This is a genomic window from Thermopolyspora flexuosa, from assembly GCF_006716785.1.
Taxonomy (GTDB): Bacteria; Actinomycetota; Actinomycetes; order Streptosporangiales; family Streptosporangiaceae; genus Thermopolyspora; species Thermopolyspora flexuosa.
Genome location: NZ_VFPQ01000001.1, coordinates 1375327 through 1432997 on the forward strand (window position 1 = coordinate 1375327; position 57671 = coordinate 1432997).

Here is a 57671-nt window from a genome sequence, read left to right on the forward strand (position 1 = left end):
GGGGGAGTGTCATGACCGAGACCGCAGAGGCCACCGGCGGCGCGGCGCCGCGCGGAGGCAAGCGGGGGCGCAAGGGCGGTCTGAAGATGACGCGTATTTTCACCACCCCGGGTGTCCACCCCTACGACGAGGTGGAGTGGGAGCGCCGGGACGTCGTCATGACCAATTGGCGCGACGGATCGGTCAGCTTCGAGCAGCGGGGTGTGGAGTTCCCCTCCTTCTGGTCGGTCAACGCCACCAACATCGTGACGTCGAAGTACTTCCGCGGCGCGGTCGGCACCCCGCAGCGGGAGTGGAGCCTCAAGCAGCTCGTCGACCGCGTGGTCGGCGTGTACGTGAAGACCGGGCGGGAGCACGGCTACTTCGCCACGGACGAGGACGCCGAGATCTTCGAGCACGAGCTGAAGTACGCCCTGATCCACCAGATCTTCTCGTTCAACTCGCCGGTCTGGTTCAACGTCGGCACCAAGTCCCCGCAGCAGGTGTCCGCCTGCTTCATCCTCTCGGTGGACGACACCATGGAGTCGATCCTCGAGTGGTACAAGGAGGAGGGGATCATCTTCAAGGGCGGCTCCGGCGCCGGCGTGAACCTCTCCCGCATCCGGTCCAGCAAGGAGCTGCTGTCGAGCGGCGGTACGGCGAGCGGCCCGGTGTCGTTCATGCGCGGCGCGGACGCCTCGGCCGGCACGATCAAGTCGGGCGGCGCCACCCGGCGCGCGGCGAAGATGGTCGTGCTCGACGTCGACCACCCGGACATCGAGGAGTTCATCGAGTGCAAGGCGCGCGAGGAGCGTAAGATCCGCGTGCTGCGCGACGCCGGGTTCGACATGGACCTCGGCGGCAAGGACATCGTGTCCGTCCAGTACCAGAACGCGAACAACTCGGTGCGGGTCTCCGACGAGTTCATGCGCGCGGTGGAGAGCGGCGGCAAGTTCGGCCTGCGCGCCCGGCTCACCGGCGAGGTGATCGAGGAGGTCGACGCCCGGGAGCTGTTCCGCAAGATGGCCCAGGCCGCCTGGGAGTGCGCCGACCCGGGCATCCAGTACGACGACACGATCAACGACTGGCACACCGCGCCGGAGACCGGCCGGATCACCGCGAGCAACCCGTGCAGCGAGTACCTGCACCTGGACAACTCGTCCTGCAACCTCGCGTCGATCAACCTGCTCAAGTTCCTGCGCGACGACGACACGTTCGACGTCGAGCGGTTCGTGAAGCTCGTCGAGCTGGTCATCACCGCGATGGACATCTCCATCACGTTCGCGGACTTCCCGACCGAGAAGATCCGCGACGTGACCCGCGCCTACCGCCAGCTCGGCATCGGGTACGCCAACCTCGGCGCCCTGCTCATGGCGACCGGCCACGCCTACGACTCCGAGGGCGGCCGCGCGCTCGCCGGCGCGATCACCTCGCTCATGACCGCCACCGCGTACCGGCGCAGCGCCGAGCTCGCCGGCATCGTCGGGCCGTACGACGGCTACGCGCGCAACGCCGACGCGCACAAGCGGGTGATGCGCAAGCACGCGGACGCGAACGCCAAGCTGCACACCTTCGAGCCGATGGCGCAGGCGATCCACGCCGAGGCGACCCGCCAGTGGGAGGAGTGCCTGGGCCTGGGCGAGAGGAACGGCTACCGCAACGCGCAGGCGAGCCTGCTCGCGCCCACCGGCACGATCGGCCTGATGATGGACTGCGACACCACGGGCATCGAGCCGGACCTCGCCCTGGTGAAGTTCAAGAAGCTCGTCGGCGGCGGGTCGATGCAGATCGTCAACCAGACGGTCCCGCGCGCCCTGAAGAAGCTCGGCTACCAGCCGGAGCAGATCGAGGCGATCGTCGAGTACATCGCCGAGCACGGCCACGTGGTCGGCGCGCCCGGCCTGAAGACCGAGCACTACGAGGTGTTCGACTGCGCCATGGGCGAGCGGGCCATCTCGCCGATGGGCCACGTGCGCATGATGGCCGCGGTCCAGCCGTTCCTGTCCGGCGGCATCAGCAAGACGGTGAACCTGCCCGAGTCGGCCACGGTGGAGGACATCGAGCAGGTCTACCTGCAGGGCTGGAAGCTCGGCCTCAAGGCGCTCGCCGTCTACCGCGACAACTGCAAGGTCGGCCAGCCGCTCTCCGCCGCGAAGGGCTCCGACAAGGACAAGGAGAGCAAGGCCGAGGAACAGGCCGTCAAGGTGATCGAGAAGGTGGTCGAGGTGGAGCGGCCGCGGCGCCGCCGCCTGCCGCACAAGCGGCCGAGCACCACCACCCGGTTCACCGTGGGCGGGGCCAAGGGCTACATGACCGCCTCGTGCTACCCGGGCGACGGGGTCGGCGAGGTCTTCCTCAAGATGTCCAAGCAGGGCTCCACGCTCGCGGGCGTGATGGACGCGTTCTCCATCGCGATCTCGATCGGCCTGCAGTACGGCGTGCCGCTCGAGGTGTTCGTGAGCAAGTTCGTGAACATGCGGTTCGAGCCGGCCGGCATGACCGACGACCCGGACATCCGCATGGCCGCCTCGGTGATGGACTACATCTTCCGCCGCCTCGCCCTCGACTACCTGCCGTACGAGGAGCGGGCCGCGCTCGGCATCTTCAGCGCCGCGGAGCGCGCCGCCCAGGCTCGCGGCGAGGACCCGGCGGCGCTGCACGAGGTCGACCCCGAGGTGCTCGCCCAGTCGGCGCCGATCGAGGAGGTGCCCAAGCCGGCCGCGCCGAAGCCCGCCGCGAAGCCGGAGCCGCACAGCACGATCGAGGCCCTGGAGAGCCACATGGGCCGCACCGCCGACGCTCCGCTCTGCATGACCTGCGGGACCAAGATGCGCCCGGCCGGTAGCTGCTACGTCTGCGAGGGCTGCGGCAGCACGAGCGGCTGCAGCTGATCGAGGCGCTGGCCGAGGCGGTCTCGTCGCGATCGCCTCGGCCACCGCTCCGCGTGGCCTGCGATACGGCAAGAGCCGTCGTCGCCCAGAGGCGACATACGTTGCCACCGGCGGTAGCGTGACGGTATGGCGGCGCTCCCATCCGAACCGGTCGGCGATAGAGAAGACGAGACGTCGGGCCTGCTCGCCGAGCTCGCCGAACTGCTCGAGGCCGAGCACGGCCCGGTCCCGGAGGACCTGCTGGCGGAGGCCGAGGCCGCATGGCCCGATCACGGTTAGCCGTCGGCGGGACGCTCGTCCTCGACAGCGAAGGGACTGGCGAAGCACCAGCGATCCCGATGACCGGGCCACAGGTCGATGAACCGGATCGACCCAAGGACCAGCGGGTCGTCGTGGTCCACGTGTGAGCACGGGCACCTGGACACGTCCCGACGCGACAGGCGCGGCCGGGCAGGTCACCGAGGTCGGCGGCCGCGTGATCCCGACACCTCGGGAGCGCCCGCCGTGGTCGGCTCGATGCCGCGGCCGGCCGTACCCGTTCCATAAAGAAGAGAGGTGCGGACGGCCACGGCGGACAGGCACGGAGGTCGCATGGCGGTACGGCTGCGGGTGACCGAACTGACGATCACGGCTCCGGACCCGCGGGCGCTGGCGCGGTTCTACGCGCGGCTGCTCGGCCGTCCGGTGACCACCGAGGAGGGTCCGGCGCCCGGCGAGCCGCCGGAGGCCGGGTGGGCGCAGATCAAGGCGCCCGAGGGCAGCGGTGAGATCACGCTCAACTTCGAGTGGGAGCGGCGCTGGCGGCGGCCGCGGTGGCCGGCCGAGCCCGGCGCCCCGTTCGCCACCCAGCACCTCGACTTCCAGGTCACCGACCTTGACGCGGCGGTCGCGCACGCGCTCGAGGCGGGGGCGACGCTCGCCCCGGTGCAGCCGCAGGAGAACGTGCGGGTGCTCTTCGACCCGGCGGGCCACCCGTTCTGCCTCTTCCTGTGACCGCGGCCGCTACCTGGGCTCCGCGGCCTCCGGCAGCGGGGCCGGGAGCGGGGGATGGGGCACCGCAGGGCCGATGTGCTCCTTGGCGATCTCGGCCAGGCTCTCGCCCGCGAGCTGCCGGTCGAGCACCTCGGTGAGCGTCGGGCAGTCCTGCACCGGATCCTCGGCCCGGCACTCCAGCGCGTGGGCGAGGAACATCTGGGTACGGCGGGCCCGCGCGATCAGCTCGTCGAGGTCGGCGATGCGCCGCCGGATCGCCTCCCGCCACCGCTCGCCCGGCTCGTCGAGCGCCTCACGGATGGCGTCGAGGTGGAACCCCATCGCCCGGGCCATGTGCACGAAGGCGAGGCGGCGCAGCTCGGCCCTGCCGTACATGCGCCTGCCGTTCACCCGGCAGGCAGGTTTCACCAGGCCGCGCTCCTCGTAGTAGCGCAGCGCCGAGGCGTTGACGCCGAGCATGCGGGCGGCCTCGCCGATCGGAACGAGCTCCATGCCTCCAGCTTGACTTCAAGTCGGCTTGAAGCGGCACCGTTGGTGGCATGGAGACGAAAGAACTGCCACGTTCCTGGGTGTTCGACAAGCCGGCGAACTCGCCGTTCGCCCACCCGCGCGGACTGCTGGGCACGCTGGCGGGACGCATCATGCGGCGGACGAACCGGCAGCAGGAGGTCGCCGAGCTGCTCGACGTCCGCCCCGGCCACCACGTCCTCGAGGTGGGGTACGGCCCCGGCGTGCTGCTCGGCCTGCTCGCCGAGCGGGTCGGCGACGGCCGGGTGTGCGGGGTGGACCCGTCGCCCGAGATGCGGGACCTCGCCATCCGCGGCAACCGCGCGGCGGTCGAGGCGGGCAGGGTGGAGGTGCGCATCGGCTCGGCCGACGCGACCGGCCTCCCCGACGCCGCGTTCGACCGGGTCGTGACGGTCAACACGGTCGTGTTCTGGCCGGACCTCGAGGCCGGGCTGCGCGAGCTGCACCGGGTGACCAAGCCGGGCGGGCGGGTGCTGATCGCCTGGCACGGCGGCTCGAACCCCTCCCGGATGACCCGCATGCACGCCCTGCCCGGCCACGTCCTCGCCCGCATCGAGGGGGCGATGGCCGGCGTGTTCACCGACGTCGCCCGGCACGAGCTGAGCACGCTCACCGCGTTCACCGCCACCCGCCCGTGAGCGGCGGGCGGCACGACCGAGCCCGCCGCCTCACTGCCAGGTGATCGACGGGCTCTGCGTACCGCTGAAGGTGTGGTGGTTCCACGCCGGCGGCAGGACGTCCTTCTCCCGCCGGGTGTCCACCGCGGTCGCGTACTCACCGGGCTTGCGCGGCGTCACCCGGAACGGCCCGCACCGCACGATCGCGTCGTCCTCGACGGTGAGCGTGCAGCTGTTGAGCGTCGACTGGTCCCGGGTCAGATGGAATCGCCGGGACTCGATCAGCTCCCGGTCCAGGTTCATCAGCCACACCCAGACCGTGACCTCGCCGGGCGCGTCGGCCGGGTCGACCGCCCTCAGCTCGGCCCACAGCTCGACCTGGCCGTCGGCCGCGGCGATGCACGGCCGGATCTCCACCGGCACCGGCTGCGGGGCCCACTCGCGGCACAGCCGCCCGACCGACACCGTGTCCGCGCCCGTCTCGCCGGCCTCCCGGGCCGCCGTCGATCTCGCGATCTGCAGCGCGGCCACGAGCACCGCCGCCACGAGGAGGGTCGCGACGAGGAACCGCCGGCGGTGGCCGCGCGCCGGGCGGGCGTCGGCGGCCCCGGTCGCCGCGGTGGGGGAGAGCACGTGGATCTGCGGCGTGTCCGGCACCGCCCGGTCCGGCTCACCGACTCCCGGAGCCCGGTCCCCGAGGGCGGCGGTGTCCTGCGGGCCGGGCTCGCCCACACCGGGCGACGTTCGCGGCTCGCCGGGGTGCGCGGGGGCCTGCCCGGCGGGCGCCGGTACGGGCCGGGTCACGGCGTGCGACCCGGCGTCCGCCTGAGCGGGTGGCCGTGCCGGGTGTTCCGGAGCCGAGGGCACCGTGGCCTGCCCGGCATGTCCGGGCATGGGCTTCGTCGGGATCCGATCACCGGGCACGGGCTGCGATGTGGCGCGCCGTTCGGCGTCGGCCGGGTGCTCCGAAGCCTGCGAGGGAGCTTCCGGTACGGCCGGCGCCGAGGCCTCCCGGGTAGGAGCCTTGACATCTGAAGCATCCGAAGCCGTCGCCCGCGGTCCGGCGTCGGCCCGGATGGGCGACGTCGACGTCTGCCCGGCGGGTTTCGGAACGGCCGGCGCGGGATCCTGTCCTGCGTCCGCCGGTGCGGGCTGCGCCGAGATCCGCCCGGTCTGCGACTGGCCGGGCGGTGTGTCCGGAGCCTGTGGGCTGGCATCCGCCTGACCGGAAGCCGCCGGCGCACCTCTCAGATCTTCCTGAACGACCGGCGTCCGGTCGCGTTCGGCGCGCTCCTGGTCGGCGCGCAGGACGCGGCCCGCCTCCGAACGCCAGCGGGCGGGCCGCGCCGCCATCAGGTCCGCCACCAGCGTGTCGATCCGCGTCCCGCAGGTGCGCAGCCGTCGTGCGAGCGGCGCGTCCTGCTCCGCGAGCCGCGTGGCCTCGAGGATCCTCTCCACGTCCTCGGACGTCACCAGGCGACGGCCCTTGGGATCGAGAAGCTGGCGATGCCCGCGTAACCAGCTCGAGACGTAGGACTTGTCCACCTTGATGCGGCGGGAGAGCGCGTCCTTGCCCGGCCGGTAGCGCGCCAGCGCCTGTTCGAACAGCCCGGAGAACTCGTCGAGAACCTCGGCGAGCTGCCGGGCCGTCCGCGCGAAGTCCGGCTCGCCAAGGCCGGAACCACTCGTCATGCACACGCCTCCTTTGTTGCGCCGCAACCGGCGTTCGCCCTGGTCTCGGCGATGCGGCTTGCGGCGCGAGCGTTCACCGGGTTGCGGCTCTGGCGGGGCGGCGGTGGCGTCGGTGAGCCTCGAGATCGCCGGGTCGGCGAGATCCTCCCCAGGCCGCCCGGCGCCGAGGTTCCGCATCCCCACCCCTCACACAGGCGACATCGTCCGGAACATCCAAGGAGCATCATGAGGCGTTACACGATCACGCGGAAGATCATGGCCGCGTCGCTGCTGTGCATCCTCGCCGCGGGCACCTCCGCCACCGTGACGGCCCCGGCCCACGCCGCCGCCGGTGCGTCCGCGCCGAGCCAGGTCGCCGCCTCCCCGCGTCCGGCAAGCCCGGCCGGCGACGGTGCCCGGTCGGCGAGCCCGGCCGGCGGTGGCGGCCGGAGCGCGAGCCCGGGGAGCGCCACCCGCGCCCTCGGCCCCACCTGCATCGGCTCCCCCTGCACCGGCAGGGACCCGGTCGCCACCAGGTGCGTGCGGGACGCCCGCACCCACAGCACCTACTACCGCCCCGGCGGCGGCCCGCGGATCCGGATCCGCTACTCGTCGCGCTGCCACACCGCCTGGGTGCTGCAGGGCGCGGGCACCCCGGGCCTGCGCGCGGCGATCCAGATCAGGAACGGGGCGACGTACGTGGTGCGGTCGAGCGGCCACCGCACGACCCACACCCGCATGGTGTACTCGAGCCTCCCGTACCGCGCCTGCGCCGAGCTGCGCAGCGGCCGCTGGCTCTGCACCGACTGGATGTAACGGGATCCGCGAGCCGGGCGTGCGCGACCGCACCCGCCTCGCCCGGCACGAACCGGCCCGTACGGCGCTCCCCGCCGTACGGGCCGGTGCCGTCGTCACACGACCTCAGGATCAGATCCGTTCCGGCGCACAACGTCACGCCGATGAGGGCGCAGAGAAAGAAGGGATGTCGCTGTGGAAGACACCGTCGCGCACGTACTGCCGGCGGCCATAGGCACCGCGCTCGTGGACGCCGTGACCGGAGACGCCTGGCGGACGGTCAAGGCCAGGATGGTGGCCCTCTGGCGGCGGTACCGGGAGACCGACCGTACGGCCGGCCGGCCGCGGAAGGACCGGGGCGCGCCGCTCACCGCACGGCCGCAGTGCGGCCGGCGTCCGTCCCGGCGACCCGGAACGCACACATGCGCGATCCCGCGGCCGACACCGCGGTCCCGCGGGAGCCGCCGGCGCTGCCCGCTGGGAGCGCGCTTACGGTGACCGCGCCGCGACGAGGGGCGGGCGGCCCGGTCGCCCCCGCCGGGCCGTACCGCCCCCACTGCGGACGAATGTCACGCTGCCGGGGTGGGACCGCCGGGGCGCGGGAAGCGGATGACGTTGCGGCCCGTGTAGGCGCGCAGATCGATGACCTTGTCGCGCGCGGCGGACTCGCGGCGGCGCCGGCCGCGTGCGGCGGAGCGGATGTCCCGGATCTTGTGCCGTGCGGCACCGGGCGGGACCACCCTCAGTCTGGTCATGTCATGCCCCCGTCCGTGACGAACCCGTTACCCCTTATGTAACGCGCCTTGGGTAAGGCCGGGATAAAGCCTAGTAGGGCAGTACTCGGCGGCCGGAGGGGGTACGCAGGTCCAGGGCCAGACGGTCGAGGCGGGTGCGCCGCCTGCGTCGGACCACCCGGATTCGCCTCATCGTCATCCTCCTTTCGGCCCGTCACCCAGCCACCTTAGGGCCCCGCCCGCTCCGCGTCCGCTGATTTTCCGCGCGTCGAGGCCGGGTCGCGGGCCGTTCGCCCTGGTCACGGCCTGGTGCCCGGTTTCCCGCCCCCGCCGCAGGGAACGAACGGTGCGCTCGTGACCCCGCCGCAGGGGAACACGGTGGGCGTCGCTACCGTTGACGATCTCATCGAAGATCTTGACCGGAGGTACCGGACGATGACGAGGCCGAATGTCGGCGAAATCGGGGTTTGGCTGCGCTACCAGGACTTCACGCCGGAGTTCGCGTCGGCGCTGGAGGAGCTGGGGTACGGCACGCTGTGGCTCGGCGGCTCACCGGACGGTCACCTGCAGGACGTCGAGCGGGTGCTGAACGCCACCTCGAAGGTGACGGTGGCCACGGGCATCGTGAACATCTGGAAGGACGACGCGGCGACCGTGGCCGCGTCGTTCCGGCGCATCGAGGCGGCCCACCCGGGCCGGTTCCTCCTCGGCATCGGTGCCGGGCACCGCGAGCAGATCGGCGACCGGTACGTCCGGCCGTACCAGAAGCTCGTGGAGTACCTCGACGTGCTCGACGCCGAGGGGGTGCCGCAGGACCAGCGGGTGCTCGCCGCGCTCGGACCGCGGGTGCTGCGCCTCGCCGCCGAGCGGGCGGCCGGGGCGCACCCGTACTTCACCGACCCCGGGCACACCCGCGAGGCCCGCAAGATCCTCGGCGACGGCCCGCTGCTCGCCCCCGAGCAGAAGGTGATCCTCGTTGAGGAGCCGGCCGAGGCCCGCGCGATCGCCCGCCCCACGCTCGGCTTCTACAAGAGCGCGGTGAACTACGCGAACAACTTCCGGCGCATGGGCTACAGCGACGAGGACCTCGCCGGTGAGGGCAGCGACCGCCTGGTCGACGGCCTGTTCGCGTACGGCACGCCGACGGCGGTCGCCGCCCGGGTGCGCGAGCACCTGTCGGCGGGCGCCGACCACGTGTGCGTGCAGCTGCTCCCCGCGGCCGGGCAGGACCTGCTGTCCGGTTACCGCACCCTCGCCGCCGAGTTCTTCGGCTGACGCGGGGCGCCCGAGCGCGGCGGCGCCCGCCGCGGCCCAGGGCGGGCCGGTCAGCCGGACTCGCGGACGACCGGTGGGGAGGATGGCCGGGGCGGGCGCCGTGCCGCGGTCACCGCGCCCGGGGGTGGACCTGCTCACCGGTACGGCCTGCCGGGGCGAGGCCGCGGTGCCGCCTGGCGGAGTGGCGTCGTGCGCCTCGCCGGGCCGGGCGGCCTGACGTTCCTCGCGGCGTGCGGCGGCCCGGCCGGCGGGAGGCCGGGCCACGCCCGGATCGCAGGGCCACGCGGTCGCCTGTGGCCACATTTCCGACTTATCGGTGAATCTTCCCGGTGGTGCGCATGGCCGTGTTTTGGGTAGCTGCCGCACGGGGGCGCCGCCGGGCGTCCCCGGAACCGATTCCGGACGAACCGGGGGAGCCGATGGCACGCTGCGAGGTTTGCGGCAACGACTACGACATGGCCTTCGAGGTGCACGCCCAGGGCCAGGTACACGTCTTCGACAGCTTCGAGTGCGCGATCACCAAGATGGCCCCGAACTGCGAGCACTGCGGCTGCCGCATCGTCGGTCACGGCGTGGAGGCCGACGGGCACTGGTACTGCTGCGCCCACTGCGCGCGGGAGGAGGGCGCCACCGGGATCGTCGACCGGGTGGAGACCCGGGTCTAGCCCGCCAGGGAAGGCGCTGACGGCGGGGCCGTCGCCTGCCGCCCGGCTCCGCCGTGCCCACCCCGCTCATCCCTCGCCCCTCCGCCGCGCCACGCCGTGCCGTACCCCCAGCCGGAGTGTCGCGAACCCGGGCACGTGACCCCCTTGCTCATGCGCTCCGGCGATCACGTGCGGTCCCGCCGGGTGGTACGTCGCCGTGTGAAACTTTCATCCCCGTTTATCCGGCTCGTTTGGCCGAATGCCTTGGGTTTCGCACAATCCGCCGTCCGGCCGAGTGCGGTGATCGTTGCCTGTGTGTTTCGTTTTTGCGTTTACCCGGGCATTACCCCCATCGTGGGTGGGCCGGTGCGGCGAGCGCCCGGGATGCCCGCCGTACCGGTCGAGTGATCGCGAACCCGCCCTGCACGGCCCCGTCCGCACACAGCACACAGAAGAAACGCGCTCCGTGGAAGAAGCTCCGGCGCCGGTGGTGTGTACCGGTCCCCGCCGCACGGGCGGCCGTGCGATCCCCACCTCACCGATCACCCTGGGTACCGTCGTGAGGAGCGTCGAGTGATCATCTTCCCCGAAGGCTTCCTGTGGGGCGCCGCGACCGCCGCGTACCAGATCGAGGGCGCCGCCCGCGAGGACGGCCGGGTGCCGTCCATCTGGGACACCTTCTCGCACACCCCCGGCAAGGTGCGGGACGGGCACACCGGCGACGTCGCCTGCGACCACTACCACCGGTACGCCGAGGACGTGGCGCTCATGCGCGAGCTGGGCCTGCGGGCGTACCGGTTCTCGATCGCCTGGCCGCGGTTCGGCACCCCCGGGTTCGGCTTCTACGACCGGCTGCTCGACGAGCTGCTCGAGGCCGGGATCACCCCGGTGGCCACGCTGTACCACTGGGACCTGCCGCAGTCACTGCAGGACGGGGGCGGCTGGCTCGACCGCGACACCGCGTACCGCTTCGCCGAGTACGCCGCCGGGGCGTACGAGCGGCTCGGCGACCGGGTCGCCACCTGGACCACGCTCAACGAGCCGTGGGTGTCGGCGTTCGTCGGGCACGGGTCGGGGCGGCACGCGCCCGGCGTCGGCGACCCCGCCGCCGCGTTCACCGCCGCGCACCACCTCATGCTCGCCCACGGGCTCGCCGTACAGGCGCTGCGCGCCGCCGGGGCCGGGTCGGTGTCGATCACGCTCAACCTCGCGCCGATCCTCGGCGACGAGGAGCCCGCGCGGCTGGTGGACGGGCTGTGCAACCGGATCTTCCTCGACCCGCTGCTGCGCGGCGTCTACCCCGAGGACGTGCTCGCCCACCTGCGCCGGTTCACCGACGTCAAGCTCGACGACCTGGAGACGATCCACCAGCCGATCGACGTGCTCGGGGTGAACTACTACTCGCCCAAGCACGTGCGCACCGACCCCGAGGCCCCCGGCCACCCCGAGCACCCCGGCACCGAGGGCATCGCGTTCGTCGACCCGGACGGCCCGGTGACCGCGATGGGCTGGGGGATCAACCCCGAGTGCCTGGAGTCCCTGCTGGTACGGCTGTCGCGCGAGTACCCCGGCACCCCGCTGCTGATCACCGAGAACGGCGCGGCCTTCGAGGACACGGTGACCGGCGACGACCGGGTCCACGACACCGACCGGGTGGCGTTCCTCGACGCCCACGTGCGGGCCGCGCACGCGGCGATCGCCCAGGGCGCCGACCTGCGCGGCTACTTCGTCTGGTCGCTGCTCGACAACTTCGAGTGGGCGCACGGGTACCACAAGCGGTTCGGCCTCGTCTACGTCGACTACGAGACCCAGCGCCGCATCCGCAAGGACAGCTTCCACTGGTACCGGGACGTCATCGCCGCCAACGGGCTGCGCTGACCGTCCGGGCATCCCGTCGTGCCCCGCGGGCGCGCGCTCGCGGGGCGGCGGCGCGGCGCGGCCGGGCGTGCCCTGCCGTACCGTCAGCCGGAGGGGTTCTCCTTGCGGCCCGCGACGAGGGTGTCGCCCTTGGCGGTCGTGCCCTTGCCCGCGGTGGTCTTCCCGGTGGTCTCCGTGCCGCCGTCCTCCTTCTCCGCGCCCTCCGCGGTCCCGGCGTCGGCGCGGCGCTGCCGTCCCTTGCGGGCCCGGATCGGCTGGGTGGCGCCCTCGGAGGCGCCCTTGTCCTGCGGATCGGCGTCGCCGTCCGCCTTCCGGGTCGCGGACGGGCCGGATTCGGCGGATCCGGTACCGGCCTGCTCCGGACCGGCGGGGATCTCGCCGGAGGCCTGCCGCGGCCCGCGGAGCGCGGCGAGCACCTCGTCGGCCTCGGCCTCGGGGTCGAGGGCGGGCTCCTCCTCGCGGCCGGTGTCGCGCCGTTTGATCACCACCATGTGGTCGACCGAGATGCGGCCCGCGCCGACCACGGCGAGCAGGAGCGACCCCGCGCACAGCGCCACCACGAGGTTCGCGCTCGCGCCGGTGAGCGGCCGGGCCGGATCCCCGGCCGCCAGGGCGAAGACCGCGAGCGCCTCGACGAACAGCAGGATGCCGCAGACCGGTACGGCGAAACCGGCGACGACCATCGCCCCGCCGAGCAGCTCGACCAGCATCGTCACCGCCGCCCACGCGTACGGCAGCGGCGCGTCGATCCGGGCGAACTCCTCGGTGGTCGCGTTGAGCCCCGCCTCCAGCTTCTGCCAGCCGTTGGCGAAGAAGATGCCGCCGATCCCGGCGCGCGCCACCAGGACCGCGGCGTCGTGGAACATCTGTCGCACGGTCTCCCCAAACGTCGAGTCCGCCGGCCGGGACCGCCGGACGCCCGCCCGGACACCGGCCGCGCCCACCCTGGCGGGCGCACCCTGCCGCCCGGCGCGGCCGTCGCCCCGCCGTGCCGCGTCCGGGCACGGAGGCCGCCGGGCGCACCCGCGGCCGGTGACCTTGACAGGGCCATTGTGCTCGTTTGCCGGGTGTCCCGGTTGGGTGTTTGATGTTCTCCCTGGACATTCGTCCCTGTCGGCGCCGCCCGCCCGGTACGGCACGGCGCGGGCTCGCCCAGGGGTCAGAGGTGTGTTCCCCGCTCTGGCCAAGGCGGGGTCCCTGCCCGACCATTGCGCTCGTGGGAAGCGCAGGCGAGGGGCCCGAACCGTGCACCGGGGAGCCCTTCGTCCCACCCCCGAGCGACCGTGACGACCCCCGGGCCTGGTGCATGGTCGCCGCCGCCCGGCTCGCCCACGACCAGCCCGATCCCGCGCTCGACGCGGCCCGCCGGGCGATGAGCATCACCCCCGAGGCCGACTGGAGCCACCGGCTCGCCAGCCTCGCCCTGGAACGCCTCGGCCGCCACGACGAGGCGGTCGCCGCGGCCGAGGACGCCGTCCAGCTCGCCCCCGGCTCCTGGGCCGCGCGGCTGCGGCTCGCCGCCGCGCTCCGCCGTACCCCGGGCGGGTGGCGGGAGGCCTGGGCCGAGGCCGGGCTCGCCTCCCGGTTCGCGCCCGACCGGCCCGGCCCGCACCTGCTGCTGGGCGACCTGTGCCTGCTGCGCGGCGACCACGAGCAGGCGATCCGGTCCTACCGCAGGGCGCTGCGCCGCGACGGCGGCCACGCCGAGACCACGGCCGCGCGGGTCAACCTCGGCCTCGCCCGGCTGCGCTGGGAGCCGCCCGCCGCCTACCACGACCCCGCCTGGCCGGTCGACCCCTGCGACACGGCCCGCTCCCGCGACGCGCTGGTCGCCTGGTCGCGGCAGGTGCGGCTGCTGCTCGCGCTCGCGGTCGCCGCCCTCACCGCGCTCACCGTGGCCATCGGCGCGCACGAGTGGGCCCGGCCGCTCGGCGTGCTGCCGCTGATCCCGGTGGCGCTGCTCACCCTGCGCCACGCCCGCCGGGTGCGCACCTGGGCGTACCTGCCCGCGATGTTCGACCGGGACCCGTGGCTCGGCATGTCGGTCTGGGTCACCGTGGCGGTGGCGCTCGCCTACGCGGTGGCGGTCGCGGCCGGTGGGCCCGCCGACGGCATCGACGGGGCGCTCTGGGCGGCCGTGGTCGGCCTCGCGCTGTTCAGCGGCGTCGCCATGGCCGTGCTGCGGGCGCTCGTGCAGATCTGGCGCGGCCGCCCGCTCGCCGCGCTCGCCGAGTTCGCCGCCGCCGACGCCCATCCGACCGCGCGCCGCGCCGCCGAGGTGAGCCTGTGGCTCGTCGCCGGACGGCTGTGGTGCCTCGCCGCCGCGCCGCTGCTCGCGGTGCACGTCACCGGCGACCCGCGGGCGGGACTCGCGGCGCTGCTCGTGCCGATCGCGTTCGGGTACGCGCGGCTGTGCGCCGGCGGGTACGGCCGGGCCGTGGCGGCCCGGGACCGCGGCCTGCTCCTGGCCTTCGGCGCGGTGCTGTTCGCCGCCGCCGCGCTCGTCGGGGCCTCCCTGTTCACCACAGGCGGCGCCGCCCCGGCCGCGGGCGTCGTCGAGGCGCGGCTCGCCGCCGGAAGCGATGGCGCGGCGACGGTGGCCGCGCCCGAGGAGACGGCCCTGTCCGGCCCGGTCACCGCGGCGCTCTGGTCGGCCGCCGCCGCGCTCGCGGCCGTCCCGCTCGCGTACGCGGTTCGCGTCGCCACCGCCCGGTGGCACGGCGACCCGGGCGCGACCCGCGCCACGCTCACCCTCGTCGAGCCGCGCGGCCGTCCGCTCCCCGAGGACGTGATGCCCTCGCCGGACCTCGACGAGCAGGTGCGCCACGCCTTCACGCTGTCCCGCGGGGTGGTGCTCGTGTACGTCGACGAGAGCGGCCCGCGCGCGCTCCCGGTCGACGCGGTCGCCGGGGTGACCGACACCGGGGAGATCCGCCTCACCGTCGCCGACGAGGCCCGCCAAGCGGCCGAACGGGACCCGCGGGTCACCGTCCACGTCACCGACCCGGCGGGCGGCCGCCTGTGGGCCGAGGTGCGCGGGGTGGCCTTCGCGGACGGGGAGGAGGCGGTCCTCCGCGTCACCCCGACGCAGGTGACCGTGGGCGAGTATCCCGGCCGTCACCAGGAGCGGGCGGCGATCCGGGGCTGACCTCGCGTCCGCCGCTGTGCGGAGCGGCCGTGCGGCGCTCACGCTCGCCATGCCGGTCACCGGCCACATCGGCATGGTCGCGAGGCGGGGTCGGACTTGCCGGTTGTGTCCGCATCGTCGGCCGGACGATGGCCGCGTCCGGCCGAAGTGCCCGGGGTCGTCCCCGGCGACAGGACCTCCGGCGATCGCCGGGAGCGGGTGGTTGTCAGGGATGACCTCGTCTACGGCCGCGTCTTCCGGCCAGGCTGACGGCCTCGGTCACGCCCGCCCTGCCGTACCGGGGAGGCCGGGATCGTCTGACCACGATCAGGCGCCCGCACGAGCCGATGGCGTCCGGGCGAGGGTGGGGCGGGACGCGGGGAGCCGGCCGTGCTCCCGCGGCATGCTGTGGCCTGCCACCGGTCGTCGGCCGTCCCGAAAGTTTCGGCCGATGCGCCGCCCCGGGCGAGGCACGTGCGGCTTCGCCGTGCCCGTTACCGCGTGGCCTCGGCGGTGCCGCGGACGGCGCGTCTTCGTTGCGTTCCGGCGACTTACCCGACACGTTTGCCGCAAAGGCCTAGGAGTTGTTTGGTTGCGGTATAACCGGGGGACGACCGGGGAGGCGTGATGCGGGACTCCGACAGGACCCGGCCGGCGGGACGAGCCATGGCACGGCGGCTCTTCGAGCAGGTCCGCTCCCACTATTTCGGGCTGCCGTCGGCCGCCCGGCGGGCGATCGGCGTGGGCGTGCTGCTCGGGGCGCTCGCCCTGGCCCTCGCGTTCGGCTGGTCGCCGTTCACCACCCTCATCGTCACCGTGCTGCTGCTCGGCTACGGCGCGCTGGCGATGCGGTTCCCCCGCGGTGCCGCGACCGTGCTCGTGGTGGCCGCCTGGACGTGGCTCGTGCTCGCCATGGTGTGGACGACCGCCGAGCCGCCCGCGCTCGCCGGGCTGCTGCTGCTCGGCCCGCTCGCCGGGTGCGTCGCCCACCTGATCCGCTGGGTGCCGCCGTGGGCGACCACGCTCGTCGCCCTGCTGCCCGGCGCCCTGCTCACCGTGGCCGCCGGGGTCGGGCTGCTCGCCGCCACCGTGGCCCTGTGGGGCGCCTGCGGCTCGGCCGCCGTGGCCCTGGCGTACCGGTTCATGAAGGCCCGCGACGTGCGCGCGGTGCTCGCGGCCCGGGAGCGGCCCGAGCCGGTCCGGGTGCGCGCCCGTGAGGCGGTGCCGCAGCGCCCCGGGCAGGCCGACGGCGGCGCCCCGCCGAAGATCACGGTGGAGGAGGCGCTCGCCGAGCTCGAGGGCATGATCGGCCTGGAGCCGGTGAAGGAGCAGGTGCGGTCGATCGCCGCCTCGATCGAGGCGTCCCGGCTGCGCGCCGAGGCCGGGTACGCCACCGAGCCGCCGATGCGGCACTTCGTGTTCGTCGGCCCGCCGGGCACCGGAAAGACGACCGTGGCCCGCACCCTGGCCAAGATATTCTACGCGTTCGGCCTGCTGCGCACCCCGCAGGTGGTGGAGGCGCAGCGCGCCGACCTGGTCGGCGAGTTCCTCGGCGCCACCGCGATCAAGACGAACGAGCTGATCGACCGGGCGCTCGGCGGCGTGCTGTTCATCGACGAGGCGTACTCCCTGATCAACTCCGGGGACGGCCAGCCCGACCGGTTCGGCGCCGAGGCGGTGCAGACCCTGCTCAAGCGCGCCGAGGACGACCGCGACCGGCTCATCATCATCCTCGCCGGCTACGAGAAGGAGATGTCGGCGTTCCTCGCCTCCAACCCCGGCCTGTCCTCCCGGTTCGCCACCCGGGTGCGGTTCCCCACGTACACGCCCGAGGAGCTGCTGGCGATCACCGAGGTGCTGCAGGCGCGGCGCGGCGACGTGCTCGCCCCGGACGCCCGGCCCGCGCTGCTCGCCCGGTACGAGGACGTGCACCGCCGCGGCCTCGTCGACGAGCTGGGCAACGCCCGGTTCGTGCGCACCCTGGTCGAGGCCGCGGCGCAGGCCCGGGACGTGCGCGTGGTGAGCGCGGGCGGCACCCCGACCCGCGAGGAGCTGGTCACCACCACGGTCGAGGACGTCGCCAAGGCGTTCGACGAGATCACCGCCCGGTTCCGCGGCTACCGGCGCATCCCCTCGCTGGAGGAGGCGCTCGCCGACCTCGACCGCATGGCCGGGCTGGAGCCGGTGAAGCGGCAGGTGCACGCGATCACCGCCCAGCTCCGGGTGGCCCGGATGCGCGAGGAGCAGGGCCTGCCGGTGCAGACCCAGATGCGGCACTTCGTGTTCACCGGCCCGCCGGGCACCGGCAAGACCACGGTGGCCCGCATCCTCGGCCGCATCTTCGCCGCGCTCGGCCTGCTCGCCCGCCCCGACGTGGTCGAGGCGCAGCGCGCCGACCTCGTCGGCCAGCACCTCGGCGCCACCGCGATCAAGACGAACGAGCTGATCGACCGCGCGCTCGGCGGGGTGCTGTTCATCGACGAGGCCTACAGCCTGGTCAACACCGGGTACACCGGCGGCGACGCGTTCGGCACCGAGGCGGTGCAGACCCTGCTCAAGCGGGCCGAGGACGACCGCGACCGGCTCGTCATCATCCTCGCCGGGTACGAGCGCGAGATGGACCGGTTCCTCGCCACCAACCCCGGCCTCGCCTCCCGGTTCAACCAGCGCATCGCGTTCCCCTCGTACACGCCCGAGGAGCTCACCGCCATCGCCGAGCTGCTCGCCGAGCAGGCCGGGGACCGGTTCGACGAGCAGGCCCGCCGCGACCTCGCCGAGGTGTTCACCTGGGTGTGCGCCGAGGGCCTGATCGACGGGCTCGGCAACGGCCGGTTCGCCCGCTCGCTGTTCGAGCGCGCCGCGATGCGCCGCGACGTACGGCTCGCCGCGCAGGACACCCCGGCCACCCCGGCCGAGCTCACCACGATCACCAGCGCGGACGTGCGCGGCGCGGTGGAGGAGCTCGCCGGCCGCTGACCGTCAGCGCGGGGCGGCGCGGAGGAACGGCGGCGGCGGGGTCGCCTGGTGCGCCACCGGCGGCGGCCGGTGGTGCGGGTCGCGGTCCGGCATCTCGGTGGCGAGCGTGTGGATGAGCGCGGCGGCGAGCGCCGTGCGCTCCACCATGCCCTCGATGCTGATGTGCTCGCGCCGGGAGTGCGCGCCGTCGCCCACCGCGCCGAACCCGTCGAGCACCGGGATGCCCGCGGCGGCCGCGAAGTTGCCGTCGCTCGCCCCGCCCACCGAGCACTCCCGCAGCTCCACGCCCATCTGCGCGGCGAGGTCCCGGGCCATGGCGAACAGCCGCGCGGTGGCCGGGCTGCGCTCCATCACCGGCCGGTTCCACCCGCCGGTGACCCGCAGCGTGGCCCGGGAGTTCCGCGGCCGCAGCCCGGCGAGCGCGGCGTCGATCCGGGCCGCCTCCTGCCAGGTGCGCACTCGCACGTCGACCACGGCCCGCGCGGATCCGGCGATCACGTTCGCCCGGGTGCCGCCGGTCACCGTGCCGACGTTCACGCTCGTCCCGGCGGCGAGGTCGGTGAGCCGGTGCAGCGCGAGCACCGCGTGCGCGAGCTCCTCCACCGCGCTCACCCCCTTCTCCGGGTCGAGCCCGGCGTGCGCCTCCACCCCGGTGATCTCCACGCTGAACACGCCGACGCCCTTGCGCTCGGTCTTCAGCGCGCCGCCCGCGCTCGCCTCGAACACCAGCGCCACCGACGCCCGCCGCGCCTCGGCCTCGATCACCGGGCGGGAGAACGGGCTGCCCAGCTCCTCGTCCCCGTTGAGCAGCAGCCGCACCGGCGGCCGGGCGAGCCCCGCCGCGTCCAGCGCGCGCAGCGCCCAGATCGCCTGCACCAGCCCGGCCTTCATGTCGAACACGCCCGGGCCGGTGGCGCGGTCCCCGTCCACCCGGAACGGCCAGGTGGCCAGCGTCCCGGCGGGCCAGACCGTGTCGTAGTGGCACAGCAGCAGCACCGGCGCCGTCTCCGGCACGCCGCCGCCGGCGTTCGGCCGGCCCGGATAGTCGTGCAGCCGCACGTCCCCGTGCTCCCCGCCCGGCACGGTACGGCTCGCCGCGGGGGCGCCGAGGCGCGCGTGGAGGAGCTCGTCCAGCCACGCCAGCCCGGCCTCGAGCAGGGCCCGGTCGGTGGAGGGCGTCTCGATGCCGACGAACGCGGCGAGATCGTCGAGCATCTCGGCGCGATGGGCGCTCACCCAGGAGCGCAGCTCCGGCACGTTCACCGGGGGCGTCCTCCGTTCCTGCGTGGGGGTGGCGCTGGACGGCGGCGACGAAGCGCCGCCGCAAGGCCGCCGGGCCGGGCGAGGCGGCGGCACACCTGAATGATCCCCCATCTGGGCATACGGCGCACCAGGTGTGGTCAGGGTAGGGCAGACCGGACTCGGCCTCCTCGGCCGCCCCGGCCGTCCGTCCCGCGCCGCCGCCCACCCGCCGTCAGGCACGCCACGGCACGCCGTACGGGAGCGAAGCCGTACATCGCCCGGTTTCGGACGCTCGGTGGTCGGGTGATAACGCTCTGTAGCAGGATTGGAGCGCCTGTCCGCTCGAGAAAGGCTGACCATCACATGCACGCGCAGATATTCGCCCGGCCGGGCCGGGCCGTCCGGCGCTCCGGCGCCCCGGCGGCGCGCCCCGCCTCCCGGGCGCTCCTGATCGTCCTCGCCGCGGTGCTCGCCGCGTCGGGCTGCGGGAGCGGCGGCGGGGGAGAGGAGGCGGGCGACTCCGCCTCGGTGAACGGCCTGGTGGCCTACGACATCAACCCGATGCCGCGGGAGAAGGTCAAGGAGGGCGGCACCCTGCGGTGGGGGCTCACCGAGCTGCCCAGCCAGTGGAACCAGAACCACGTCGACGGCAACCTCGCCGTGGTGGAGAAGGTGATCAGCGCGGTCATGCCACGGCCGTTCCTCTCCGACCACCGCGGTGAGATCACCAACAACCCCGACTACGTCACCGCGGCCGAGGTCACCGAGACCGAGCCGCGCCAGGTGGTCACGCTCACCCTCAACCCCAAGGCGAAGTGGTCCGACGGCACGCCCATCACCTGGCGCGACTACCAGGCCCAGTGGCAGGCGATGAACGGCCGCAACACCGCCTACCGCGCCGCCTCCACCGTCGGGTACGCCGACATCGAGAAGGTGGCGCGCGGCGAGAACGACCACCAGGTGGTGATCACCTTCGCCACGCCGTTCACCGACTGGCGCTCGCTGTTCACCCCGCTCTACCCGAGCTCGACCAACAGCAGCCCGGACGCGTTCAACAACGCCTGGCTGAACGCGATCCCGGTCACCGCGGGCCCGTTCAAGCTCGGCGGGTTCGACCGCGCGGCCCGGTCGGTCACGCTGGTCCGCGACACCAACTGGTGGGGCGCCGAGGCCCGGCTCGACCGGATCGTGTTCCGCGGGCTCGACGGCGGCCGCCTGGTGAGCGCGGCCACCGCGGGCGAGCTCGACGTCGCCGAGCTCGGCCCGGCCGTCGCCGACCACCAGCGGGTCAAGAGCGCGCCGAACATGGTGGTCCGCCAGGCCGCGGGCACCGACTACCGCCAGCTCACCCTCAACGGCGAGAGCCCCGCACTCGCCGACGTGAAGGTGCGCCAGGCGATCGCGCTGGGCGTGAACCGGGAGGCGCTCGCCCAGTCCGGCCTGCAGGGCCTCGACTGGCCGGCCGTGCTGCTCAACAACCACTTCTTCCTCGCCACCCAGGCCGGCTACCGCGACGGCGCGGGCGAGCTGGGCACCTACGACCCGGCGAAGGCCGAGAAGCTGCTCGACGAGGCGGGCTGGGCGAAGAAGGGCGACGTGCGCGTCAAGGACGGCAGGCAGCTGCGGCTGCGCTACGTGGTGCCGTCCGGGCTGCAGCTCGCCCGGTCCGAGGCCGAGCTGGTCAGGCGCGCGCTCCAGCAGATCGGCATCCAGGTCGACGTGAAGACCGTGCCGAGCGACGAGTTCTTCACCGGCTACGTCATCCCCGGCAAATTCGACCTCGCGTCGTTCTCGTACGTCGGCACGCCGTTCCCGATCAGCCGGGTGCACGGCCAGTACGCCAACGCGGCCGAGGGCGACCGGCAGTGGAACGCCAACCTCGGCCGCATCGGCAGCGCGGAGATCGACGCGGAGATGCGCAAGGCGCTCACCGCGCTCGACCCGGTCGACGCGCGCGCCCACGCCAACGCCGCCGACCGGCTCATCTGGCAGGCGGTGAACGTGCTCCCGCTCTACCAGCGCCCGCAGAGCGTGGCGGTGCGCACCACCGTCGCCAACGTCGGCGCCCGCGGCCTGTACGACCTGCGCTACCAGGACATCGGGTTCACCGAGTGATCCTTCCGGGCGGCCGGGGCCGCGGGCCTCACCGCACCAGGGTGAACCGCACCCGGTCGCCGGGGCGCAGCTGGGCCACGGCCGGCAGGTCCGCGGACGCGACCACGCCGATCACCGGGTAGCCGCCGGTCGGGGGATGGTCGGCGAGGAACACGATCGGGAGGCCGTCCGGCGGCACCTGGATCGCCCCGCCGACCATGCCCTCGCTCGGCAGCTCGCCGTCCCGCGCCCGGCGCAGCGCCGCGCCGCGCAGCCGTACCCCGACCCGGTTGCTGTCCGGGCTCACCGTGTACGGCCCGGCGCACAGCGCGGCGAGCGCGTCGGGCGCGAACCAGTCGTCCCGCGGCCCGGGCAGCACCCGCAGCACCGGCTCGGCCGGCACCGGCCGCGGCGGCACCTGGTCGACCGCGATCGGGCCCAGCGGCCCGTCCCGCCCGATCGGCAGCACCGAGCCCGCGGCGAGCGGCGCCGGGCCGAGCCCGGAGAGCGAGTCGCTCGCCCGGCTGCCGAGCACCGGCTCGACCGCGATGCCGCCCCGCACCGCGAGATAGGTGCGCAGCCCGCGCCACGGCATGCCGATCCGCACGTGGTGCCCGGCGGGCACCCACAACGGCGCGTACATGCCCGCGGGCCGCCACCGGCCGCCGTCCCCCACCTCGACCGGGCACGGCGCCCCGGTCACCGCGATCCACGCCCCGCAGGAGAACCGCAGCACCGCGCCGCCGAAGGTGAACTCGATGCCCGCGTGCCCCTCCGGGTTGCCGACGAGCCGGTTGGCGAGCCGCAGCGCGGGCCCGTCGGCCGCCCCGGACCGCGGCACCCCCAGGTGCGCGTACCCCGGCCGCCCCAGGTCCTGCACGGTCGCGTACGGGCCGGGGACCACCACCTCGAGCACGCCCCTGATCTCGTCCATGGAGGTGTCCACTCACGCCGCCTCGAACCGCACCCGGGTGCCCGGCCGCAGCACCGACGGCGGGTCGGCGGCGGGGTCCCACACGCGCATCTCGGTACGGCCGAGCAGCCGCCAGCCGCCCGGCGAGGCCGACGGGTAGACCGCGGTGTACGGCCCGGCGACCGCCACCGACCCGGCGGGCACGCAGGTGCGCGGCGTCGGCAGCCGCGGCACCCGCAGCGCCGGGTCGAGCCCGGTGAGGTAGGCGAACCCGGGCGCGAAGCCCAGCCAGCCCACCACCAGCTCGCTCGCGGTGTGCCGGGCGATCACCTCGTCCACGGTGAGCCCGGCGAGCTCGGCCACCTCGGCGAGGTCCGCGCCGTCGTACACCACCGGGATCACGACCACCTCGCCGTCGCCGCCCGCGTCGTCGTCCGGCCGCTCCCGCGCCTCGGCGACCAGGTCCGCCAGCAGCGCGGCGAGCCGGCCCAGGTCGCCGCCCGGCGCGACGACGAGCAGCGTCTCCGGGCCGGGCACGATCTCGGTCACCTCGGGCGGCCGCCGGGAGCGCAGCAGCCCGTCGAGCCGGTGCGACAGCCGCAGCGAGCCGGTCTCCACGAGCAGCGCGTGCTCGCCGGTCCTGCGGATGCCCGCGCCCTCGCGCATCTTCGCCCTCACACGTTCGTCCTCACACGAACGCCCGCAACGTGACCCCGGCCGCGAGCAGCGACTCGCGCACCGCCCGCGCGAGCCGTACCGCGCCGGGGGTGTCGCCGTGCACGCAGATCGACCGCGCGTCCACCCGGACCCGGCTGCCGTCCACCGCGACCACCTCGCCGGTGGTGGCCATGCGCACCGCCCGCTCGGCCACCTCGTCCGGGTCGTGCAGCACCGCGCCCGGCTCGCGGCGGGAGACGAGCGTGCCCTCGGGGGTGTAGGCGCGGTCGGCGAAGCACTCGGCGACCGTGGTCACGCCGTGCCGCTCGCCCACCTTGTGCACCACCGACCCGGGCAGGGTGAGCACCGGCAGGCTGGAGCGGTACTCGGCCACCGCGGTGACCAGCGCCTCGGCCTGCTCGGCGTCCCGGCACACCCGGTTGTACAGCGCGCCGTGCGGCTTGACGTAGGCGACCTCGCCGCCCATCGCCCGCGCGATGCCGTCCACCGCCGCGAGCTGGTAGAGGATCTCCGCGCGCAGCTCCTCGGGGTCGACGTCCATCTCCCGCCGCCCGAACCCGGCCAGGTCGCGGTAGGACACCTGGGCCCCGATCGCCACCCCCCGCTCCAGGGCGGCGGCGCAGGTGCGCCGGATGGTGAGCGGGTCGCCCGCGTGGAACCCGCAGGCGATGTTCGCGCTCGTCACCACGTCGAGCAGGGCCTCGTCGTCGCCGAGACGCCAGATCCCGTACCCCTCGCCGAGATCGGCGTTCAGATCAATGATCATTGGGCTTCACTCCGGATCGGTTCGCCTCGGCCGCTGCGGGCGCGCGCGGCACCCTCAATCCTAGGAAGCCCTCCGGGGGCGCGTCCCCTTGCCGGGAGCGTTCCAATGCGCGAACCCCAGGGCCTCGCGTGCCGCAGGCGGTGCCGTACCGCGATCTAGAGGGGCGGGTCGGGCAGGTCGGCGATCTCGTCGAGCGCGGCGATCAGCTCGTCCGGGTGGTCGCCGATCCGCTCGGCGATCTCGATGAGCACGTGCAGCACGTCGTGCCGGTCGTGGCCGAGGTCGAGCAGCCGCTGCGCGGCGTCCCACAGCTGCGGCGGCTCGCCGTCCCACAGCCGCTTGGCGATCTCCTCGTGCCAGGCGAGGTGCTCGTGCAGGTCGGGGCGGTGCCGCTCCTCGAGGTGGTCGAGCTCGATGAGGATGCGCCGGTCGGCCTCGTCCGCCGGGTTGAGCCGGTCGAGGATCACCGTGCCGCGCACGCCCTCCAGGTACGGGAACGCGAAGGCGCGGCGGGCGAGCGCGGACAGGTCCTTGTCCGGCAGCAGGCGCTGCACCAGGGAACGGTCGAGGCCGAACGTGGTCGGGTCCCGGTACGCCTCGGTGAACTTCGCCGTCGCCTCCCACACCGCGTCCAGGGTGGCCCGGACCGCGTGCTCGGGCAGGCCCATGCGGGGCGCGGCGAACCGCACCCACGCGGCGAGCACGTGCGGCATCGCCTCCTGCTCGGCCGGGCTGAGCAGCACCTTGCGCGGCAGCCAGTCGAGCAGGAACGTCTCGCACTTGGTCGGGCTCACCCGCAGCGGCCGCCCGAAGTCCTGGTCGCAGCCGTAGTCGATGATGTGGTCGGCGCACCGGGAGGCCGCCGACGGGTCGGACAGCTGCTCGGCCGCGTCCGAGGCGAGGAACTCGGCGGCGAGCATCGCCCGCCGCTCCCGGTTGTACGGGGCCTCGCTGTACAGCGGCGCGGGCCGCTTGCGCCCCGGCGGCAGCGCCTTGACCCGGGCCCGGGCGAACGCGTGGTAGGTGCGGTAGCTGTCGCTCACCGGGTACGGCCGGCCCCGGCCGCCCGACTCCCGGGTGGCCTTCATCGCGACCTCGAGCAGCGCCCGCGCCTGCTGCGGCTCGAGCGGCTCGAACCGCAGCATCGGGTTCGCCTCGGCCTCCGCGCGGGCCTGCTCCAGCAGCTTGTCCACCTGCGAGGAGACCCAGGCGTCGCGGGCCATGCCGCGCAGGTTGTAGTCGACCACCACCACGAGGGCGTGCGGGTCCTCGGTCGGCGGGGTGTTCGGGTCGCTCAGCGCGTCCTCGCCCCGGTAGGCGAAGGTGCACACCACCGTGTCCTGGTCGCCGTAGGCGTCCCGGGAGACGAAGCACTCCACGGGCTTGACCGCGCCCACCCGCTCGACCCAGCGCGGCCGGGCGACCTTGGACTCCATGAGCGCCAGCGCCGCGCCCTCCGCCTTCGCCGCCTGCCGGGAGGTGCCGAGGTAGGCGATCGTGATCAACAGGGTGAGCGCCGCCGGGGTGCCCGCCTTGGCCGCGTAGTCCACCAGCCCCTCGCCGAGCACCTGCTCCACGTCGCCGCCGCGCACCCGCTGCCCCCACCACGCGCCGAGCATGTCGGAGACCATCAGCTCGGCGTCGAGCGGACTGCGTACGGCGAGCAGCTCGCGGGCCGCGACCAGCATCTCGGCGAACACCGCTTCGGGCGACTCGGGCCCCGGTGCCCGGTACCGATGCCGATGCGGGTCGCTCACGAGACCTCCCGCTCCGTCGACCGCTGTGCGTTGGCTCGCTCGCTCACCCGTCCACCTTCTCGCATTCCGGCCGCGAGTGCCGCGCGGAACGCGGGACGGTAACCGTTACGAAATGAGATCGGATAGCGGAACATGTCTGACGGCCGGGTCCGGCCGCCTCGCCGCGCCCCGCGCCGGGGCGCCCGGCCCGCCGTCCGGTCCGTGCGACGCCGAGAGGGCAGGCCGCCCCATTCAAACACGCGCCCGGGCGGCGCCGGAGGCGATCGCGCCGGCGGGGCCGCCCGGCCGCCGGGCGCGTGCCGCGGCTCCGCGAGGTATTCGTTCCATGACTTTCCGCGCGGCTGGCGACCCTCGCCGCCCGGACGTGCGAAGCTGGTCCCATGCGCATCCAGGTCGCCCAGCAGCCCGAGGCCGACGACCTGCTCGGCCGCGATCCGTTGGCGCTGCTCATCGGCATGCTCCTCGACCAGCAGGTTCCCATGGAGAGGGCGTTCTCCGGACCGTACACGATCGCCGTACGCCTAGGTCGCGATCATATCTCTGGGCTGGACTCGCACGAGATCGCCGCATACGATCCGGAGGCATTCGCCGAGCTGCTCGCGCGCAAGCCCGCGGTGCACCGGTACCCCAAGGCGATGGCGCAGCGGATCCAGCGGCTGGCCGCGTACATCGTCGACCACTACGGCGGCAAGGCGGAGGCGATCTGGGCGGACGCGGCCGACGGCGGCGAGCTGCTGCGCCGCCTGGAGGCGCTGCCGGGCTTCGGCAGGCAGAAGGCCCAGATCTTCGTGGCGCTGCTGGGCAAGCGGCTGGGCGTCGGCCCGCCCGGCTGGCGTGAGGCGGCCGGGCCGTACGGGGAGGAGGGTGTGTATCGGTCGGTGGCCGACGTGGTCGACGCCGAGAGCCTGGCGAAGGTTCGTCAGGCCAAGCGGGAGGCCAAGCAGGCCATCAGGAAGTAGGCTGATCTTGCGGCGTACGGCGGGCGTGATTCTGACGCGACCTGACAGGATGCGTTGACCGCATGGCGGCCGGGACTTCCGTCCGCGTATGCCCATCGCCGATGATGTAGGGCAGGTCCAACCCTGCCAAGAACCACAGTTATGGAGATGTGCCTCGTGGGAGACCCTGGCACGCGACGGAGGTGCCGACCATGAGTGCGGAGACCTCCGTTCCCCCTCCCGAGTCGGGTGTGGACATCTCGGATTCCGCTCTGCTGAGGGGCATCACGGCGGAGGCCCCCTTCGCCTTCGCCGTCTTCGACGTCGAGGGCCGTTTCCAGCGTGTGAACGAGGCCTTCACCGACCTCACCGGACTGCCCGTGGACCGGCACATCGGGCGGCTGCCCGAGGAGTTCCTGCCGGCGGACCTCGCGGCGGTGATGTCCGGTGCGGTGCGCAGGGTGGTCGAGGAGGACCGCCCGGTGACCGACGGTGACGTCCGCACGCGCCTGAGCGGCGGGGAGACCCGGCACTGGTCGCTGGTTTTCTTCCCGGCCCGGGACGAGGGCCGGCTGATCGGCGTGGGCATGTTCGGCTCGGACGTCACCGAGCGGCAGCGGCAGGAGGACGAGCTGCGCCGCAACGAGGAGCGCTACCGCTCCCTGGTGGAGTCCCAGCAGCAGCTCGTGTGGATCACCAAGCCCAGCGGCGCGGTGGAGGAGGACGCCCCGCAGTGGCGGGCGGTCACCGGGCAGGGTCTGGAGGAGTACTTCGCCCACGGCTGGCTCGGCGCGGTGCATCCGGAGGACCGGCCGGGCACCGAGGAGGCGTGGCGCGAGGCGCTGCGCGGCCGCACGATGTTCGAGTGGAGCTACCGGGTGCGCACCCGGGCGAGCGGCTACCGCTACTTCGAGGTGCGCGCGGTGCCGATCGTGCGGCACGGCAGGGTCGTCGAGTGGGTGGGCGCCAACACCGACGTGACCGCGCAGCGCGAGGCCGAGGAGATGCGCGGCAGGCTCACCGACCAGCTCGGCGCGGCGGCGCTGCGCACCGCCCGGCTGCAGGGCGCGACCGCGATGCTCGCCGAGGCGCTCACCGTCGAGCAGGTCGTCCAGGTGATCATCGACGTGGGCCGTACCGCGCTCGCCGCCGACCGGTCGGCGGTCGCGCTGCTCGACCCCGACCGCACCACGCTGCGGCTGATCAGCGGCGGCGGCATCCCCGACCTGCAGGGCATCTCCGGTGACGAGATCCCGCTCGACCACACGAACGTGCTGACCATGGCGGTGAACAGCCGCCGCCCGGTGTTCGCCGAGTCGCCGGAGCACCTGCGCCAGCAGCTCGCCGACGCCGGCGCCGACGAGAGCGTGATCAAGGCGGTGCTCTCCAGCGACGAGCGCGCCTGGGTGGGCCTGCCGCTGCTCGCCGCGGGACGGGCGCTGGGCGCGCTGCGGTTCTCGTTCACCCGGACCCAGAAGATCTCCCCGGAGGACGGGGTCTTCCTCGAGGCGCTCGCCGGTCAGTGCGCCCTCGCGGTGGAGCGGGCGACGCTGTTCGAGCGCGAGCACTCCACCGCCGAGACGCTGCAGCGCAGCCTGCTGCCCGACCGCCTGCCGGTGGTCAACGGCCTGGTGCTCGCGCAGCGGTTCCGCTCCGGCAGCCGCCACGTGCAGGTCGGCGGCGACTGGTACGACGCGTTCGTGCTGCAGGACGGCCGGGTGGCGGCCGTCGTCGGCGACGTGATGGGCAAGGGCGTGAAGGCCGCCGCGGGCATGGGCCGGATCCGCAACGCGGTGTGCGCCCTCGCGCTGACCAACCCGCCGCCCGCCGCGGTGCTCACCGGCCTGGACCGGGTGTTCGAGGCGACCGAGGAGGAAGAGCAGGTCACCACCCTCGCCTACATGATCGTCGAGCCGGGCACCGGGGAGGGCACGCTCGCCCTCGCCGGGCACCCGCCGCCGCTGCTCGTGTCCCCGCAGGGCACGCCGATGCTGTGCGACGCGGAGGCGGGCACCCCGCTGGGGTTCCCGACGAGCCGTCGCCAGTTCCGGTTCTCGGTGCCGCCGGGGCACACCGCGGTGCTCTACTCGGACGGGCTCGTGGAGAACCGCAAGCGCGGCTTGGACGCGGGTCTGGCGGAACTTTGCTCAGTTGTGACCGAGGCGCCACCCGAGGTTGTCACCAGCCCGCACATGCTGCTCGACTTCCTGGTGGATCGCATGCTGGCGGGGTATGAACAGGACGATGATGTAACTGTGTTGGCCGTCCATGTCCCTCCGACCACGAAGAGTGACTGAATGAAACAGTCATAACGGTTGCTTTCGGGTATCGGTGACCCGGTTGCGTACGCACTACTGCCTCCGTCGGCCTAGGGTGGATGACAACCGACGGGAGGCGGCCGTGCCACGCGGGGTGTCGTGCCAGAATGCTGAGCAGGTGCGTCGCGGTTCGAGCGGCCTCACCACCTGGGTCCATCTTCGCCATGCGTTGTTCGAGAGGTGTTCGTGTCGCCTGCAAGTTCGACTCGCTCGAAGCCAACAGAGCTGAACGAGCCCGTCATTCAGCGACTGATCGAGCGTGGGCGCTCGCAGGGTTTCCTCGAGTCTGAGGATGTTCGTAAGGCCTTCGAGGAGGCGGACATCCCGCTGTCGCACGCCGCTCAGTTCCTCCGCAACCTCAGCAAGGAGGGTGTGACCGTCGTGGTGACCGCCGCCGACGCCGCCGCGCCCAAGCGGTCGCGGAGCTCGAGCAAGCGTCGGTCCACCACGTCCACGCGGTCCACCACGACCACGAGGCGGTCGAAGACCGCCGCGGCGGCCGCCAAGGAGCAGCCCGACACGGTCACCGCGGTGGTGAGCGACGCGGATTCCGCCTCCGGCACCAAGTCGGCGGCGAAGTCCACCGCCAAGTCGACGAGGTCCACGGCGAAGTCGACCACGAAGTCGAGCGCGAAATCGACCACCAAGTCGGCGGCGAAGTCCACCGCGAAGAAGGAGACCGCGAAGAAGACGGCCGAGAAGCCGGCGACCAAGTCGACCCGGAAGAAGGCCGAGACCACGCCGGCGGCCGCGAAGATCGACGCCAAGACCTCGCTCGACCTGCCCGAGGACGAGGTCGATCTCGACCTCGACGCCGACCTCGAGGCGGACCTCGACCTCGACCTGGACGACGTGGTCGAGGACGTCGACGTCGACCTCGACCTGGAGGACGAGGACGAGGACGACGAGCCGAAGTCGTCGAAGCCGGACGAGGACGTCGACGAGGAGGTCCTCATCCTGTCCGACGACGATGACGACGCGCCCTCCGCCCAGGTCGCCGCGGCCGGCGCCACCGCCGACCCGGTGAAGGACTACCTCAAGCAGATCGGCAAGGTCCCGCTGCTCAACGCCGAGCAGGAGGTCGAGCTCGCCAAGCGGATCGAGGCCGGCCTGTTCGCCGAGGAGCAGCTCAACAAGGAGGGCGACAAGCTCCCGCCCGACGTACGCGCCGAGCTGGAGTGGATCGCCGAGGACGGCCGGCGGGCCAAGAACCACCTGCTGGAGGCGAACCTCCGCCTCGTGGTGTCGCTCGCCAAGCGGTACACGGGCCGCGGCATGCTCTTCCTCGACCTGATCCAGGAGGGCAACCTCGGCCTCATCCGCGCGGTGGAGAAGTTCGACTACACCAAGGGCTACAAGTTCTCCACGTACGCCACCTGGTGGATCCGGCAGGCGATCACCCGGGCCATGGCCGACCAGGCGCGCACCATCCGCATCCCGGTGCACATGGTCGAGGTGATCAACAAGCTCGCCCGGGTGCAGCGGCAGATGCTGCAGGACCTCGGCCGCGAGCCGACCCCGGAGGAGCTGGCCAAGGAGCTCGACATGACCCCCGAGAAGGTCGTCGAGGTCCAGAAGTACGGCCGCGAGCCGATCTCGCTGCACACCCCGCTCGGCGAGGAGGGCGACAGCGAGTTCGGCGACCTCATCGAGGACTCCGAGGCGATCGTCCCGGCGGACGCGGTCAGCTTCACGCTGCTGCAGGAGCAGCTCCACTCGGTGCTCGACACGCTGTCGGAGCGCGAGGCGGGCGTGGTCTCGATGCGGTTCGGCCTCACCGACGGCCAGCCCAAGACGCTGGACGAGATCGGCAAGGTCTACGGCGTGACCCGCGAGCGCATCCGGCAGATCGAGTCGAAGACCATGTCGAAGCTGCGCCACCCGTCGCGGTCGCAGGTGCTGCGCGACTACCTCGACTGATCTTGCGACGTCCCGGCTCGGCACCCGCCACGGCGCGGTGCCGGGCCGGCCGTGCTCGCTCGCCTTCCCGCGCCGTCCGGCGCGGTGCCCGTCGCGTGCCGCTCACGCGGCCGTGCCCGCCGGTGCCGCGCTTGCGGTATGAGGTCACGCTGCGCACCCGATCGGTAACCGTGTCGCCTCGGCGCCCAGGCGTGCCCACGCGAAAGCCTCGCCGGGCAGGCGAGTCACCGTGGTCGCGCCGGGCGGCCCCGGGCTCGTCCTTCGCCGGTGGCCTCCAGGCCTGTGCGGCGGCGATGGAACGGTCGAATACGGGACGCCGTGCCGTACCGGGTGCCTCCGGCCGGTTGCGGGCATCGTGCCCGCTTCCGGGAGGTCCTGCGGGGGCCGCAGGGGATGGGCGTGCTGGGCCGCGAAGGGCCTCGGGGCGGGCCCGCTCGGCCGGCGCGGAAGGACGACATGTCCGCCTCGCCGAGGAGCCACCTCGGCATGCCTTCGGACGGTCGCAGAGGCCGGGTACGGGCGTGCGACCGGAAAAGGGGATACCCGGGGGAGAGCCCGGGCGGCCCGCCGCGCCTACGGGCCCGCTGAACGGCCCTCAGCGTGCGTGACCCGGCCGGGGGACGGGGAAGGCGTCCCCGCCCTCGCGTACGCGCACCGCAGGCGGCTCTGGGCCGCGTACGGACGCGTGCGCCGCGGAGCGGGGGACCGGCCGGGGTGGTTCCGGTGTCCGGGAACGCCCGCGAGAGCCGCCGGGCAACGCCCATCGGCCCTCGTCGGGAAACACGCTCCGCGCCCCGCTCACGTCGGAGTGCACCGGACGCGAAGCGTCATGTTCAGGACGGGCGGCCGGGCGCCGGCCCGACCGCGCCGTCGGGTTCGCTCAGCGCTTGCCGCTTGCGGACGGCGACGTCTCGTGAAGCCGGGCCGACTCGTCCTGGATCTCGGCGCCCTTGGCGCGGAGCGCCGCAACGTGCTGACGTCCGTGGTGAGCGCAGAACAGCAGCTCCCCGCCGACCGGCAGGATCGCGCGAATGTAGGCCTGGGCGCCGCAACGGTCGCACCGGTCAAGCGCCGTCAGCGGCTTGGTGGGGGCAAGAGCTCCAGTCACGTATCGCCTTTCGGGTCATTCCCCACTGCCGTGGGGGACTCGGCGTCAGTCACTTGCAACAACATCTAACCGCGCCGGGACGTTCCCAATCACGCCCGCGCTACGCCCAGAGCGGAATGCGGTGAAAAGTGACGAGGAACGCTCCCCGGATCACGCGTTTCCGTGGTCTGCTGGCAAGCTTGTACGCGGCGAGACGACAACAACGCTAAGCTACGCACAAATGTTCGATGCCGGGTACGGCGGTGAACGCGGCCCTCGGAGGCGGCCGCGAGGGCGGCGTCCCGGCCACGGAGTGGGAGTGGGTGTGACCGCAGTCAGCACGGCCCCGGCGCGGGCCACCGATGCGGCGGGCTACACGGCCCGCCACCTATCGGTGCTGGAGGGCCTCGAGGCCGTCCGCAAGCGCCCGGGAATGTACATCGGCTCCACCGACAGCCGTGGTCTCATGCACTGCCTCTGGGAGATCGTGGACAACGCGGTCGACGAGGCGCTCGCGGGCTTCTGCCGGCGCATCGAGGTGGAGCTGTACGCCGACGGCTCCATCGAGGTCCGCGACGACGGCCGCGGCATCCCCGTCGACATCGAGCCCCGAAGCGGCCTGCCGGGCGTCGAGCTCGTCTACACCAAGCTCCACGCCGGCGGCAAGTTCGGCGGCGGCTCCTACACCGCCTCCGGCGGCCTGCACGGCGTCGGCGCCTCGGTCGTCAACGCCCTCTCCTCCCGGCTCGACGTCGAGGTCGACCGGGACGGTCGCACCCACCTGATCAGCTTCCGCCGCGGCGTCCCCGGCGTGTTCGACGGGGACGGCCCCACCGCCAGGTTCAAGAAGAAGTCCGGCCTGCGCGACGGCGGGCCGCTGCCCGACGACCGCACCGGTACCCGGGTGCGGTGGTGGGCCGACAAGCAGATCTTTCTCCCCGACGCCGAGATCTCGCTGGAGGAGATCCACGCCCGGGCCCGGCAGACCGCGTTCCTCGTGCCGGGCCTCACCATCGTGGTGCGCGACTCGCGCGGTGAGGAGCCGGTCGAGGAGGAGTTCCGGTTCGACGGCGGGATCGCCGAGTTCTGCGAGTTCCTCGCCCGCGACGAGGCGATCTGCGACGTGCTGCGGCTGCAGGGCGTGGGGCACTTCCACGAGACCGTGCCCGTGCTCGACGAGCAGGGCCACATGACCACCACCGAGGTGGAGCGCGAGCTCACCGTCGACGTGGCGCTGCGCTGGGGCAAGGGCTACGACACCACGGTGCGCTCGTTCGTCAACGTGATCGCCACCCACAAGGGCGGCACCCACGTGACCGGGTTCGAGCGCGCCCTGGTGCGCACGATCAACGAGCAGCTCCGCGAGTCCCGGCTGCTGCGCAACGGCGACGATCCGGTGCTGAAGGAGGACATCCTCGAGGGCCTCACCGCCGTGGTGACCGTCCGGGTGCCCGAGCCGCAGTTCGAGGGCCAGACCAAGGAGGTGCTCGGCACCTCCGCCGCCACCCGGATCGTCTCGCACGTGGTGAGCCGGGAGCTGAAGGCCGCGTTCGCCACCACCAAGCGGGCCCGCCGGCAGCAGCTGCGCGCCGTGCTGGAGAAGATCGTGGCCGCGGCGAAGGCCCGCATCGCGGCCCGTGAGCAGCGGGACAACCTGCGCCGCAAGAACGCCCTGGAGAGCTCGGCGCTGCCCGCCAAGCTGCTCGACTGCCGCAGCGACGACGTGGACCGCAGCGAGCTGTTCATCGTCGAGGGCGACTCGGCGCTCGGCACCGCGAAGTTCGCGCGCAACAGCGAGTTCCAGGCCCTGCTGCCGATCCGCGGCAAGATCCTCAACGTGCAGAAGGCCTCCATGGCCGACATGCTGAAGAACGCCGAGTGTGCCGCGATCATCCAGGTGGTCGGCGCGGGCTCGGGCCGTACCTTCGACATCTCCCAGGCCCGGTACGGCAAGATCATCCTGATGGCGGACGCCGACGTGGACGGCGCGCACATCCGCTGCCTGCTGCTGACGCTGTTCCACCGGTACATGCGGCCGATGATCGAGGCCGGCCGGGTGTTCGCCGCCGTGCCGCCGCTGCACCGCATCGAGATCCTCAACCCGCCCCGCGGCGGCCAGCGCTACATCTACACCTACTCGGACGCCGAGCTGCACCGCGTGCTCGCCGACCTGGAGCGGCGCGGCAGGCGGTGGAAGGAGCCGGTCCAGCGCTACAAGGGCCTTGGTGAGATGGACGCCGACCAGCTCGCCGAGACCACGATGGACCCCCGGCACCGGGTGCTGCGCCGCGTCAAGATCGAGGACGCGGAGGAGGCGGAGCGCATCTTCGACCTGCTCATGGGCAGCGACGTCGCGCCCCGCCGCGAGTTCATCGTGAAGAACGCCGCCGAGGTCGACCGGGACAACATCGACGCCTGACCCACCCTTGCCCGAGATCGGGCGAACAGTGGTCATCTGGGCGATTGGTCCAATCCTGTCGGGGTAGCTCACTCACCGTGAGACAACCGTGACAGGGGGGAACGATGTCTCAACATCGGGGGCGGAAGCTGTTCGCCGCACTCGCGCTCGCCGCGCTGGCGACCGGGTGCGGGGGCGGCTCCCAGCAGCTGGAGAACGTCGCGGCGACCGAGACGCCCGGCATGGACACCGCGTCCCCGGGGATGACGCCCGGGGCGACGCCACCGGGCACGGAGTCCCCGGGCACGGCGACCCCTGAGGGGCTGGCGGACATCGAGCGGGTGGGCCAGGCCGCGACGGAGGCCGTGCCGGGAGGCACCATCATCGAGATGGACGCCGAAGAGGACGGCAAGGTCTGGGACGTGACCGCCGTCGGCGAGGACGGCACGGCGCAGGCCATGAAGATCGACGCCGAGACCGCGAAGGTGACGGCATCGCCCTCCCCGAAGCCGGACGTCGACAAGGCCAAGGCCCAGGAGCTCGTCGAGGCCGCCAAGATCGACTACAAGCAGGCGGCCGAGAAGATCCTTGGTGAGGTGCCCGGCGGCCGGCTCACCAAGCTCGCGCTCGAGACCGAGGAGGAGAGCGGGAAGGCCGTCTGGACGGGCGAGGTGACCGACGAGCAGGGCGAGACCCGGGAGGTCACGGTCGACGCCGAGACCGGCGACGTGATGCCCGCGCCCGACCAGACCCCGGGCGGCGAGGAGAGCCCGACGAGCCCGGAGGCCACGCCCGAGGAGACCATGGAGCCGGGTCCGGAGGGTCCCGAGGCGAGCCCGTCGTGACGCACGTCGCGCATCGACGGCGGGTGGGCCTCCACCACCGGAGGCCCACCCCCACCCGGCCGCCCCGTCCGCGCGTACGCCGCGGCGGGCGGCCGCATCATGTACGGCCCGGGCCGCCGGTCACTCCGGCTCGTTGCCCGGCCGCCACTTGATGCTGCAGCCCACGCTCGGGTACTGCGGGTCGATCGGCGGCCGTCCCGCGAGCACGGCGTCGGCCGCGGCCCGCAGCGAGGCGCCGGTGACCGGCAGGTCGTTGCCGGGCCGCGCGTCGTCGAGCTGCCCCCGGTACACCAGGCGCAGATCCCGGTCGTAGAGGAAGAAGTCCGGCGTGCACGCCGCCCGGTAGGCCTTGGCGACCTCCTGGGTCTCGTCCACCAGGTAGGGGAAGGTGAACCCGGCCCGCTTGGCCTGCTCGGCGAGGTGGGACGCGTCGTCGTCGGGATAGTTGGTCACGTCGTTGCTGCAGATGGCCACCGTCGCCACCCGCCCCTGGTAGTCCCGGGCGAACGCGGCGATGCCCTGCTCCACGCGGCGCACGTAGGGGCAGTGGTTCGACAGGAACATCACCAGGACGGCGGACGCGCCCTTGAGGTCGGAGAGCGCGACCCGGCCACCGTCGATCGAGGGCAGGTCGAAGTCCGGCGCGGGGGTACCCAGCGGCACCATGAACGAGTTGACGGCCATGCCGCCCATTCTTCCAACCGAAGGCGCCGGGGACGCGGATTTCCACGCAGGCTCCGGTCCGGCACGGGCGACGCCCCGGCCGGTCTCCCGCCCGTACGCCACCGCGGCGCCGTACGGCCGGCGGCACCGGCCTGGCGGTCGCGGCCGTGGCCGCCGCCGGCGGCGCCGTCAGGCGGACGCGCCGTCCCCCTCGCCTCCGGCGGCCCCGCCCGCGGAGGACCCGCCCTCGGGCGGCGTGAACGGTGTCGTGCCGATGGCGCCGCCGATCGCCGCGATCGGCCGCGACACGGCCGTACCGGAGCCGTCGCGGCGGCCGAGCTCGGCCGGGAGCTCGACGGGATCGCCGTCCGCGGTGACCGCCTTCACCGGGGCGGGCCCGGCCCAGGCGAGCACCAGCACGTCCTCGCCCTTGAGGAAGCGCTGGGCGCGCACCCCGCCGGTGGCGCGGCCCTTCGGCGGGAAGTCGGCGTAGTCGGACACCTTCACCCCGCCGTGCGGGGTCCCGGGCAGGGCGTCGGCGGACCCGGCGACGGTGACGACCCGCGCCTCCTGGGACGGGTCCACGGCGCCGAACCAGATCACCTTCGCCCCGGGGTCGAGGCGGATGCCCGCCACACCGCCGGCCGGGCGGCCCTGCGGGCGGACCAGGGACGCGGGGAAGCGCAGCAGCTGGGCGTTGGAGGTGATGAAGACGAGGTCGTGGTCCTCGGAGGGGAGCGCCACGGCGCCCACCACCGAGTCGCCCTCCTTCAGGCCGATCACCTCGAACTCGTCCCGGTTCGCCGGGTAGTCGGGCACCACCCGTTTCACCACGCCCTGCGCGGTGGCGAGCGCGAGCCCCGGGCCGTCCGGGCTCAGCGAGCCCAGGCCCACCACCCTCTCGCCGGGCTCCAGCGAGACGTACTCGGCGATCGGGTGGCCGCCCGCGAGCGACGGCGGGCCGTCGGTCTGCGGCAGCTCGGCCAGGTCGAGCACGGGCACCCGCAGCGCCCGTCCCGCCGAGGTGATCAGCGCCACCTCGCCGCGCGCCGTCGCCGGGACCACCGCGGCGAGCACGTCGTGTGGGACCCGCTCCGCGGAGTGGACGAGCGGCGTGGCGTCCTTGGTCCGGGCGAGCAGGCCGTCGGAGGACAGCAGCACCAGGCACGGGTCGTCGGCGACCTCGAGCGGGATCGCGCCCGCCGCGGTCACCCCGGACGACTCCAGCAGCACGGTACGGCGCGGCGTGCCGTACTTCTTCGCGACCTCGCCGAGCTCCTTCGACACCACCTGGCGCAGCTTCCGCTCCGAGGAGAGGATCTCGGTGAGCTCGGCGATCTCCCGGGTGAGCCGCTCCTTCTCCTGCTCGAGCTCGAGCCGGTCGTACCGGGTGAGCCGGCGCAGCGGCGTGTCGAGGATGTAGACCGCCTGGGCCTCGCTCAGGCCGAAGGTCTCCATGAGGCGGGTGCGCGCCTGCGCCGAGTCGTCCGACCCGCGGATCACCCGGATCACGTCGTCGATGTTGAGCAGCGCGATGATGAGGCCGTCGACGAGGTGCAGCCGCTCCTCGCGCCGCCTGCGGCGGTACTCCGAGCGGCGCCGTACCACGTCGATGCGGTGGTCGATGTAGACCTGGAGCAGCTCGCGCAGCCCGAGCGTGCGGGGCTCGCCGTCGACGAGGGCGACGTTGTTGATACCGAACGTCTCCTCCATCGGCGTGAGCCGGTAGAGCTCCTCCAGCACCGCCTCGGGGTTGAACCCGTTCTTGACCTCGATCACCAGCCGCAGGCCCTTGTGGCGGTCGGTGAGGTCCTTCAGGTCGGCGATGCCCTGCAGCTTCTTCGCCTGGACGAGCTCCTTGATCTTCGCCATCACCCGCTCCGGCCCGACGTTGAACGGGAGCTCGGTGACGACGATGCCCTTGCGCCGCGCGGTGATGTTCTCGATCACCGCCTTGGCCCGCATGCGGAAGGTGCCCCGCCCGCGCTCGTACGCGTCGCGGATGCCCTCCAGGCCGATGATGATGCCGCCGGTCGGCAGGTCCGGGCCCGGGACGAACCGCATCAGGTCGTCGAGGGTGGCGTCCGGATGCTTGAGCAGGTGCCGGGCCGCGGCGATGACCTCGCCGAGGTTGTGCGGCGCCATGTTCGTCGCCATGCCGACCGCGATGCCGGTGGCGCCGTTGACGAGCAGGTTGGGGAACGCCGACGGGAGGACCTCGGGCTCCACCTCCTGCCCGTCGTAGTTCGGCCGGAAGTCGACCGTCTCCTCGTCGATCGACTCCACCATGAGCATGGCGGCCGGGGCGAGCCGGGCCTCGGTGTACCGCATCGCGGCGGGCGCGTCGTCCGGCGAGCCGAAGTTGCCGTGCCCGTCGACGAGCGGCAGCCGCATGGAGAAGCCCTGCGCCATGCGGACCAGGGCGTCGTAGATCGCCGAGTCGCCGTGCGGGTGGAGCTTGCCCATCACCTCGCCGACCACCCGGGAGGACTTGACATGACCGCGGTCGGGCCGCAGGTTCATGTCGTTCATCGCGTACAGGATGCGCCGCTGCACCGGCTTGAGCCCGTCGCGGGCGTCGGGCAGGGCGCGCTGGTAGATCACCGAGTACGCGTACTCGAGGAAGCTGGTGCGCATCTCCGCCGACACGTCGACGTCGACGATGCGCTCCTCGAAGTCCTCGTCGGGCGGCGGGGTGGTGGTTCGTCGGGCCATGTCGAACATTCTGCCGTGTTCACGGCCCGGTCCGCGCCGCACTCAGTGCCTTCCCACCCGCCCTTTCGCACACGGTGTCCGGGTACGCGCTCACATCCGGCGGCGGGCACGCGGGCACACTCGCCTCGGCCGGCCGACCGGCGCCGCCGCCCCGGCGAAGACACACGACGCTCCGGGCCGTTCGCCCGGAGCGCGCGGCGGGTCAGAGCCTCGGGCGGGCGCCCAGGATGCCGAGCGCCTTGGCGGCGAGCCGGTTGCCCGCGGCGAGCGCCTCGGCCGGCGGCTTGCCCGCCAGCCACGGCGGCAGGAAACCGGCGGTGAACGCGTCGCCCGCGCCGGTGCCGTCCACCACGCGCTCGATCGGCTCGGCCGGGACCTTGACCGGCTCGGACCGGTTCCCGCCGTACCAGAGCGAGCCGTCCTTGCCGAGCTTGATCACGACCTGCGGGAACCACGCGGTGAGCACCTTCACCGCGGCCTCGGGGTCCTCCCGGCCGGTGAGCACCCGCGCCTGGTCGGCGTTGGCGAACAGCAGCTTGGCGCCGTGGGTCCACTCCAGGAACGGCTCGGCGCCGGTACGCTCCAGCGGCGCGGCCGAGGCGCAGTCCACCGAGATGGTCATCTGGGCGCGCCGGGCGATGTCGAGGGCGGCGAGGCCCGCCTTGCGGGAGCCCTCGTTGAGCAGCGTGTAGCCGGACAGGTGGAGGTGCGCGCCGGGGGTGAACAGGTCACGGGGCAGGTCCTCGGGGGAGAGGGCGGCGTTCGCCCCGGGGTCGGAGAGCATGGTGCGCTCGCCCTTGTGCGTGACGAGCACCACGCAGGTACCGGTGGGGCGATCGGGGTCCATGACGAGCCGGGCGTCCACGCCGTACCCCATCAGCTCCATGTCCCGGTTCCGGCCCGTGATGTCGGCGCCGCGGCGGCCCACGAACGCCACCTCGGTGCCCTCGGCCGCGAGCCAGGAGGCGATGTTCGCCCCGGAACCACCTCCGTGCATCGTGACGACGGCGGGGGTGTCGCTGGCCCGTGCCAGTGGGTAGCGCGCCCGAGCGACCGCATCGGTCATCAGATCGCCCACCACCACCACCCGAGTCATGATGTCACCACCTTGTGTGCCTGCGTGGAGTGTGCCTGCGTGGAGGAGAAGGCTGACGTCGAAAACCTAACAGTTTCCGGCCACGATGTGGGGCCGAGAGCCGATGCGGCTGGGCTTCGATGCACAAGCGTTGTCCAACCCGATCAATCTGGGCAACAGACAGGAAAAGTGGTCACAACTAGCATGTCGCGTGTGGCTCACGAGTATCCCGCCCACTGGGAGGCCGACGTCGTCCTCGCCGATGGCGGGACGGCGCACATCCGGCCGATCCGGCCCGACGACGCCGACCTGTTGCGCGCGTTCTACTCCCGGCTGTCGGAGCAGTCGATCTACTTCCGGTTCTTCGGGCCGCGGCCGCGGCTGACGGACCGCGAGGTGCACTTCTTCACGCACGTCGACTACGACGACCGGGTCGCCCTGATCGCCACGATCGGGACTGAGATGGTGGGCGTCACCCGTTACGACCGGATCAGCGACGAGGGCGAGGACGCCAAGGGGGACACCGCGGAGGTGGCCTTCCTCGTGGAGGACGCCCACCAGGGCCGCGGCGTCGGCTCGGTCCTGCTCGAGCACCTCGGGGCCGCCGCCCGGGAGCGCGGCATCAGCCGGTTCATCGCCGACGTGCTGCCCGCGAACCACCGCATGCTCGCGGTGTTCCGCCAGGCCGGGTACACCGCGGAGAGCACGTTCTCCGACGGCGTGGTGCGCATGACGCTCGATCTGAGCCTCACCGAGACCGCCCGCGAGGTGATCGCCGCCCGCGAGCACGTCGCCGAGTCGCGGTCGATCAAGCGGCTGCTCACCCCCGAGTCGGTGGCGGTGATCGGCGCGGGCCGCGAGCCGGGCGGGGTCGGCCAGACCGTGCTGCGCAACCTGCTCGCCGCCGACTTCACCGGGCCGGTCTACCCGGTGCACCGGCACGTGCGCGCGGTCGCCGGGGTGCGGGCGTACCGCAGCGTCTCCGAGATCGACGAGAAGGTGGACCTCGCGGTGCTCGCCGTACCGGCGGAGAGCGTGCTCGAGCTCGTCGAGGAGTGCGCGCGCAAGGGCGTGCACGGGCTCGTCGTGGTCTCCTCCGGGTTCGGCGAGACCGGGCCGGAGGGCCGGGCCCGGCAGGACGAGCTGGTGCGCATCGCCCGCGCCAACGGCATGCGCGTGGTCGGCCCCAACTGCCTCGGCATCGCCAACACCGACCCCGCGGTACGGCTCAACGCCACCCTCGCCGCCACCATGCCGGGCCGCGGCCGGGTGGGCTTCTTCAGCCAGTCCGGCGCCCTCGGCACCGCGCTGCTGCAGCGGGTGGCCCAGCGCGGCATGGGCATCTCCACGTTCGTCTCCGCGGGCAACCGGGCCGACGTGTCCGGCAACGACCTGCTGCAGTACTGGGAGGAGGACCCGGCGACCGAGGTGATCCTCCTCTACCTGGAGTCGCTGGGCAACCCGCGGAAGTTCGCCCGGCTCGCCCGCCGGATCTCCCGCAGCAAGCCGATCGTGCTGGTGAAGAGCGGCATGGGCGGGGTGCCCGCCGGGCACGCCGCGCCCGCGCTGAGCCTGCCCGACACCGCGCTGAGCTCGCTGTTCGAGCACGCCGGGGTGATCCGCGTCGGCGACCTGAGCCAGCTGTTCGACGTGGCCCAGTTGCTCGCCCACCAGCCGCTGCCCGCCGGGCCGCGGGTGGGCGTGGTGAGCAACTCCGACGCGCTCTCCCGGCTCGCCGTGGACGCCTGCACCGCCGCCGGGCTCGAGCCGCGGCCGCCGGTCAACCTCGGCGCGATGGCCGGCGCGGACGCGTACCGAGACGCGCTGCCCGGCCTGCTCGCCGAGGTCGACGCGCTGGTGGCGATCTACATGCCGCCGATCCCCGGCGACGACGAGGCGGTGGCGGCGGTGCTGCGGGACGCGGCCCGTGACTCGGGCAAGCCGGTGCTCGCCACCTTCCGCGGCGAGCTGGGCATGCCCGCCCCGCTGCGCGCCGAGCCCGGTGACCCGCAGCGGGGTGCCGCCGACCCGGGCCGGGGCTCGATCCCGTCCTACCCGGCGCCGGAGGAGGCGGTGCGGGCGCTCGCCCACGTGGTCCGGTACGCCCGGTGGCGCGAGCAGCCGCCCGGCCGCATCCCCGACCTCGGCGGCATCGACGTGGCCGGGGCCCGGGAGGTGATCGAGCGCGAGCTCGCCGGGCGGGACGAGGCCGAGTTCGACGGCGCCGCACTGCTCGCCCGGTACGGCATCGAGGTGTGGCCGGTGACCGAGGTGCGCTCGCCGGAGGAGGCGGTCGCCGCCGCCGAGCGCCACGGCTGGCCGGTCGTGCTCAAGTCCGCCGACCCCGAGGACGCCCGCCGGATGGGCACGGTGCGGGTGGGGCTCGTCACCCCCGACGCGGTGCGGGCCGCCTACGCCGACCTGTCCGGGCGGCTCGGGGCGGACCGCACGCTCGTGGTCCAGCACATGGCCCCGCATCCCGCGCTCGCCACCGTGGTCCGCGTGATCGACGACCCCGCGTTCGGCTCGGTGGTGAGCTTCGGGCTGGGCGAGGTCACCGCGCGGCTCATCGGCGACGAGGCGTACCGGCTCGCCCCGCTCACCGCGGAGGACGCGGCCGCGATGGTCCGGTCGCTGCGCGCGGCACCGCTGCTGCTCGGCGGGTACGGGTACCCGCCGATGGCCGTGGCCGAGCTGGAGGAGCTGCTCGTCCGCGTCGGGCTGCTCGCCGACGAGTTCCCCGAGGTCGCCCGGCTCGACCTCGACCCGGTGCTGGTGGGCGAGTCCGGGGTGGCCGTGCTCGGGGCGCGCGGCGTGCTGCGCCGCCCGGTCGGCCCGCGGCCCGACCACGGCCCGCGCCGCCTGCGCTGACCTGCGGCGGATCCGCGTCGCGCGGGCGGATCCGCCGGCCGGCGGCGGCCGCCGCGGCACGGCCGTCCACAACCGCGGCGCCGAGGTGAAAGAGCCCCGTGGTACAGGGCAGGATGGATGCCATGAGGGAAACCCGAGTCTCGGCCGCGGGGCTGCGCGAGGCCATCGAGCACAGCGGCTACTATCCCGACCTCGTCGCCGACGCCGTCGAGTCCGCGCTGGGCAAGGAACCGGTCGTCTCCTACGTGGTGCACCACGAGGCGACCTTCGATCCGGCCATGGAGGTGCGCAGGCACATCACCGTGGTCGTGCTCTCGCCCACGCGGCTGCTGGTCTGTCACACCGACGAGCATCCGCCGGCCGAGGGCGTGCCGACCCCGCACGCGTCCACGACCACCGAGGCGATCCCGCTCAGCCGCATCCGGTCGGTGGCGGTAACCCGGCTCGTCCCCGACCCGGCGGCGTACGTTCCCGGGGTTCCGCCCTCGGAGGTGACGCTGTCGATCGGCTGGGGTGCCATCTCGCACATCGACCTGGAGCCGGCCACCTGCGGTGACGACAACTGCGAGGCCGACCACGGATACACCGGCGCGATCACCTGCGACGACCTGCAGCTCCGGGTGAGCGAGGCGGCGGACGGGCCGGAGGCGGTGGCCCAGGTGCTCAACTTCGCCAAGGCGCTGTCGGAGGCGACCGCACCCGCCGTGCCGTAGTCTCGCGTCATGGTTCCCCCGAACGGCGACGAGACCGTCCCCCTGATTCCCGCGTACGGCGAGGCGTCGCTCGCCGACCTGCCGGTGTCCGCCCTGGCGGCACTCGGTGCCGGCGGGCCGAACCCGCTGGGGCTCGCCCCGGCCCGGCGGATCTGCGTGTTCCTCGTCGACGGGCTGGGCGAGCGGCTGCTGCGTGCCCACGCCGACCTCGCACCGTTCCTGTCGGCGCATCTGGACCGCGTGCTCACCGCCGGGTTCCCCGCCACCACCTCGACCAGCCTCGGCACCCTGGGCACCGGCATGGCGCCCGGCGAGCACGGCATGCTCGGCCTGCGCATCGCCGTGCCCGGCGAGGGGCGCATGCTGCACAGCCTGCGCTGGACCACCACGGACGGGCCGGAGATCGCCCCGGAGGACTGGCAGCCCGCGGCGACCGTCTACCAGCGGGCCGAGGCCGCCGGGATCACGCCGGTCTACATCGGACCGTCCATGTTCGAGAACAGCGGGCTCACCCGCGCGGTGTACCGCGGCGTGCGCTACGCCGGCGCGGACACCGTCGACGACCTGGTCGCCGCGGCCCGGCGCGAGCTCGCCGCCGACCGCGCCTACGTCGTGGTCTACTACGACGAGCTCGACGTGCAGGGCCACCTGGCCGGGGTGGACTCCCCCCAGTGGCGCGACCGGCTCGCCGTCGTCGACCGCATCGCCGAGCGGCTCGCCGAGGCGCTGCCCGGCGGCTCGGCGCTGTACGTCACCGCCGACCACGGCATGGTGAACGTCACCGACCGGGTCGACTTCGACCTCGTGCCCGAGCTGCAGGAGGGCGTGGCGATGCTCGGCGGGGACGCCCGGGCCCGCCAGCTGTACACCGAGCCGGGCGCGGCCCAGGCGGTGCTGGAGACCTGGCGGGCCAAGCTCGCCGGCCGGGCCTGGGTGGTCACCCGCGAGGAGGCGATCGAGTCCGGGTGGTTCGGCCCGGCGGTGCGCGGGGAATGGCTCGGGCGGATCGGCGACGTGATCGCCGTGCCGTACGGGAACTGCGCGGTGATCGCCTCCCAGCGGGAGCCGCGGGAGTCCGCGCTCGTCGGCATGCACGGCTCACTCACCGCCGACGATCAGAACATCCCGCTGGTGGAGGTGAGCACGAGATGAGCACCCTGATCACGCCCGCGGAGCTCGACGCCGCGCTCGGCGAGGTGACCGTGCTGGACGTGCGGTGGCGGCTCGGCGGCCCGCCGGGGGCCGAGGCGTACGCCGCGGGGCACATCCCCGGGGCGGTCTTCTGCGACATGGACCGGGATCTCGCCGCGCCGCCCGGAAAGGGCGGGCGGCACCCGCTGCCCACGGCGGAGGCGTTCCAGGAGGCGATGCGCCGTCTCGGGGTGCGCGGGTCGCGGCCGGTGGTCGTGTACGACGAGGCCGACTCGATGGCCGCGGCGCGCGCCTGGTGGACGCTGCGCTACTTCGGGCACCCCGACGTGCGGGTGCTCGACGGCGGGCTGCGCGCGTGGACCGAGGCGGGCCTGCCGGTCACCACCGAGGTGCCGCGGGTCGAGCCCGGCGACTTCACCGCGGTGCCCGGCGGCATGCCGATGCTCGACGCGGACGGCGCGGCCACGACGAAGGTCCTGCTCGACGCCCGCGCGCCCGAGCGGTACCGCGGGGAGACCGAGCCGATCGACCCGGTCGCGGGCCACATCCCCGGCGCCCGCTGCGCCCCCGCCACCGGCAACGTGGACGCCACCGGCCGCTTCCTGCCGCCGGAGGAGCTGCGCAGGCGGTTCGCGGCGTTCGGCGCGGTTCCGGGCGCGGACGTGGGCGCCTACTGCGGATCCGGGATCACCGCCGCCCACCAGGTGCTCGCGCTCCACCTCGCCGGGGTGGACGCCGCGCTGTACGTCGGGTCGTGGTCCGAGTGGATCACCGACCCGTCCCGGCCGGTCGCCACCGGCGACGAGTGACCCCGCCGTGGCGGGCGGGCGTCATCCGGCGCCCGCCTCCGCCTCCGGGGTGACGGGCCAGCCCGCGCCGAGGCAGACGAAGCCCGCCACGCCCGTGGCCCCGGCCGCGGCGGCGAGCGCGGCCGCCGGGGCCGTGCCCGCGGCGAGCAGCCGGTGGAAGGCGGTCATGAGGGCGAGCGCGTCCTCGTCGCGCACCGGCACCAGGCCCGCCACCACGCAGGCGGCGCCACGGTCGAGGAAGGTCCCGGCGAGGCCGAGCGGGGCGCCGTCCGCCGGGGCGTGCGCCAACCCGGAGTCGCAGGCCGAGAGCACCACGAGGGCGGGGACCCGGTCGAGCCGCAGCAGGTCGTAGGCGAGCAGCGGGCCGTCGTCGAGGGCGATGCTCGACAGCAGCGGGCTGTGCGCGCAGAACATGCCGTGCGCGGCGATGTGCGCGACGTCCGCGGCGGCCAGCGCCTCGAGCACCGCGCCGGTGCGGGCCGGCACACGCGCCGCGCCCGGGTGGGCGCCGAGCACCGCCGCCACCTCCGCCTCGGCGTGCGCCAGGCCCGGCCCGGCGACCGCGATGACCGTGGCGGACCGGGCGGCGCCGGACGTTCCGTGCGCCGCGCACCCGGTACGGCCGGGCACCGTGCCGTGCGCATGCCCGGCCAGGCCCGGCGCGGCGATCCCTGCACGCCCGGCTGGGCCGGACACCATGCCGTCTGCGTGCCCGGGAGGGCCGGGGACCGTGCTGTCCGCGCGTCCGGCGGCAGGGCCGGGCGCTGTGGTGTCCGGACGCCCGACCCTGTCGGGCGGCGTGTCGCCTGCGTGCCGGGCAGGGCATGGCACGGTGTTCCCGATGCGGCCGAGCGGGCCGTACGCCGCCGTGGCGGCGGAGAGCCAGGCGGCCGCGCTGGGCGCGACGCAGACCGGGCGGCCGCGCAGCGGCGGCAGCACCGGCCAGGGCACCGTGTGCAGCGCACCTGTGGGCACGATCACCACCGGGCCGCCGGAGAGATCGAGGCCGAGCGGATCGAGCAGCAGGGCGGCGAGGGCCGCCGACTCCCGGGCGATGCCGTCCGGCGCCCCGGCGTCGTCGCGCAACGCCCTCCGGCGCAGGCAGTAGCGCAGCCGTACGGTCGCCTCCACCGCGTCCCGGTAGGAGCCGAGCCCGCGCATCGTGCAGCCGTCCCCGGTGACCACGACGGCGGCGAGGGCGTCGCCGTGCCGTACCAGCTCGACGAGGACGGCGTCGCCGAGCGCCCGGCGCAGCCGGTCGGCGGGGAACGCGCCGGGCGGTTCGCCGCGTACGCAGGCCCGCCACCGCTCCGCGCACCCGAGCACGGCCGCGGCGTCGCCGGTGTGCAGCGCCAGCTCCAGCCCGAGCGCGGCGAGCTCCTCCGCGGGGCGGGCGGCGTGCGCGCGGATCGGCGCCGGCACGTCGCGCCCGTCGACCTCGCGCAGCCCGGCGGCGACCGCGGCGAGCGCCCCGGCACGGTCACCCGCGAGGGCGCGGCGCAGCGCGACCGCGTGGTGCACGGCCAGCGCGTGCGTGCGGCCGAGCCCCGGCCGCCGTGTGGCGATCACCTCGTCGAGCAGCCGCCCGGCGGTCCGGTGGTCGCCGAGCTCGGCGGCGAGTTCGGCGGCGGTACGGCGCAGCGCGGCGTCGGCCGTGGCCCAGCCCGCGGCCCGCAGCGCGTCGGCGCAGCCGAGCACGTCGGCGAGCAGGCCGGGCGTGGCGGGCTCGAGCGCCAGCCGGGCGCGCACGATCACGTCGTCGGCGAGCGGCGTCCACGCGTGCCGTCCCTGCCCGGCGAGCTCGGCGCGGGCGAGCCGCACGGTCTGCGACGCCTGGTGCGGGTCGCCGGTGAGCAGCTCGGCCTGGGCGAGGAGGAGCCGCGCCTCGGCGAGCCGGACGAGCGCGCCCGCCGCCTCGAGCTCGGGCACGGCCGCGAGCAGCAGCGCCCGCGCCTCCCCGGGCAGCCGGGCCGCGACGAGGGCCTCGGCGAAGTCGCAGCGCAGCGCGGCGAGCCGGTCCGGACGGCCGGCCAGGCCGCGCTCGGCGGCGGCGTGGTGCGCGAACGCGGCGGGGATGTCGCCGCGCCGGGCGGCGTTGAACGACAGGCCCGCCTCGGCGAGCGCGGCGAGGTGGCCGAGCCCGGCCGCGGTGGCGAGCCGCAGGCACCCGGCGAGATCCTCCGCCCCGGCGGCGTGCTCCCCGAGGTAGGTGCGGGCCAGCCCGCGGTGGAGCAGCGCCGCGCAGCGCAGCCGCGGGTCGGCGTCCGCCCCCGGCGCGGCGAGCGCCCGGTCGCACAGCCGCGCCGCCTCGCCGTGACGGCCGAGCCGTACCAGGGCGATCGCCCGCTGTACGGCGAGCGCGGCCCGGTCCTCGGGCGGCAGGTCCCGCTCGGCCTGCCGGGCGACGCGCAGCGCCCCGGCCGGGTCGCCGAGCTCGGTGCGCACCCCTACCAGCGACATGCGCGCCTGGGCGAGCCGCCGCGGCACGCCCGCCCCCGCCCGGATCGCCCGGTGCAGGTGGCTCTCCGCCAGCCGCAGGTCGCCGAGCTCCCGCGCCGCGAGCGCCAGCGCCCGCAACGCCACGCACGCGGCCTCGGCGTTCCCCCGGGCGAGCGCCGCCTCCAGCACCCGGCGCGCCCTCCGCCGGGCGCGCCACGGGTCCGCGCCGGACTCCCGGATCGCCGCCTCCGCCGCCCGGACGAGCCCGTCGGACGTGCCCGGCGGGGCCGGGGCGACGTGCTCGGCGACCATCGTGTGCCTCCAGGGGAACTTCCCGCGACGCGCCGCTCCGTGGCCCGGGCGGCCGTGCCGTACGGCCCGGCGGCGCGCGCTCAGTCGTCGGCGTCGAGGCGGCGGGTGTTGATCCAGCGGGTGGCGACCACGGGCAGCCCGGTGCGGTACCAGACGACGCTGAGCCAGCCGACGGGCAGGCCGGTCGCGGCGAAGTGCCCGGTCTCGGTGGGGAAGCGGACCCACCGGTCGTGCAGGGTGCGGATCTCGACGCGGCCGGGACCCTCGTCCCACGACCCGCCCGTCACCTGCCCGGCCACGTCGACGCGGCCCTCGGCGTGGGTGAGCTCGACGTCGATGGTGACCCCCGGCGCCTGGAACCGGTGCAGCCGGGGCTCGGCGGGGGACCGGGCGCCGACCGGGCGGGGCACGGGCACGGGATCCGCGGTGACGGCACCGGGCAGGCGCAGCGCGAACGCGGCGCGGGCCGCGGCGGACACCGCGAGCGGGGCCGGGTCCACGCCGGCGCCGAGGCGGAGCGCGGCGAGCAGGTAGGCCTCGTCGATCTCGCTCATCGGTCGGCCTCCACGAGCTTGCGCAGGCGGTTCAGGCACCGGCCCCGCATCGGCCCCACGCTGCCGATCGGCATGCCGAGCCGCGCGGCGATCCTCGCGTAGCCGCTCTCGGGCGCGGTGACGAGCAGGCGCAGCAGGCTGCGGCACGGCTCGTCGAGCGCGTCGACGGCCTGCCACAGCCGCCGGGCCTCGTCGGCGGAGAGCACCGCCAGCGCCGGGTCGTCCGTGTCGGCCCGCTCGGGCTCGGGCGGGGTGTGGGTCGGGGTCACCGCGCGGCCCTTACGGCACAGCAGCAGCGCCTCGTTGCGGGTGGTGGTGACGAGCCACGCGCCGATCCGCGCGGGGTCGCGGATGCGGTCGAGGCGCTCGACGAGCCGGAGCCACGCGGCCTGGACCGCGTCGGCGGCGTCGGCCGCGCTGAGCCCGAAGGCCCGGGCGACCGCCCACATGCGGGGGCCGAACGTGGCCTCGAGCTCGTTCCACTCCGCCTGGTCGACGGGGAGCCGGGGGAGCGTGTCGTTTTCGATCATTTGTCACGGAGCGAGGTGGGAGGAAGACGCAGGGTGAACGTCGATTGAGCACTGTACCGCGACGGATTCGCCCCGGCCTCCCGTTCGGAGAATCCGTGGTTGCGCACGGTTTTCCCCGCTCACATATGGGTTGTGCTGGAATAACGCGCTTCGTATGTGACGTTTACCGACCGCTGTTGTGTCGAACTCGACACTTGTCAATTGCGATTCGATATGAACTTGGTCTGGTGCCCGCCCGCCGACGGACGGTAGTCTCTGTTCAGTCACTTGTGATCATCTCGTGGCGAGGACGTTGGGGAAGGCGAACCTCGTCGAATCGGGAGGTCCGGTGTCTGCTCGTGGCGTGCTGTATGTCCACTCGGCCCAGCCCGCGCTGTGTCCGCATATCGAATGGGCGGTGGCGGGTGTCCTTGGCGTGCCCGTCGACCTGACGTGGACTCCTCAGCCTGCCGCGCCCGGATGCGTGCGGACCCAGGCCGAGTGGGTGGGCAAACCGGGTACGGCCGCCAGGATCACGTCATCGCTCATGGGCTGGCAACGTATCCGCTTTGAGATCACCGAGGACGCCTCACCCGGCGTGGACGGCACGAGGCATGCCTACACGCCGTCTCTCGGGCCCTTCACCGCGACCATCGGCGCGAACGGCGACATCCTGGTGCCGGAGGACCGCCTGCGCACCACGCTGATGAGGGCCGCACAGGGGCGGGTGGTGCTGGAAAAGGAGCTCGAGCGGCTCCTCGGCAAGCCCTGGGACGAGGAGCTGGAGCCGTTCCGCTACGCGGGCGACGGCGCTCCCGTGCGCTGGCTGCACGCGGCCGGGTAGCCGCGCACGGCGCCTGAAGCGGCCCCTCCGGGGCCTTCTCACGCCCGCGCCCGCCTGCCGGGTGGCCCGGTATCGCCGTCGGCCTCCCGGGTAGGGGGCGTTTTGTGCACTCTGAGAACGAGGACGCGCGCGTCCGGGCGTACCGGGGCCCGGCAGCGGCAGGGGACCCCGCCGATGTCCCGGCCGGTGATGTGCCGGCCGGGGGCGCCGGGGCCGGTGCCGAGCCCGAGGAGGACCCCCACGCGCGCCTGGAAGAGATCGACAGGCGGCTGGCCGAGCTGCGCGACCTGCTGGAGAACCGGCCCGACGGGCCGGGGGACCAGGTGGACGCCGCCTCCACCCTCACCCTGCAGAACGAGATCACGGTCATGGTGGAGACGCTGGAGAACGAGCGGCGCAGGCTGCTCGAGCGGCTCGGGGAGGGCTAGCCGCCCCGGTACGGCCGCGCGGGAGCGGCCGGAAACGCGTGCGGGACGCCCGCCCGCGACAGGGGCGGCGTCCCGCATCACCGAGTCTTTCGAGCGCGCCGTCAGAGCGGAATGTTGCCGTGGCTGCCGCGGGCCGGGGTGGCCGTGGCGAGCACCCGGGCGACGGCGCTGCGGGTCGCGGCCGGGTCGATGACCTCGTCGACGACCCCGAGCTTGACGGCCTTCTCCAGGCCGCCGGCCTCCTTCTGGTGGCGCTCGGCGAGCTCCTGCTCGAGCGCGGGCCGCTGGTCCTCGGGGACCGCGGCGAGCTCGCGGCGGTGCAGCACGCGCACCGCGGCGACCGCGCCCATCACGGCCACCTCGGTGGTGGGCCAGGCCAGCACCCGGGTGGCGCCGAGCGCGCGGGAGTTCATCGCGATGTACGCTCCGCCGTACGCCTTGCGGATGATCACGGTGACCCGGGGCACCGAGGCCTCGGCGAAGGCGTGCAGCAGCTTGGCGCCGCGGCGCACCACGCCGCCGTGCTCCTGGCCGACGCCGGGCAGGTAGCCGGGCACGTCCACGAGCACCACGAGCGGCACCCCGAACGCGTCACACATGCGGACGAACCGGGCGGCCTTCTCGGCGGAGGCGGAGTCGAGGCAGCCGCCGAGCCGCAGCGGGTTGTTCGCGAGCACGCCCACGGTGCGCCCGCCCAGCCGGCCGAGCACGGTGACCATGTTCGGCGCCCACTTGGGGTGCAGCTCGACCGAGGCGGCGAGGCCGCCGTCGAGCAGGCCGTCGACGATCGGGTGCACGTCGTAGGCGCGGCGGGGCGACTCGGGCAGCAGCGCGCCGAGGTCGGTGTCGCGGATGTCGTCGAGGCGCACCCGGCCCTGGTGGCCGAGGAGCACGGCGAGCCGGCGCGCCTGCAGCAGCGCCTCGGCGTCGGTGGGGGTCACCACGTGGACCACGCCGGACTTCTTCGCGTGCGGCTCGGGCCCGCCCAGCCCGGCCATGTCGATCTTCTCGCCGGTGACCGACTCCACCACCTGGGGGCCGGTGACGAAGATCCGGCCCTGCTCGGAGAGGATGACGATGTCGGTGAGCGCCGGGCCGTAGGCGGCGCCGCCCGCGGCCGGGCCCAGCACCACCGAGATCTGCGGCACCACGCCGCTCGCCCGGGTCATCGCGGCGAACACGGTGCCCACCGCGTGCAGCGAGGCGACCCCCTCGGCGAGGCGGGCGCCGCCGGAGTGCCAGATGCCGATGATCGGCAGGCGCTCCCGGACCGCGGTGTCGTAGGCGGCCACGATGTGCTCGCAGCCCTTGCTGCCCATCGCTCCGCCCTGCACGCGGGGGTCGGAGCAGAAGGCCGCGACCGGCACCCCCTCGATCCGGCCCAGCGCGGCCTGCACGCCACTGTCGTCTGCCGGCGCCAGCAGCCGCATCGAGCCCTCGTCGAACAACGCCGACAGCCGGACCACGGGATCACGCGGATCGGCGACCTCCGGATCCGAAGTGGGCGTCACCACCCCGGTGTCGAGAATCGTCACGGTCGCTCCTTCTCAGATGGTGGCCTCACTTGGTGGCCTGCGGTGATGGCTCGGACGGTGGCACCTGTCAGGTGGCCCCGAGAGTGGCCGACAGGCGGCGGTCCGCGACGGCGGCCCCGCGGAACCGGCCGGTGTGGACGGGTGCGCGGCGAGCGGCCGCGCACCTCGCACGGACGCGGATCTAGAGGGTGACGAAGGCGACGGCGACGTTGTGGCCGCCGAAGCCGAACGAGTTGTTGACCGCGGCGATCCGGCCCTGGGGCAGCTCGCGCGGCTCGCCGTACACGATGTCCACCTTGATGCCGTCGTCGAGGTCGTCCACGTTCGCGGTGGCCGGGACGACGCGCTCGTGCAGCGCCTTCACGGTGAACACGGTCTCGATGCCGCCGGCGCCGCCGAGCAGGTGGCCGGTGAGCGACTTGGTCGAGGTGACCAGCGGGTGCGGGCCGATCGTCTCGGCGATGGCGATCGTCTCCACCACGTCGCCGGCCGGGGTCGAGGTGGCGTGCGCGTTGACGTGCTTGATGTCCTCGCCGGACAGGCCGCTGTCGGCGAGCATGCGCCGGGTGGCCTTCTTGATGCCCTCACCGGTCGGCTCGGGCTGGGCGATGTGGTGCGCGTCGGCGGAGTAGCCGACGCCGGCCGCCTCCGCGTAGATGCGGGCGCCGCGGGCCTTCGCGTGCTCGTAGGACTCCAGCACGAGGATGCCCGCGCCCTCGCCGAGCACGAAGCCGTCGCGGTTCTTGTCGAACGGGCGCGAGGCCCGCTCCGGCTCGTCGTTGCGGGTGGACATCGCGCGCATCGCCGCGAACGACGCGATGTTGAGCGGGTGGATCGCCGCCTCGGTGCCGCCCGCGATCACCACGTCGGCCCGCCCCGAGCGGATCATGTCGATGGCGTACCCGATCGCCTCCGCGCCGGTGGCGCAGGCGCTCACCGTGGCGTGCACGCCGGCGGTGGCGCCGAACTCCAGGCCGATCCAGCCGGCCGGGCCGTTCGGCATCAGCATGGGCACGGTGAACGGGGACAGGCGCTGCCAGCCCTTCTCCCGGAAGGTGTCGTACGCCGACAGGATCGTGGTGATCCCGCCGATGCCGCTGCCGACGACGACGCCGAGCCGGTCCGAATCGACCTCCGGGCTGCCCGCGTCCTTCCACGCCTCCCGGGCGGCGATGAGCGCGAACTGCTCGGCGCGGTCGAGCCGGCGCGCCTCCGGCCGCGGGATCACCGTGGACGGGTCGACCGCGGCCGGCCCGGCGAACTTCACCGGCACCGTGTCGACCCAGTCCTCGGTGAGGGTCTTGATGCCCGACCGCCCTTCGAGGAGCGCCGACCAGGACGAGGCGACATCTCCACCGACGGGCGTCGTCGCGCCGAGCCCGGTGACGACGACACGTACCCGGTCTTTACTCACGTTGAGCTCCTTGCTGATCGGGGGGCGGGCCGTCCGGGCGGCGCCGCGTGGGGTTCAGGGGCCCGCCGCCCGCCGTGGCGGAACCCGATGGCGCCGCGAGGGCCCCTGCCGGACGCCGCGCCGCTGACCGCGCCCGCGGACGACCCTGAGCCGACCTCGGGGAAATCAGGACTGGATGAAGTTGATGACGTCCTTGACGGTCTTGAGGTTCTTGAGCTGGTCGTCGGGGATCTCGACGCCGAACTCGTCCTGCGCGGCGACGGCGATCTCGACCATGGAGAGCGAGTCGATGTCGAGGTCGTCCACGAAGCTCTTCTCCGGGGTCACCTCGGCGGCCGGGATGCCGGTGATCTCGTTGATGATCTTGCCGAGGCCGGCGAGGATCTCCTGCTCGGTCAGTGCCATGTCGCGTCTTCTCCTTGAGTGAATGATCTTTTTCGGTGTACGGCGCGCCGTACGGTCTACGGGATCTCGATGACCTGCCCGGCGTAGGTGAGCCCGGCGCCGAAGCCGAGCAGCAGGGCGAGCCCACCGGAGGGCACCTCGCCGCGCTCGATCATGCGGGACAGGGCGAGCGGGATCGAGGCCGCGGAGGTGTTGCCGGAAAGGACGATGTCCTTGGCGATCACCGCCTTCTCGGCACCAAGCTTACGGGCGATCGCCTCGACGATGCGCAGATTGGCCTGATGGGGGACGAAGGCGGCGAGATCCTCGGGACGCACGCCCGCGCGCTCGCAGGCGCGGCGCGCCACGGGGTGCAGGGCGGTGGTCGCCCAGCGGAACACGGCCTGACCCTCCTGCTGGAGGAAGGAGTTCCGGTCCTTGACCTTGATCGCGTCGGCCTTCTCGCCCACGCTGCCCCAGACCACCGGGCCGATGCCGGGGGTGTCGGAGGGGCCGACCACGGCGGCACCGGCGCCGTCGCCGAAGATCACGGCGGTGGTGCGGTCGGTCCAGTCCACCCACTGCGACAGCTTCTCCGACCCGACGACGAGCACGTGGGTCGCCGAGCCGCCCCGGATCGCGTCCGCGGCGGCGGCGAGCGCGTAGCAGAAGCCCGCGCAGGCGGCGTTGACGTCGAACGCCCCGGGGGCGACGATGCCGAGCCGGTGGGCCACCCGGCTCGCGGCGTTGGGGATCTGGGTCTCCAGCGTGCAGGTGGCGACGATCACCAGGTCGATGTCGCTCGCGGAGAGCCCGCTCGCCGCCAGGGCCTTGCCGCCCGCCTGCACCGCCAGGTCGACCTCGGACTCCTCCGGACCCGCGACCCGGCGTTCGACGATGCCGACCCGGCTGCGGATCCACTCGTCGCTGGTGTCCATGGTCTTGGCGAGGTGCTCGTTCGTGATCACGTTGGCGGGCTGGTAGCCGCCGAATGCCAGCACCCTCGCGCCGGGAGCGCCCTGAGTCTGCCTCACCTGCCGGTCTCCTCCTTGATCAGGTCCCGTGCCGCGTCGAGGTCGTCGGGCGTCTTCAGCGCGACGGTCCGGACACCGCGCAGGGCACGCCTGGCCAGTCCGGTCAGCGTCCCCCCGGGAACGAGCTCGATCATCGCGGTGACGCCGAGCTCGGCCATCGTGTTCATGCACAGGTCCCAGCGCACCGGGCCGGCCACCTGGTCGATCAGCCGGGACAGGAACTCCGCGCCACTGCCGACCACGGCGCCGTCGGCGTTCTGCAGCAGCCGGGTGCGGGGGTCGGCGGGGGTGACCGCGGCCGCCGCGCTGCGCAGCTGGTCGACGGCGGGGGCCATGTGGTGGGTGTGGAACGCTCCGGCCACGGAGAGCGGGATGAGCCGCGCCCGGGCCGGCGGGTCGGCCTTGAGGGCCTCGAGCGCCTCGACGGTGCCGCCCGCGACGATCTGGCCGGCGCCGTTGCGGTTCGCCGGCGTGAGGCCGTGCCGCTCGAGCGCGGCGAGCACCTCGGCCTCGTCACCGCCGAGCACCGCGGTCATGCCGGTCGCGGTGACCGCGGAGGCCTTCGCCATGCCCTGGCCGCGCTCCCGGATGAGGGTGAGCGCCTGCTCGGGGGTGAAGACCCCGGCGAGCACCGCCGCGGTGAATTCGCCCACGCTGTGGCCCGCCACCACGCCCGCGACGTCGGCGATCGCGCCGCTCAGGGCCCCCTCGGCCCCGACCGTCCCGGTCAGCGCCTCGGCGGAGGCGATCCCGGCGGCGACGAGGAGCGGCTGGGCGACCGCGGTGTCGCGGATCTCCTCGGCGCTCGCGGTGGTGCCGTACGCGATCAGGTCAAGCCCGACGATCTCCGACCACGCGGACAGACGGTCGGCGAGTCCGGGGATTTCGAGCCAGGGAGTGAGGAAGCCGGGGGCCTGCGCACCCTGGCCTGGAGCAACGATGACGAGCACGCAATCCACCTTGCCCTGTAGGAGTTCACCACACAGGTGGAGATCCGCACGAACTTTCGCGGAATCATCTTGTGCGATTCCTACAACATCACCATCGGGAGCCCACACCGCGCGCCGGGCGTGTACCGGCCGTGTGTCGCCCCCGTGACGGCCGCGTGTCGGCCGGTACGGCCGGCCTCGGCTAGCCGGGCTGGATGCCGGACAGCCGGCCGAGGATGAGCCCGACCTGGAGGGTGAACGCGGAGCGGCCCTCGGTCGGCTGGTAGCCGGTGAGTTCGGTGATCTTGCGCAGCCGGTAGCGCACGGTGTTCGGGTGCACGAACAGCAGCCGGGCGGTGGCCTCGAGCGAGGTGCCCTGTTCCAGGTAGGTGGCGAGGGTGTCGAGCAGCGGGGTGCCCGCCAGCGGCCGGTAGACGGTGTCGATGAGCTGCGCCCGGGCGTCCTCGTCGCCGTCGAGCGCCCGCTCGGCGAGCAGCTCCTCGGCGAGCACCGGACGGGGGGCGTCCGGCCAGGCGGGGGCGGCGCGCAGCCCGGCGACCGCGGCCCGGGCCGACTTCGCCGCGGCGTGCAGGTCCGGCACCTCCGGGCCGATGACGATGGGGCCGGGGCCGAACTTCGACACCACGCCGCGCGCGGCGTCCTTGATGCTCGTGGCGCCGCCCACGATCACGATGAGGCGGTCGCCCTGCACGCCGGCGAGCAGGTCGAGGCCGATGCGCCGGCCCCGGTCGCGGAGGCTGTCGATCACCGCCCGGGGGTCGTCGTCGGGGGCGAAACCGGCGAGCACCACCACCGGGGAGGAGGTCCACCCGAGCGCCGCCGCCCAGGAGTGCAGGCCGTCGTCGACCTCGCCGCGCACCAGCGCGTCGACGATCAGCGCCTCCAGGCGGGCGTCCCAGGAGCCGCGCACCTCGGCCTCGCGCGCGTACAGCTGGGCCGCGGCGAAGGCCACGTCGCGGGTGTAGCGCAGGATGGCCTTCTCCAGCTCCTCCAGGCCGCCGGGCGCGGCCAGGTCCTCGACCTGGGCCTCGACGACCTCGACGATCACGCGCACGATGTCGACCGTCTGCTGCAGCGACACCGAGCGCTTCAGCTCGCGGGGGGCGGTGCCGAAGAACTCGATGCTGGGCGCGGGCCGTTCGTCTGCGGCGTGCGAGAACCACTCGACGAACCCGGCGATGCCCGCCTGGGCGACCAGGCCGATCCACGAGCGGTCCTCCGCCGACAGGGCACGAAACCAGGGAAGGCGCTCCTCCATGCGCGCCATCGCGGCGGTGCCGAGCGCGCCCATCGCCTTCTCCAACCGCCGCGCGGTGTCCTCACGTACCCGGTCGTTCACATGCACAAGACTGCCAGGTCACCCGGGCCGGGTCCGCAACCCGGTGCGGAGTGGCCTTTTTGTTCACACCCCGTTCACAGCAGCGCGACGGCCGTGATCAGGCCGATGGCCAGGTGGGTCACGGCGAGCAGGATCGTCGCGGGCTGCAGCGTGGGCTCCGCGACGAGCCGGCGCACCGAGATCCCGGCCACCAGGTCGAACACGATCATGCCGACGGTCTGCGCCGCGATCCCGACCAGGCCGAACACCAGCGTGGCGATCAGCCCTTCGCGCAGCAGCCCGCCCGAGGACCAGATCGAGGCGGCGACGACGAGCCCGATGCCGGTGACGCCGGACGCGGCGATGAGCGTGGCGTTCGGATTGCGCTCGGTGCGCACCAGCCGGTTCAGCTTGCCCGGGGTGACCAGGTCGATCACGTAGAAGCCGACGATGAGCAGCAGCACGCCGACCACCGCGTACGCCGCGATCGCCAGGGCGCCGTCGGCGAGCACGTCGGCGAGGTCGAGGCTCGGCGCCGACGGGAGGGCGGGCGGCTCGGTCGCGCCCGGTACCGCGGTGATCGGCGACGGATCGGCGGGAAACGGCGAGGGACTGGGTGACATGTCTCGATATCTCCGGCACTAGAGCGGGATGCGGTGCGGGACGAACGACGAGGTGTCGTCGGTGATCAGGGTGGAGGTCTCGCGGATGCCGAGCCCGGCGGCCTCGTCGTGCACGACCCACGCGCCGAGCACGGGACGCCGGCCGTCGAACTCCGGCAGGGGCGCGAACTCCTGGTAGACGTGGCCTTCGGCGCCGTACGCGCCCGGGGTGGTGACCGTGCCCTCGGGCGCGACCACGGTGATCGACGCGCCCTCGCGGCCGAGC

46 protein-coding genes (1 of these 46 running past the window's edge) are annotated in these 57671 nt (G+C 73.9%); 22 read left to right on the forward strand and 24 right to left on the reverse strand.

The features are described from left to right. Positions 1-11: 11 nt before the first annotated feature. The 3 genes from FHX40_RS06070 to FHX40_RS06075 all read left to right on the forward strand — a co-directional run bounded on the left by FHX40_RS06070 (position 12) and on the right by FHX40_RS06075 (position 3863). Complete coding sequence (locus FHX40_RS06070) at positions 12-2870, forward strand: vitamin B12-dependent ribonucleotide reductase (protein WP_142258700.1); 2859 nt, start codon at positions 12-14, stop codon at positions 2868-2870. A 126-nt stretch (positions 2871-2996) separates the two neighbouring features. Next, positions 2997-3149: a hypothetical protein gene (locus tag FHX40_RS24990; RefSeq protein WP_170198654.1), complete on the forward strand. Its 153-nt coding sequence runs from the start codon at positions 2997-2999 to the stop codon at positions 3147-3149. Positions 3150-3461: 312 nt separating this feature from the next. After that, positions 3462-3863: a VOC family protein gene (locus FHX40_RS06075; RefSeq protein WP_142258701.1), complete on the forward strand. Its 402-nt coding sequence runs from the start codon at positions 3462-3464 to the stop codon at positions 3861-3863. Between the two features lie 9 nt (positions 3864-3872). On the opposite strand, the gene FHX40_RS06080 is transcribed toward FHX40_RS06075, so the two are convergent. Then, positions 3873-4355 carry a MerR family transcriptional regulator gene (locus tag FHX40_RS06080; RefSeq protein WP_142258702.1) on the reverse strand — a complete coding sequence of 161 codons (483 nt, stop codon included), beginning with the start codon at positions 4353-4355 and terminating at the stop codon, positions 3873-3875. 47 nt (positions 4356-4402) lie between these two features. On the opposite strand from FHX40_RS06080, the gene FHX40_RS06085 reads away from it, so the two are divergent. Further along, a complete protein-coding gene (locus FHX40_RS06085) occupies positions 4403-5029 on the forward strand; it encodes a class I SAM-dependent methyltransferase (RefSeq protein ID WP_142258703.1) in 627 nt (208 codons plus the stop codon). Between the two features lie 30 nt (positions 5030-5059). Here FHX40_RS06085 and FHX40_RS06090 read toward each other — a convergent pair whose 3' ends face one another. Continuing rightward, the gene (locus tag FHX40_RS06090; RefSeq protein ID WP_142258704.1) at positions 5060-6700 is read right to left on the reverse strand and encodes a hypothetical protein; all 1641 of its coding nucleotides are present in this window, start codon (positions 6698-6700) and stop codon (positions 5060-5062) included. Between the two features lie 225 nt (positions 6701-6925). Here FHX40_RS06090 and FHX40_RS06095 point away from each other — a divergent pair, with 225 nt between their 5' ends. Further along, positions 6926-7495 carry a DUF2690 domain-containing protein gene (locus tag FHX40_RS06095; protein WP_170198730.1) on the forward strand — a complete coding sequence of 190 codons (570 nt, stop codon included), beginning with the start codon at positions 6926-6928 and terminating at the stop codon, positions 7493-7495. Positions 7496-8043: 548 nt separating this feature from the next. On the opposite strand, the gene FHX40_RS06100 is transcribed toward FHX40_RS06095, so the two are convergent. Continuing rightward, complete coding sequence (locus tag FHX40_RS06100) at positions 8044-8229, reverse strand: hypothetical protein (RefSeq protein WP_142258706.1); 186 nt, start codon at positions 8227-8229, stop codon at positions 8044-8046. Positions 8230-8643: 414 nt separating this feature from the next. Here FHX40_RS06100 and FHX40_RS06105 point away from each other — a divergent pair, with 414 nt between their 5' ends. From FHX40_RS06105 to FHX40_RS06115, 3 genes are all read left to right on the forward strand, one after another. Continuing rightward, positions 8644-9483 carry an LLM class F420-dependent oxidoreductase gene (locus FHX40_RS06105; protein ID WP_142258707.1) on the forward strand — a complete coding sequence of 280 codons (840 nt, stop codon included), beginning with the start codon at positions 8644-8646 and terminating at the stop codon, positions 9481-9483. Positions 9484-9902: 419 nt separating this feature from the next. Continuing rightward, positions 9903-10148 (forward strand): hypothetical protein, encoded by a 246-nt coding sequence (locus FHX40_RS06110; protein ID WP_142258708.1) that lies wholly within the window; start codon positions 9903-9905, stop codon positions 10146-10148. A 552-nt stretch (positions 10149-10700) separates the two neighbouring features. Continuing rightward, positions 10701-12005 carry a GH1 family beta-glucosidase gene (locus FHX40_RS06115; RefSeq protein ID WP_142258709.1) on the forward strand — a complete coding sequence of 435 codons (1305 nt, stop codon included), beginning with the start codon at positions 10701-10703 and terminating at the stop codon, positions 12003-12005. A gap of 83 nt (positions 12006-12088) precedes the next feature. Here the strand turns inward: FHX40_RS06115 and FHX40_RS06120 are convergent, their stop codons facing one another. Beyond that, a complete protein-coding gene (locus FHX40_RS06120; protein WP_142258710.1) occupies positions 12089-12871 on the reverse strand; it encodes a DoxX family protein in 783 nt (260 codons plus the stop codon). Positions 12872-13221: 350 nt separating this feature from the next. On the opposite strand from FHX40_RS06120, the gene FHX40_RS06125 reads away from it, so the two are divergent. Both FHX40_RS06125 and FHX40_RS06130 read left to right on the forward strand, forming a co-directional pair. Then, positions 13222-15153 carry a pyridoxamine 5'-phosphate oxidase family protein gene (locus FHX40_RS06125; protein ID WP_229788612.1) on the forward strand — a complete coding sequence of 644 codons (1932 nt, stop codon included), beginning with the start codon at positions 13222-13224 and terminating at the stop codon, positions 15151-15153. Positions 15154-15798: 645 nt separating this feature from the next. Further along, the gene (locus tag FHX40_RS06130) at positions 15799-18108 is read left to right on the forward strand and encodes an AAA family ATPase (protein WP_425329285.1); all 2310 of its coding nucleotides are present in this window, start codon (positions 15799-15801) and stop codon (positions 18106-18108) included. Between the two features lie 3 nt (positions 18109-18111). Here the strand turns inward: FHX40_RS06130 and FHX40_RS06135 are convergent, their stop codons facing one another. Beyond that, positions 18112-19371 (reverse strand): M20 family metallopeptidase, encoded by a 1260-nt coding sequence (locus FHX40_RS06135; RefSeq protein WP_229788614.1) that lies wholly within the window; start codon positions 19369-19371, stop codon positions 18112-18114. A gap of 342 nt (positions 19372-19713) precedes the next feature. Here FHX40_RS06135 and FHX40_RS06140 point away from each other — a divergent pair, with 342 nt between their 5' ends. Further along, entirely contained in the window at positions 19714-21465 is a 1752-nt protein-coding gene (locus FHX40_RS06140) for an ABC transporter family substrate-binding protein (protein WP_142258712.1), read from the forward strand. A 28-nt stretch (positions 21466-21493) separates the two neighbouring features. On the opposite strand, the gene FHX40_RS06145 is transcribed toward FHX40_RS06140, so the two are convergent. From FHX40_RS06145 to FHX40_RS06160, 4 genes are all read right to left on the reverse strand, one after another. After that, entirely contained in the window at positions 21494-22378 is an 885-nt protein-coding gene (locus tag FHX40_RS06145) for a 5-oxoprolinase subunit C family protein (protein WP_142258713.1), read from the reverse strand. Positions 22379-22390: 12 nt separating this feature from the next. Next, positions 22391-23035 carry a 5-oxoprolinase subunit B family protein gene (locus tag FHX40_RS06150; RefSeq protein WP_229788617.1) on the reverse strand — a complete coding sequence of 215 codons (645 nt, stop codon included), beginning with the start codon at positions 23033-23035 and terminating at the stop codon, positions 22391-22393. Between the two features lie 10 nt (positions 23036-23045). Beyond that, the gene (locus FHX40_RS06155) at positions 23046-23801 is read right to left on the reverse strand and encodes a LamB/YcsF family protein (RefSeq protein WP_142258714.1); all 756 of its coding nucleotides are present in this window, start codon (positions 23799-23801) and stop codon (positions 23046-23048) included. A 155-nt stretch (positions 23802-23956) separates the two neighbouring features. After that, positions 23957-25489, reverse strand: a complete 1533-nt coding sequence (locus FHX40_RS06160) for a hypothetical protein (protein WP_170198942.1) — start codon at positions 25487-25489, stop codon at positions 23957-23959. A 449-nt stretch (positions 25490-25938) separates the two neighbouring features. Here FHX40_RS06160 and FHX40_RS06165 point away from each other — a divergent pair, with 449 nt between their 5' ends. The 3 genes from FHX40_RS06165 to FHX40_RS06175 all read left to right on the forward strand — a co-directional run bounded on the left by FHX40_RS06165 (position 25939) and on the right by FHX40_RS06175 (position 30734). Continuing rightward, positions 25939-26517: an HhH-GPD-type base excision DNA repair protein gene (locus tag FHX40_RS06165; protein WP_142258715.1), complete on the forward strand. Its 579-nt coding sequence runs from the start codon at positions 25939-25941 to the stop codon at positions 26515-26517. Between the two features lie 191 nt (positions 26518-26708). Next, positions 26709-28793 carry a SpoIIE family protein phosphatase gene (locus FHX40_RS06170; RefSeq protein WP_142258716.1) on the forward strand — a complete coding sequence of 695 codons (2085 nt, stop codon included), beginning with the start codon at positions 26709-26711 and terminating at the stop codon, positions 28791-28793. Positions 28794-29000: 207 nt separating this feature from the next. Beyond that, entirely contained in the window at positions 29001-30734 is a 1734-nt protein-coding gene (locus tag FHX40_RS06175; RefSeq protein WP_142258717.1) for an RNA polymerase sigma factor, read from the forward strand. 880 nt (positions 30735-31614) lie between these two features. On the opposite strand, the gene FHX40_RS06180 is transcribed toward FHX40_RS06175, so the two are convergent. Further along, positions 31615-31842 (reverse strand): DUF7455 domain-containing protein, encoded by a 228-nt coding sequence (locus FHX40_RS06180; RefSeq protein ID WP_142258718.1) that lies wholly within the window; start codon positions 31840-31842, stop codon positions 31615-31617. Between the two features lie 304 nt (positions 31843-32146). On the opposite strand from FHX40_RS06180, the gene FHX40_RS06185 reads away from it, so the two are divergent. Continuing rightward, complete coding sequence (locus tag FHX40_RS06185; RefSeq protein ID WP_229788620.1) at positions 32147-34240, forward strand: DNA gyrase/topoisomerase IV subunit B; 2094 nt, start codon at positions 32147-32149, stop codon at positions 34238-34240. 104 nt (positions 34241-34344) lie between these two features. Further along, positions 34345-35064, forward strand: coding sequence for a PepSY domain-containing protein (locus tag FHX40_RS06190; protein ID WP_142258720.1), 720 nt, complete (start codon positions 34345-34347; stop codon positions 35062-35064). 120 nt (positions 35065-35184) lie between these two features. Here the strand turns inward: FHX40_RS06190 and FHX40_RS06195 are convergent, their stop codons facing one another. The 3 genes from FHX40_RS06195 to FHX40_RS06205 all read right to left on the reverse strand — a co-directional run bounded on the left by FHX40_RS06195 (position 35185) and on the right by FHX40_RS06205 (position 39538). Further along, positions 35185-35748, reverse strand: a complete 564-nt coding sequence (locus tag FHX40_RS06195; protein WP_142258721.1) for a thioredoxin family protein — start codon at positions 35746-35748, stop codon at positions 35185-35187. Between the two features lie 168 nt (positions 35749-35916). Beyond that, the gene (locus FHX40_RS06200; RefSeq protein ID WP_170198731.1) at positions 35917-38442 is read right to left on the reverse strand and encodes a DNA gyrase/topoisomerase IV subunit A; all 2526 of its coding nucleotides are present in this window, start codon (positions 38440-38442) and stop codon (positions 35917-35919) included. Positions 38443-38644: 202 nt separating this feature from the next. Next, on the reverse strand, positions 38645-39538 hold the full coding sequence (locus FHX40_RS06205) for a carbohydrate kinase family protein (RefSeq protein ID WP_142258723.1): 894 nt from the start codon (positions 39536-39538) through the stop codon (positions 38645-38647). 183 nt (positions 39539-39721) lie between these two features. On the opposite strand from FHX40_RS06205, the gene FHX40_RS06210 reads away from it, so the two are divergent. From FHX40_RS06210 to FHX40_RS06225, 4 genes are all read left to right on the forward strand, one after another. Beyond that, positions 39722-42388 carry a bifunctional acetate--CoA ligase family protein/GNAT family N-acetyltransferase gene (locus tag FHX40_RS06210; protein ID WP_142258724.1) on the forward strand — a complete coding sequence of 889 codons (2667 nt, stop codon included), beginning with the start codon at positions 39722-39724 and terminating at the stop codon, positions 42386-42388. Positions 42389-42510: 122 nt separating this feature from the next. Then, positions 42511-43101, forward strand: coding sequence for a DUF5998 family protein (locus tag FHX40_RS06215; RefSeq protein WP_142258725.1), 591 nt, complete (start codon positions 42511-42513; stop codon positions 43099-43101). A 9-nt stretch (positions 43102-43110) separates the two neighbouring features. Further along, a complete protein-coding gene (locus FHX40_RS06220) occupies positions 43111-44253 on the forward strand; it encodes an alkaline phosphatase family protein (protein WP_142258726.1) in 1143 nt (380 codons plus the stop codon). After that, positions 44250-45062 carry a sulfurtransferase gene (locus tag FHX40_RS06225; protein ID WP_142258727.1) on the forward strand — a complete coding sequence of 271 codons (813 nt, stop codon included), beginning with the start codon at positions 44250-44252 and terminating at the stop codon, positions 45060-45062. The genes FHX40_RS06220 and FHX40_RS06225 overlap by 4 nt, the downstream gene beginning before the upstream one ends. A 21-nt stretch (positions 45063-45083) precedes the next feature. Here FHX40_RS06225 and FHX40_RS06230 read toward each other — a convergent pair whose 3' ends face one another. The 3 genes from FHX40_RS06230 to FHX40_RS06240 all read right to left on the reverse strand — a co-directional run bounded on the left by FHX40_RS06230 (position 45084) and on the right by FHX40_RS06240 (position 48897). Next, complete coding sequence (locus FHX40_RS06230) at positions 45084-47813, reverse strand: CHAT domain-containing protein (RefSeq protein ID WP_142258728.1); 2730 nt, start codon at positions 47811-47813, stop codon at positions 45084-45086. A gap of 80 nt (positions 47814-47893) precedes the next feature. After that, the gene (locus FHX40_RS06235; RefSeq protein WP_170198732.1) at positions 47894-48367 is read right to left on the reverse strand and encodes a hypothetical protein; all 474 of its coding nucleotides are present in this window, start codon (positions 48365-48367) and stop codon (positions 47894-47896) included. Continuing rightward, positions 48364-48897 carry an RNA polymerase sigma factor gene (locus FHX40_RS06240; protein ID WP_142258729.1) on the reverse strand — a complete coding sequence of 178 codons (534 nt, stop codon included), beginning with the start codon at positions 48895-48897 and terminating at the stop codon, positions 48364-48366. The genes FHX40_RS06235 and FHX40_RS06240 overlap by 4 nt, the downstream gene beginning before the upstream one ends. Positions 48898-49225: 328 nt before the next feature. Here FHX40_RS06240 and FHX40_RS06245 point away from each other — a divergent pair, with 328 nt between their 5' ends. Both FHX40_RS06245 and FHX40_RS06250 read left to right on the forward strand, forming a co-directional pair. Next, on the forward strand, positions 49226-49720 hold the full coding sequence (locus tag FHX40_RS06245) for a DUF3145 domain-containing protein (protein ID WP_142261575.1): 495 nt from the start codon (positions 49226-49228) through the stop codon (positions 49718-49720). Positions 49721-49824: 104 nt separating this feature from the next. Beyond that, positions 49825-50148 carry a hypothetical protein gene (locus tag FHX40_RS06250; protein WP_142258730.1) on the forward strand — a complete coding sequence of 108 codons (324 nt, stop codon included), beginning with the start codon at positions 49825-49827 and terminating at the stop codon, positions 50146-50148. Between the two features lie 101 nt (positions 50149-50249). Here the strand turns inward: FHX40_RS06250 and FHX40_RS06255 are convergent, their stop codons facing one another. From FHX40_RS06255 to FHX40_RS06290, 8 genes are all read right to left on the reverse strand, one after another. Continuing rightward, a complete protein-coding gene (locus FHX40_RS06255) occupies positions 50250-51683 on the reverse strand; it encodes an acyl-CoA carboxylase subunit beta (RefSeq protein WP_142258731.1) in 1434 nt (477 codons plus the stop codon). A 181-nt stretch (positions 51684-51864) separates the two neighbouring features. Beyond that, a complete protein-coding gene (fabF, locus tag FHX40_RS06260) occupies positions 51865-53097 on the reverse strand; it encodes a beta-ketoacyl-ACP synthase II (protein ID WP_142258732.1) in 1233 nt (410 codons plus the stop codon). Positions 53098-53262: 165 nt separating this feature from the next. Then, on the reverse strand, positions 53263-53502 hold the full coding sequence (locus FHX40_RS06265; RefSeq protein ID WP_142258733.1) for an acyl carrier protein: 240 nt from the start codon (positions 53500-53502) through the stop codon (positions 53263-53265). Positions 53503-53558: 56 nt separating this feature from the next. Beyond that, positions 53559-54515, reverse strand: a complete 957-nt coding sequence (locus FHX40_RS06270) for a beta-ketoacyl-ACP synthase III (protein ID WP_142258734.1) — start codon at positions 54513-54515, stop codon at positions 53559-53561. Beyond that, complete coding sequence (locus FHX40_RS06275; protein ID WP_142258735.1) at positions 54512-55465, reverse strand: ACP S-malonyltransferase; 954 nt, start codon at positions 55463-55465, stop codon at positions 54512-54514. Before FHX40_RS06275 ends, FHX40_RS06270 begins: the two co-directional genes overlap by 4 nt. Positions 55466-55646: 181 nt before the next feature. Next, positions 55647-56756, reverse strand: coding sequence for a PucR family transcriptional regulator (locus tag FHX40_RS06280; RefSeq protein WP_142261576.1), 1110 nt, complete (start codon positions 56754-56756; stop codon positions 55647-55649). A gap of 122 nt (positions 56757-56878) precedes the next feature. Further along, complete coding sequence (locus tag FHX40_RS06285) at positions 56879-57406, reverse strand: DUF350 domain-containing protein (protein ID WP_142258736.1); 528 nt, start codon at positions 57404-57406, stop codon at positions 56879-56881. A gap of 18 nt (positions 57407-57424) precedes the next feature. Then, positions 57425-57671 carry the 3' end of a glutathionylspermidine synthase family protein gene (locus tag FHX40_RS06290; RefSeq protein ID WP_142258737.1) on the reverse strand. Its footprint extends 908 nt past the window's final position, so only the last 247 of its 1155 coding nucleotides appear in the window; its start codon lies off the right edge, out of view; the stop codon is at positions 57425-57427.

Excerpts from the sequence above, each read along its gene's own strand:
- FHX40_RS06120 (WP_142258710.1), bottom strand. The coding sequence starts at position 12,871 with ATGTTCCACGACGCCGCGGTCCTGGTGGCGCGCGCCGGGATCGGCGGC.
- FHX40_RS06230 (WP_142258728.1), bottom strand. The coding sequence starts at position 47,813 with ATGGTCGCCGAGCACGTCGCCCCGGCCCCGCCGGGCACGTCCGACGGG.
- FHX40_RS06205 (WP_142258723.1), bottom strand. The coding sequence starts at position 39,538 with ATGACTCGGGTGGTGGTGGTGGGCGATCTGATGACCGATGCGGTCGCT.
- FHX40_RS06285 (WP_142258736.1), bottom strand. The coding sequence starts at position 57,406 with ATGTCACCCAGTCCCTCGCCGTTTCCCGCCGATCCGTCGCCGATCACC.
- FHX40_RS06095 (WP_170198730.1), top strand. The coding sequence starts at position 6,926 with ATGAGGCGTTACACGATCACGCGGAAGATCATGGCCGCGTCGCTGCTG.
- FHX40_RS06105 (WP_142258707.1), top strand. The coding sequence starts at position 8,644 with ATGACGAGGCCGAATGTCGGCGAAATCGGGGTTTGGCTGCGCTACCAG.
- FHX40_RS06235 (WP_170198732.1), bottom strand. The coding sequence starts at position 48,367 with ATGAGCGAGATCGACGAGGCCTACCTGCTCGCCGCGCTCCGCCTCGGC.
- FHX40_RS06085 (WP_142258703.1), top strand. The coding sequence starts at position 4,403 with ATGGAGACGAAAGAACTGCCACGTTCCTGGGTGTTCGACAAGCCGGCG.
- FHX40_RS06215 (WP_142258725.1), top strand. The coding sequence starts at position 42,511 with ATGAGGGAAACCCGAGTCTCGGCCGCGGGGCTGCGCGAGGCCATCGAG.
- FHX40_RS06090 (WP_142258704.1), bottom strand. The coding sequence starts at position 6,700 with ATGACGAGTGGTTCCGGCCTTGGCGAGCCGGACTTCGCGCGGACGGCC.
- FHX40_RS24990 (WP_170198654.1), top strand. The coding sequence starts at position 2,997 with ATGGCGGCGCTCCCATCCGAACCGGTCGGCGATAGAGAAGACGAGACG.
- FHX40_RS06110 (WP_142258708.1), top strand. The coding sequence starts at position 9,903 with ATGGCACGCTGCGAGGTTTGCGGCAACGACTACGACATGGCCTTCGAG.
- FHX40_RS06100 (WP_142258706.1), bottom strand. The coding sequence starts at position 8,229 with ATGACCAGACTGAGGGTGGTCCCGCCCGGTGCCGCACGGCACAAGATC.
- FHX40_RS06200 (WP_170198731.1), bottom strand. The coding sequence starts at position 38,442 with ATGGCCCGACGAACCACCACCCCGCCGCCCGACGAGGACTTCGAGGAG.
- FHX40_RS06220 (WP_142258726.1), top strand. The coding sequence starts at position 43,111 with ATGGTTCCCCCGAACGGCGACGAGACCGTCCCCCTGATTCCCGCGTAC.
- FHX40_RS06145 (WP_142258713.1), bottom strand. The coding sequence starts at position 22,378 with ATGGACGAGATCAGGGGCGTGCTCGAGGTGGTGGTCCCCGGCCCGTAC.
- FHX40_RS06075 (WP_142258701.1), top strand. The coding sequence starts at position 3,462 with ATGGCGGTACGGCTGCGGGTGACCGAACTGACGATCACGGCTCCGGAC.
- FHX40_RS06140 (WP_142258712.1), top strand. The coding sequence starts at position 19,714 with ATGCACGCGCAGATATTCGCCCGGCCGGGCCGGGCCGTCCGGCGCTCC.
- FHX40_RS06210 (WP_142258724.1), top strand. The coding sequence starts at position 39,722 with ATGTCGCGTGTGGCTCACGAGTATCCCGCCCACTGGGAGGCCGACGTC.
- FHX40_RS06080 (WP_142258702.1), bottom strand. The coding sequence starts at position 4,355 with ATGGAGCTCGTTCCGATCGGCGAGGCCGCCCGCATGCTCGGCGTCAAC.
- FHX40_RS06160 (WP_170198942.1), bottom strand. The coding sequence starts at position 25,489 with ATGCTGGTCGCGGCCCGCGAGCTGCTCGCCGTACGCAGTCCGCTCGAC.
- FHX40_RS06240 (WP_142258729.1), bottom strand. The coding sequence starts at position 48,897 with ATGATCGAAAACGACACGCTCCCCCGGCTCCCCGTCGACCAGGCGGAG.
- FHX40_RS06130 (WP_425329285.1), top strand. The coding sequence starts at position 15,799 with ATGGCACGGCGGCTCTTCGAGCAGGTCCGCTCCCACTATTTCGGGCTG.
- FHX40_RS06190 (WP_142258720.1), top strand. The coding sequence starts at position 34,345 with ATGTCTCAACATCGGGGGCGGAAGCTGTTCGCCGCACTCGCGCTCGCC.
- FHX40_RS06280 (WP_142261576.1), bottom strand. The coding sequence starts at position 56,756 with ATGGGCGCGCTCGGCACCGCCGCGATGGCGCGCATGGAGGAGCGCCTT.
- FHX40_RS06070 (WP_142258700.1), top strand. The coding sequence starts at position 12 with ATGACCGAGACCGCAGAGGCCACCGGCGGCGCGGCGCCGCGCGGAGGC.
- FHX40_RS06165 (WP_142258715.1), top strand. The coding sequence starts at position 25,939 with ATGCGCATCCAGGTCGCCCAGCAGCCCGAGGCCGACGACCTGCTCGGC.
- FHX40_RS06195 (WP_142258721.1), bottom strand. The coding sequence starts at position 35,748 with ATGGCCGTCAACTCGTTCATGGTGCCGCTGGGTACCCCCGCGCCGGAC.
- FHX40_RS06225 (WP_142258727.1), top strand. The coding sequence starts at position 44,250 with ATGAGCACCCTGATCACGCCCGCGGAGCTCGACGCCGCGCTCGGCGAG.
- FHX40_RS06265 (WP_142258733.1), bottom strand. The coding sequence starts at position 53,502 with ATGGCACTGACCGAGCAGGAGATCCTCGCCGGCCTCGGCAAGATCATC.
- FHX40_RS06170 (WP_142258716.1), top strand. The coding sequence starts at position 26,709 with ATGAGTGCGGAGACCTCCGTTCCCCCTCCCGAGTCGGGTGTGGACATC.
- FHX40_RS06155 (WP_142258714.1), bottom strand. The coding sequence starts at position 23,801 with ATGATCATTGATCTGAACGCCGATCTCGGCGAGGGGTACGGGATCTGG.